The sequence below is a fragment of the Kluyvera sp. STS39-E genome (assembly GCF_040932435.1).
Lineage (GTDB): Bacteria > Pseudomonadota > Gammaproteobacteria > Enterobacterales > Enterobacteriaceae > Kluyvera.
The window spans coordinates 1-57,671 of the sequence record NZ_JBFQGA010000015.1 but is presented as its reverse complement, the minus strand read 5'-3'; the positions used below and the strand labels follow the sequence as shown (position 1 = coordinate 57,671).

Below are 57,671 nucleotides of genomic sequence, written 5' to 3'. Positions count from 1 at the left end.
AATATTATGGATTACCACCATTAAGGATCTATGGTTATGGACATTAAAGTAACGGCAATATCCACCATCCTGCTTGCGCTCACTTCAGCTCCCGCCTTCGCCGCTGAAAACAACGCCGGTAAAATTCATTTCACCGGTCAAATTGTCGAACCCAGCTGTGTTATTGAAGGGGATACCGGAACAGACAGTACCGTCGATTTAGGCACCTGGGTGAAGTCGACGTTTGGCACCATCGGCGCTGAATCCTCGCTAGCCCCCTTTATCATTACTTTAAAAGACTGCCCCGTAACAAGCGACGGCCTTCCTATGGTCCAGCTTACTTTTAACGGAACAACCACGGAGACAGGCTCAGATACGCTGCTGGATGTCAGTAAAATCACCACAGAAGGTACCACCGCTGCAACAGGGGTGGGTATTGCCGTGAGCGAGGAAGGCAGCGATACGACGCTTATTAAAATGGATGGCACTGAAGGACAAGTCTTTATACCACTTCCCTCAACTGCAGGTACCAGTATTACGGCCAGCCTCAACGCGCGTTATAAATCATACGCCGCCGCTGTCACCGCTGGCCCGGCGGATGCGGATATGACTATAAATATAGTTTATCATTAATATAAAATTATTGATTTAGAAAATATCATTTCATCAAAAAGATGAGGCGGAAAATAGCCACGCCCCCGCACTGACTATTTCCCGCCAACGGAACACAACTATCAAATATAAGTTGAGATTATGCGTACGGTATCTCAGATTTTATTATGCATTCCTCTAATAGTGACTTCCGTTAGCTACGCGGCGGGTATTCAGATTGGCCGCACGCGCTTGGTTTATAACGCCGAAAAAAAAGAGATCGCCCTGCCGATAACTAATAAAGAGCAAGAACTGCCGTGGCTGGTGCAGTCCTGGACCGACACTGGCGACGGGAAAACTCGCGGGCCGTTTATCGTCACCCCGCCACTATTTCGTCTTGACCCACAAAAAGAGCAAAGCCTGCGTATTGCCTGGAACGGTATGCCGCTTCCCACCGATCGAGAGTCGCTGTTTTACATGAACGTGCGCACCATTCCCGGCGCGGATAAAGTCGACGAGGGGAAAAACATGCTGCGCCTGAACTACAAAACGCGGCTCAAGCTATTCTTTCGCCCGCGCGATCTTCCCGGCTCGGCGGAGGAAACCTGCCAGAAGCTGCGCTTTACCCGCCGTGGCGATCAGTTAACGGTGATTAACGATGGCGCGTTTCACAGTGTGTTCGACTCCTTGCAGCTTGGCAACAGTAAGCTGGAGAAAGCCGATATGGTCGCCCCGCACGCGCGGGCCGATATCCCGCTGCCGAAAAACGCCCAGGGTAACAGCGTAAGCTGGCGCTGCATTACCGATTACGGCAATGCGTCGGATAAGCACACCACCATGCTGACGCAGGGTTAATCGTTTGATGCTCGCACCGGGCCCTTCGCTACGACGTAACCGGCACCGCTGGCGGCTTAGTCTGCTTAGCGTCGCGCTGCTGGCCGCCATTGGCACGGCAAACGCCCGCGAGTATGGCTTTTCGCCGACCTCGCTGGAAGGCAACGGCATCACGCAGCAGGATATCGACCTTTCCCTGTTTTCGCAGTCTGGCGCGCAGTTGCCTGGCGTGTATGCCTCGCGCATTCGGGTGAATGGCAACCTGCTGGACGACACGAACATCACCTATCTTGCCCACGACGGCGGCGGTCTGGCGCCGCAGCTTACGCCCGCGATGCTGCGCAAGTGGAACGTGGCGGTAGATAAATACCCTGAATTAGCCGCGCTTGACGCCACAAAACCGTTGCCCAAACCGTTGGGCAACTATATTCCGCAGGCGCTGGCGGAGCTTGATTTCACGGCGATGACGCTGCGCCTGAGTATTCCACAGGCTGCGCTGGCGGGCATGGGCAAAGACTATATTGACCCGTCACGCTGGGATGACGGCGTGCCCGTCGCCTTTGCCAACTACAGCTTTTCCGGCTCGCAAAACCAGGACAGCAACCACAGCACCAGCCGCAACCAATTCCTGAACTTGCGCAGCGGCATGAACCTGGGCGGCTGGCGGCTGCGCCATTATTCCACCTGGAGCAACACCGACGGCAGCCAAAGCTGGGAGGCCATCAACACCTATTTACAGCACGATATCGACACCCTGCGGGCGCAGTTTACCGGTGGCGAAAGCAGCACTCGCGGCGATGTGTTTGACAGCGTGCAATATCGCGGCGTGAACCTCGCCTCCGACGACGAAATGCAGCCTTACAGCGAGCGCGGCTATGCGCCCACCATTCGCGGCATCGCCAGCTCCAACGCCGAAGTGTCGGTGCGCCAGAACGGTTACCTTATCTATCAGCAAAATGTCGCCCCCGGCGCGTTTGAAATTAACGATCTCTACTCCACCACTAACAGCGGCGATCTGGAGGTGACCATCAAAGAGGCCGACGGCAGCGAGCGTCACTTTACCCAGCCCTATTCCAGCGTCGCGGTGATGCAGCGCCCCGGGCATTTTAAATACGAAGTGACCGCCGGACGCTACCGCGCCGACAGCGACAGCGGCCAGCACGAGCCGGCGTTCGCCCAGGGCAGCCTGATTTACGGTGTGCACAACGCCATTACGCTGTTTGGCGGCGTCACCGCTGCGCAAGACTATCAGGCGCTCAACAGCGGCGCGGGCGTAGCGTTGGGGGAATTTGGTTCGCTGTCTGCTGACGTGACGGTAGCGAAAACAACGCTCGATAACGACACCCAGCACAGCGGCCAGTCTTACCGCCTGCTCTACACCAAGAAAATTGACGCTACGGATACCAATCTGACGCTGGCCAGCTATCGCTACTCCACCCAAGGCTATTACAGCTTTGCCGATGCCAACCAGCGTTACGACGGCAATGAAGACGACCTGATGTTCAACTACAACAAACGTAACCGCGTGCAGGCCAGCATCAGCCAGAGCGTGGCGGGCGCCAGCCTTTACCTGAGCGGTTATCAGCAGGATTACTGGAGTACGTCATACAAAGAACGCAGCCTTTCGGCGGGCCTGAACACCACAATTGGCGACATCAGCGTCAACCTAGCTTACTCCTACAGCAAAAGCGACGGCCAGCAGGGCGACCAGATGTTCTCCTGCGGCGTGAGTATCCCGTTAAGTAAATGGCTGCCGAACGCCAGGAGCAGCTACAGCCTCAGCAACAGCAAGCATGGCGATACCCAGCAAAACCTTGGCGTCAGCGGTACGCTGCTGGATGACAACCGTCTGAGCTACTCGTTCCAGCAAAGCCATACCAACCACGGCGGCGGCGATGCCAGCAACCTCAATGGCGGCTATAGCTCGCAGTATGCCAACTTCAACGCCGGTTACGCCTACGGCTCGGATAACACGCAGCGCCTGAATTACGGCGTTAGTGGCGCGCTGGTCGCCCACCCGCACGGCGTGACGCTGGCGCAGCCGCTCGGCAGCCAGTTTGCTATCGTCAGCGCCAGCGGCGCAACAGGCGTGCGCTTCCAGAACCAGCGCGGCGTGCGTACCGACTGGCAGGGCAACGCGGTGATCCCATCGTTAACCCCGTATCAGGAAAACCAGATCCGCGTTGATGCCAGCAGCCTGCCGGAAGATGTCGATACCGGTGAAACCGCCGTGACGGTGATCCCGTCGCGCAACGCCGCCGTGAGCGCCACGTTTGAGGCACACGTCGGTTATCGCGTGCTGCTCACCTTAACACGCCCCAACGGCGCGGCGGTGCCGTTTGGCGCGATGGCGACGGTTAAATCGCTGGCCATCAGCGGTATCGTGGATGATACCGGCACACTCTACCTCGCGGGCGTGGCCGATCAGATGCCGCTCCAGGTGCAGTGGGGAAATGCGCCGGATCAACAGTGTACCGCCACCATCAACCTAGCCGCCGAACAGCAGGCCGCCAGCCCGAACGGCATCCGTTACCTGCACGCTACGTGCCAGCAGCTCTCTCAACAGGCGCAATAATATGAAACCATCACTCACCCTCTTTTTATCTATCGCCCTGTCTGGCTTGCTGATCTCCGGCACGGCGCGGGCCACCATACTCACTAACTGTTTTGCTGCGGGGATACAACGCTACGACATCCTGCTCAACGATGACATCGAATCCGCCAATAACACCGCTGGTAATATCATTGGCCCTGCCGGGAATGTTGATTCGCCCATTGTCGCTACAGGGGGCGCGGCAGTGGAAGCCAGCTGCAAGTGCCCTCCTAACGTGATTAGCACGACGAACATCTATGAGTACCAGTGGGTAGGAAGCCCGCTGGCTACCGGTGTCTCTGTCGGTGGGGTCAATTATGGTTTTCTGACCGAGAACCTCGATGTGCATGTTGAAGGCGTCTATCAGGCCGCCAACCATTCGGATGATATCTCGGGGGTCAGGATTCCCATCACCGAGTATCCGACAGTGACGAGAAACAGAGCGCAGTCGGGCCAGAAAAAACCAAGTGCTTACAATGTCTGTCACGATATGCCTGTTGGCGTGACGGTGGCGCAAAATACCTACAAATGGAGTGTGATCAGCGCCAAGATGTATATCAAAAAGCCTATTCTCGGCGTGGCAACCATCCCTCAGACTATCGTGGTGCAATACTATGAGTCTATCTGTTACACCAATACGACGGGCTGTGCCACCGCTGACTTCCAATACGCAACGCATGTGGCCGATGTTTATCTGGGCGGCACCCTCTCCGCGCCGCTGAGTTGCACCATCAATGCCGGAAGCACTATTGAGGTAGATTTGGGCAATATTGTCAGTTCGCAGTTTGTCACCCGCGGGCAGCCGCCTTCCGGTTACGCGCTAAAAGCGGTGGACATCTCTTACCACTGCGACGGTAACGCCGTCGGCAAGAGCGACAAAATCAAGCTGACGTTAACCGCCGATCAAGGCGTGGTGGATAACAGCAATGCGTTAATCGCCAAATTGATCGGTCGCGATGACCTAGGAGTGAGGGTGTATACTGAAGACAGCCAGAACGTGCAGTTGGACGGCACATATGAATTCCCGGTCACGGTAGATGAAAGCGGCGATGGCACCGTGCATATTCAGGCTGCCCCGGTCAGCACCACTGCCGCCCGCCCCACGGCGGGGAAATTCGAGGGGAATGTGACGGTGAAGATGGATTTAAAGTGATAGCGGCTCAGGAACTGCACGTTGTTTACTATCAGTGTTTTCCTGCGCTGACTGGCAACGGCGCCTTGCCGCCGTTGCCATCATCTGACTAACGCTGGAAGATGATCCGATAACGTCCCGACCCCACCTCAGCGCAATAGCCCGCCGCCGTTGGCGTAAAGTCGATATCATCCGTCTCCAGCACAGTATGTGCGCGATCGAGAATCAACGTAGAGCGGGTATTGGCCGGGATTTTAACCTCAAGCGTCACGGTTTGACACCCCTCAACCGAATCGAGAGTCCAGTCAACGTTGATATCACCATACACCGATGTATAACGGGCCTTCAGCCAGGTAAGATCCCCTCCAGGGATGGGGTGCAGTACGGAACGTTTGAATCCCGGTGCGGCCTCTTGCGTATTGATCCCTGCTGCTGCGCGGTATAACCACTCTCCGATAGCACCATAGGCATAATGATTAAACGAGTTCATGTCCGGGCTCCACATGGTGCCGTCCGGCTTCATCCCGTCCCAGTGCTCCCAGACAGTGGTCGCCCCGGCCTTGACCTGATAAAGCCAAGAAGGGAAATCATCCTTCATCAGCAGTTGCCACGCCGCATCGGCCTGACCGTTCTCACTGAGCGCATGGCAGAAGTATGGCGTACCGACGAACCCAGTCACCAGATGACCATCCTGCTCTTCCAGCAGCGCCAGCAGGGTTTGCACCGTGCGCTCACGGTAGGCCTCCGGTACCAGTTGGAAGTACAGCGCCAGAATGTGCGCGGTTTGCGTTCTCGCCGCCAGCCTGCCGTTCGGGGTGAAGAACTCGCGGTGGAAGCTGTCAACAATCGACGCATGCAGTTCCTCGTAGCGTTCAGCGTCTTCCATATGACCGAGCACTTTCGCTGACTTTGCCAGCAGTAGCGTTGATAACGCATAGTAAGCCATGCAGGTTAACTCGTTCGGCGTCGCGCCAAAATAGCTCCCCTCGCGGGCATCCAGCGCCACCCAGTCGCCAAACTGCAGCTTCCACGACCACATATTGTCGACCGCATTTGCCCTCATGAATTCCACCCACGCCTTCATGCTGCCGTACTGGCGTGCCAGCGTTTGAGTATCGCCATACATCAGATATAGCGTCCATGGATTAATCACCGCCGCATCGGCCCACGCAGCGGACGAGTGGGTGCGGCCATGAGACAGGAAGCGGTCGTTATCGCATTTACCGGTCAGGATATCGGGGATCACGTGCGGTACACCGCCTTCAGCCGTCTGATCATGCGCAAGATCCGCTAACCACTTAGCAAAGAAGGTGTGCGTCTGCATCAGATAGCTGGCGGTACGACAGAAAATCTGTGCATCACCCGTCCAGCCAAGGCGTTCGTCACGCTGCGGGCAATCCGTTGGGATATCGACAAAGTTTCCCTTCAGCCCCCAGAGAATATTGTGATGCAACTGATTAAGCTCAGCATTTGAGGTTTCAATGGAACCGGTCGGGGTCATCGCTGAATGCAGAACCACCGCCACAAAATCGTCAAGTTTCGGTGTTCCCGGCCAGCGTTCAATCATCACATAACGGAAGCCCTGGAAGGTAAAGTGCGGATGATATCGCTCCTCTTCCCCCCCGCGCAGGGTGTAGTCAACCCGCTGCTTTGCCGTTCTCAGGTTCGCCAGATAGACGTTTCCCTCCGCGTCCAGAACCTCAAAATGGCGCAGCGATACGTTATCGCCCTCGGCCCCTCGCACCTTAAATTCGACCCAACCGCTGAGGTTCTGGCCAAAATCAAGCACCGTTTCCCCCTTCGGCGTAGTGAAGAGCGACCACGGAGCGAGCCGCTCTATTTCCCTTACCGGGCAAGCGGTCTGGGGTTGCAACACCGCACGGTCCACGGCAAGTACGCTCACCGTGCGCCAGCCCCGGGCGTCAAAGCCCGGTTCACACCAACCGCGTTGTTCGCGGCGCGCATCATAAATTTCGCCGTCGTAAATTTCGGAGAACAGAATCGCCGAGTCGCTTGCCTGCCAGTCAGCGCCGCTGGCGATCACCTGCTGGCTCCCGTCACGCAACGTCACCACCAGGTGACAAATAAAACCAGTTTGCTCGCCGTAGTAATTACGGTAGCGGTTAAAGCTCATATCACCTTTATACCAGCCGGCACCCACCATCGCGCCAATGGTATTGTCCCCACGGCGCAGACGCTCAGTGACGTCCCAGGTCTGGTACAGTAGATGATGATGATAGCTGGTCCAGCCCGGCGCGAGCTCATCGCACCCCACCTTTTCGCCGTTGATCCACAATTGATACAGCCCCAGCGCGCTGGCGTGAACCACCGCAGAGACAATATCGTTGGCCTGCGGCAAACTAAAATCATGGCGCAGCAGCGTCCCTTTTGAGACGTCCTTCTCCTGCGGCGTTTCCGCAGAGATAAAATCGCCCTGCCACGCCGCGGCAGGTAGCCCGGAGATAAATGAAGCTTCTGGGCTCCAGTCGCTTGCCTGTCCGTGATTATCGGTAATCTTCACCCGCGCGTAGTAGCGGGTTGAAGGGGCGCATTCGATATCCGGCAGGATGATGTTATTGGAGCGTTCGTCGTGAATGTCGCCGCTGTCATACAGTAGTTCATCAAACTGCGTCGACGCTGCCAGCTGCAACCGCCAACTGCGCTGAACAACATTGCGCAGAGCACTACTGATAGTCCAGCCGAACACCGGGAGCGTTTCACAACCCGCCAGCGTGGTTTCATAATTAAGCGTTACTTTTTCTACGGCCAACATAGTGATTTCCTCAATGACTTAATTTTTCAGGCTTTTACCTGCATGGTGTCGCGTGAAGAAACGGCGCTCCCGGGCGTGGCGACCATTTCCGTTTCTGCATTGAATTCATTGCGCTGCCTGCCGTGGAAGCAGAGCCAGCCGATGATCATCCCGGCCACGACAATTGCCGTTAGCAGGCAATAGAGAACTATCGGTCCGGCGCTCAGCAACACCGGCGTCACGAAGGCCAGCAGGCCGCAGGTCAAACGCGCCACGCCAACAATCACCCCTTGGGCGGTAGCGCGCAGCATGGTCGGGAACGACTCCTGAGCCCACACTTTCATAATCCCTTCAAAGGCAAAGCCGGTGCCGATATTGGTAAACAGCAGGCAGCAGAACCAGGAGAGAGGGGAAAAATTAAGCAGTACAGGCACGAAGTAGCCGCAGGACATCATCACCGCGCCGAAGATAAAAAAGGGAATACGTTTGTCGGTATCCACAATGCGCATAAACAGCAGACCCGATGCCACGCTCACGGGCAGAATAAGCAGTCCCCACAGCGAGTTTGTGCTGACCGAAATGCCGACAACGTTGACGGCCACAAAGGTGCCAAACTGCCCGCCGGTGTTAGCAGCCAGATTGGTGAAGGTGTAAAAGGCGCATAGCGAGAGAAACGGCCACAGATATTTAGCGTCCAGCAGGTCACGCCAGCCGCTTTTCTGTGCGCGAACGGTCGCCACGCCCCGCCGCTGTTCATCGCGCGCGGCAAGCCATAGCGGCGATTCGGGAATTGACCAGCGCAGAATAAGCAATACCGCTGCCACCAGACCGACGTGCATATACATGATTTGTGCGCCAATCTGCCCCCAGTCGCCTACCACCGCCGAGATACCCATCGTTGCGCCGATACCCACCAGCCAGAGCAGATTCGACAGACCGATAATCTTGCCGCGATTGTCGTCAGAGGCAGCCTCCGATATTGTCGCCAGCGAAACCGGTAAATCGGCTCCTGTCGCCAACCCCACCAGCAGAGTGCCAAGCAGCAGGAAATGGAAGCTCAGTCCAAAGGCTAACGCTAGTGTACCGAGAACGATCATCGCCATGGTGATAATAAAGACATTACGCCGTCCGATACGGTCACCAAGACGTCCACCGCAGAACGCTCCGGCGGCAATACAGAGGGTTAATAAGCCAGATAAAATGCCAATTTCCAGCGCAGTAATGCCAATATTTTTTTGATAAATAACCAATGCGGTACCATTAGAAACAATGGCCGCCGAGTCTATATACGATGCCATTCCTGACACCACCCCAATATACCAAGGGCCGGGCGTTTTATTTTTTGCCATGACGAATCCCTTAATGCTGAGAGCGAAAGGAGAAGCGTGCAGAATCCCCTCTCACGATGATTGTTGAGATAAAATTGCAGTCGTTTGATTGTCGTTATTAGCCGAAAATCAGATCCGCGTTAACACGCGAGAATGCAGTTCCCGTTCATGAGTCGGTGAGTAATTAAAATATCGTCGGTATGATTCGGTTAATCTAATTCCATTCATAAAACCGCAGCGGGCGGCTATTTCGCTCACCGTTTTATCGGTAGTACGTAGCAACTCCTGAGCTTTAAGGACACGAAAAAGCATCTGAAATTTCACCGGGGTATAGCCGGTAATGCGTTTAATAAAGCGAAACATCGTGCGCCGTGCGATACCGTTGTCATCGCTAAGTGCGCCCCAGTCGAGCTGCCGAAGGCTGTTAGATTTGAGCGTTCGGATAAGGCTCGCCCTTCCTCTCTCTTCGGCGTTAAGCGTCTCCGTCTGGCGCCCACACTGACAAAGCGTGTTGACAACATTGAGGAATGCCACTTCACACTGCGAAAAATAGATCGCGTCGTAGTCGTTCTCGTTACGTGCAACGATCTGTTCGCTCCATGCCTCGATGTTGGCCAGCGCACGCGAAGTCAGGGAGCGGTCATTGCGTGATTGCAGTTGCGTTTTCACGCTTTGCAGCAAGGTGTCGATATTCTGTAAAAAATGAAAGTTATGATGTCTGCGAATTAATATATTAATCACCGAAAGATGATTAGTGGAAACGTAGCTATGAGTATCATTTTTTGTGACGAGAAAGAAATCGCCCTTACAAATAAAGTGGACAATGTCATTAACAATATGAAACCCGCTTCCATCACGAACAATAACCAGTTCATCAAATTCATGCCCATGCACGCCTTCCATTAGCTGGTTGTTCATAGTGAAAAGGCAAAATGCATGTTGATCAGAGTGAAAGAAATCACTATCTCGTAGTATCCGCATGAGCACTCCCGAGTTTATTTTGGTAATAACATTCCGACCTTAACTAATAGCAAGGATTAATAAATAAATATTGTTGCAGGTCTCATTGATAACTATTTAAGCGTAATAATTATGACTAGTCTATATATCGGGGTGGCACTCAGACGTAAGCCAGCGTGACGCTGGCTTCATTTTCGGGAAATGTAGATACGGGTGAAGCGATATTTCCCCGGCATCGCATTCGTTCGGCCGGACTACGGGGATATGGCGTTTGAATCGTTATTGGTAGCCCGCACGAGGTGCGCAGCACCGGCACCGGAGGGTTCCCGGCGTCGCGTTGCTCGGCCGGGCTACAGTGACTTTAGAAGCCGAGGCTATCCAGCAGGTCGTCTACCTGATCCTGGCTGGCAACTACGCCAGCTTTGGAGGTGTCGACCTGTGGTCCGTTAAGCAGGCTGTCGTTTTCACGCTTCTGGCGTGCGCCTTGTTCCGGGATGTTTTCCAGCAGTACCATCAGTAGCTGGCGCTCGATTTCTTGAATCACATCCATCATGCGCTTGATAACCTGACCGGTCAGATCTTGGAAATCCTGCGCCATCATGATTTCGAGCAGTTGGGCGTTGGTAAAGCTGGTGTGCCCCGGTACCTCGCTGAGATATTTGCGCGTATCGCCAACCAGTTCGCGGGCATCCGCCAGCTCAATCGGGTTTTCAAACCACGCATCCCAACGCGTACTAAGGGCTTTCGCCCCTTTTTCCATTTCGTCTTGATGTGGCTGTGACGCTTCCACGCTGTTGAGCGCGCGTTCAGCGGCCTGCGCGGTCATCTGCACCACGTAATCCAGACGATCACGGGCATCCGGGATCGCTTCTGCGGCTTCGGCAATCGCCTGATCCAGCCCCAGCTCACGCAGACTATCACGCAGCATTCGGGTCAGGTTGCCAATACGGCTAATTATATCCGCGGCAGAATGTTCTTCGCCGGGCTTAATGAAAGATTGCATCATGGTCGTCACCTTACATGCCCAGTTTCTCGAATATTTTGTTCAGTTTTTCTTCCAGAGTCGCCGCGGTAAACGGCTTAACCACATATCCGCTGGCACCGGCCTGCGCGGCAGCGATGATGTTCTCTTTCTTCGCTTCTGCCGTCACCATCAGTACCGGCATCGCCGCCATTGCGCCATCGGCACGAATGGTTTTCAGCAACTCCAGTCCGTCCATATTTGGCATGTTCCAGTCAGAGATAACAAAGCCAAATCCACCCGCATGCAGTTTGTTCAACGCATCCACGCCGTCCTCGGCTTCTTCAACGTTGTTAAAACCAAGCTCTTTAAGCAGGTTACGCACGATGCGACGCATGGTGGAAAAGTCATCCACAACCAAAAACTTAAGCTCTTTATCCGCCATAAAATAATTCTCCTGAGTCAAATACGTATTGCCTGTCCGGCACTGATTTTCGCCAGCATCTGCTGGCTTACTTGGCTAAGATCGACCACTTCGCTGACGCCACCGGTATTGATGGCCTCACGCGGCATGCCGAACACCACGCAACTGGCTTCATTCTGCGCAATAGTCCAAGCGCCAGCTTGGTACATTGCCAGCATCCCGGCCGCACCGTCGTTGCCCATGCCGGTGAGAATCACCCCTACGGCGTTGCGCCCCGCGTGCTTCGCGACCGAATGAAACAGCACATCTACCGACGGGCGATGGCGATTAACCGGCGGCCCGTCGTGAATTTTGATTTGATAGTTCGCCCCGCTGCGCGCAAGTTCCATATGCTTGTCGCCCGGCGCAATGTAGGCATGGCCTGGCAACACGCGTTCGCCGTCTTCCGCTTCCTTAACCGTTATCTGGCACAGCTTGTTAAGACGTTCGGCAAATGAGCGGGTAAAGCCCGGCGGCATATGCTGGGTAATGAGCAGCGCGGGGCTAGAGAGCGGCAGCGGCTGCAGCACGTGGCGAATCGCTTCGGTTCCGCCGGTTGACGCGCCAATGGCGATGAGCTTTTCAGAACTCAGCAACGGGCCGGCTTTGAGCGTGGTGGTGGCCGGTAATGGCTTATGCGCAGAGATCTTCGCACGTGAAGCCGCCCTGACCTTTTCAGCAATGGTCTCGCTGTAGGCCAGCATCCCTTCGCGAATGCCCAACTGCGGTTTGGTGACAAAATCCACCGCCCCCAACTCCAGCGCGCGAAGCGTTATTTCAGAGCCTTTGCCGGTGAGTGAAGACACCATCACAACCGGCATCGGACGCAGGCGCATCAGCTTCTCAAGGAAATCGAGACCGTCCATGCGCGGCATTTCGACATCCAGCGTCAAAACATCTGGGTTGTATTTTTTGATGAGATCGCGAGCCACCAGCGGGTCCTGCGCCGTCGCCACCATCTCCATATCATCATGCTCGTTGATAATTTCCGTCATGATTTGCCGCATCAGCGCCGAATCATCAACGGCCAGCACCCTGATTTTACTCATGCTCTTCCCTTACTTAGCGCATAGACCGTTTGTCCGCGCAGGCTGAATTCACGGGCAATATGGCTGAAGTTCTCCGAATGTCCGGCAAACAGCAGGCCATCAGGTTTCAGCAAAGGCACAAAGCGTTTTAAGATCTCGTGCTGTGTCGCCTTATCGAAATAGATCATGACGTTGCGGCAGAAGATCGCATCAAACGGCCCGGATATCGCGTAGTGCGTGCTCAGTAGATTCAGGGAACTGAAATCCACGTAGTTCGCCAGCTCAGAACGCACGCGCACCAGCCCATCGTGTGGGCCAGTGCCGCGCATGAAATAGCGCTGTAACTGCTGCTGAGAGAGCGTTTTCAGCTCATCCAGGCGATAAATTCCACTCTGCGCTTTTTCCAACACTTCGGTGTCGATGTCACTGGCTACCACTTTCCAGCGCCCCGGTGCGGTGCCGAGCGTATCGGCCAACGTGATGGCAATGGAGTAAGGCTCCTCACCCGTTGATGCCGCCGCACTCCACACCCGATATTCCCCCTGCCTACGCGCTGCGTGCTCAGCAAGCGTTGGGAAGTGGTGCGCTTCGCGGAAGAACGCCGTCAGGTTAGTGGTCAGCGAGTTAATAAATGCCTGCCACTCTGCGCTGTCGCCGTTGGCTTCCAGCAGACTGAGATAGTGACCAAAATCATCCAAGTTCAGGGTCCGTAAACGCCGAACGAGGCGGTTATAAACCATGTCACGTTTATGATCCGCCAGCACGATCCCAGCGCGTTGGTAGATCAATTGACAGATCCGACGAAACTGCGCGTCGGTTAGCGTCAGGCGCTGCGTCAGCTGACTCAGTAATTGCGATTGCCCATTTGGCAGAGATACAGTCATAGCGCCTTCTTACATCACATCATTTCAGGAAACAGCAGGTATGGCAGACAGCGTGATGCTCTCAAGCGGCGCTTCTGCCTTCACTTCTTCAAGCTCAAATACGGAAACTACGGTTGTCAGGTGGTCTGCCTGGCTCGCCAACTGCTGCGTTGCCGCCGCGCCCTGCTCGACCAGCGCGGCGTTTTGCTGCGTCACCTGGTCCATCTGGCTTACCGCCTGCGCGACTTGCTCAATCCCACGGCGCTGTTCGTCGGACGCGGAGGCAATTTCGCCCATGATGTCGTTCACCCGAGTGACCGACTGAACAATTTCCGTCATCGTTTTCGCGGACGTTTCGACCAGCGCAGAACCTTGCTGAACCCGAGATACCGACTCTTCAATCAGCACCTTAATCTCTTTGGCGGCCTGGGCACTGCGGCTGGCAAGGTTACGAACCTCCCCAGCAACCACGGCAAATCCACGCCCTTGTTCACCGGCTCGCGCCGCTTCTACCGCCGCATTAAGGGCCAGAATGTTGGTCTGGAAAGCGATACCGTCGATAACGCTGATGATGTCGCTAATTTTCTTCGAACTGGTGGCGATGTTATGCATAGTTTGCGCGACGTGGCTGGCCTGTTCGCCGCCACGTTTGGCGGTGTCTGCTGCCCCGTGCGCCAGATCGGACGCTTGGCGGGCGTTGTCGGCGTTCTGGCTGACCGTCGCCGTTAGCTGCTCCATGCTGGCCGCTGTTTCGGCAAGCGATGCCGCCTGCTGTTCGGTGCGCGCCGAGAGATCGTTATTACCGGCGGCAATTTCTGAAATGCCGGTATGCATTGCATTGCTGCCTTGGCGAACCTGGTCCACGGTTTGACGCAGGGATTTTTGCATCGCTTTGAGGCCAGCAAAGATGGCGCTAATTTCGTTGTCACCGAAAACGGAAACCGGGCGCGCCAGATTGCCTTTGGCAATGCTGTCAAAATGGCTGCTGATAATCGCCAGCGGCGTGACAATCATATGGCGAACCCACCACAGCGCCCCGACGGTCATCAGCACAGAAATAATTACCATCGCGATAAACGTTATCGTTGAACGATGATAGTCACTCTGGCTTTCGCGTTCGGCGGAGGCGACGTAGTTCTCAATGTTTTTGCGCCAGTTTTCATAGTCGTTGTCGAACTGGTCTTGCGATTTTTGTACCGGTGCGGCAACAAACTCCGCCAGCTGGTTGTTTTCAAGCCACGCGGTCTGGTGCGCCAGCATGTCATGCCATGCGGTAAACGTTTTTGCCGTCTGGCTTTGCAGCGCTTCGTCATGACTGCCCATCAGCGGCAGAGCCATAAAACCTTTAAACAGGGCATCTGCCTGCGACAGTTCCTGCTTCACATCATCTATCATGCTGCGCACTTCGGTCGGCGGATAACTGAGCGCCGTCAATGTGCCTGCTTTGTTCAGCATGTTGCTCGCCTGCAGCATCGCCGCACGCGATTCCGTTAGCGTATTGAGCTGCTGGCTGCTCTGGTCAACCTGGTTAATGTTGTTTTGCCCATCGCGAAACGCCCAAAAGGAGAGCCCATTACTGCCAATTTGCAAAATCCCGCAAATAATCAAAATCAGAAATAACGTGGTAGAGATTCGAATACGATAAAGCATCACCACACTCCTAAAAGCGGCAATTACCGCGGATATTATTAAAAGGTTTCCCAATTATTATCGTGTCGGCTGCTGACCGTCGCCGCCAGACGCGATGGCGTAGGCAACGCGGGTGCCGTGTTTTGCGTACTTTTTCCAATCGCCGCCGGACTTAGACGAAACGCCGCAACCGCCTGATTAAGCCGTTGGGCCTGATCTTCCAGCGCAGCGGCGGCACTTGCCGACTCTTCCACCAACGAGGCGTTTTGCTGCGTCACGCTGTCCATTTCGGCAACGGCAATGGCCACCTGATCGATACCACGGCTCTGTTCATCGGAAGCGGAGGCAATTTCGCCCATGATGTCGGTCACACGGGTTACCGCATTGACGATATCGGTCATGGTTTCACCCGCGCTTTCAACCAGTACCGATCCGGTATCGACACGGGAGACAGAATCTTCAATTAATGCTTTGATTTCTTTCGCCGCCTGCGCGCTGCGGCTGGCGAGATTACGCACTTCACCGGCAACCACCGCAAAGCCGCGTCCCTGCTCACCGGCACGGGCCGCTTCAACGGCGGCGTTCAATGCCAAGATATTGGTTTGGAAGGCAATGCCGTCGATGACGCCGGTGATATCGGAAATTTTCTGCGAACTGGCGGCGATTTCATGCATGGTTTTCACCACGCCGTTGACCACGTTGCCGCCACGTTGGGCGGTTTCGGATGCACTTAATGCAAGGTGCGACGCCTGACGCGCATTTTCCGCGTTCTGTTTCACCGTGGCGGTCAGCTGTTCCATGCTGGCAGCGGTCTCTTCCAGCGAGGCGGATTGCTCTTCCGTACGCGCAGAGAGATCGTTATTGCCCGCGGCGATTTCGCTGGTGCCGTGATAGATGGCCTCCGCGCCTTCACGCACATGGGTGACCGTATCGGTCAGCGAGTTCTGCATATGGGTGACGGTATCGCCAAGCTCGGTAATTTCGTTGCGCCCGCGCAGCGTTAAACGCTGAGTCAGGTCGCCCGCCGCGATATGGCGGATATGTTCCATCACCGACGCCAGTGGCTTGAGCAGGACCGCGCGAATACCAAACCACGCACCAACCATCACCAGTACCAGTACCACGGCCAGTGCAGCCAGTTGCCAGCGGGCAATCTGGTAATCACTGCTGCTAGTGGTAAAGGCGTGCTGATAGAGGGTTTCACTTTGATTGGAATATTGGGTCATCGCCTCGCCTAAGGCGTTTTGCATCCCCTGAGTCGGTTGGGCGAAATAAGCGTCCATGTTGCCGCTTTCCAGAAAGCCCACCAGTTCCCCAAGCGCCGCCGCGTAATTTTTGTAGCTCTTGGTGACCTGCGCGCTGGTTTCCGTCATCGAAGCCGGTGGTGTCAGTTGACTAAAGCGTTCGAAGTGACTCGCCGCCTGTGACAGCGTGGTTCTGGCGTTTTTCAGCAGTTCGTTTTTGGCGCTGCTCTGCTGATTATTACTGTCCATCATCATCCGCGCCGACGAGCGGCTCAGGTTGATGCGGGTTTGCAGCATCAGGTCCCAGGCTTTGGTTAATTCTGTTTGCTGCGTGCGCAGCGAATTGGACAGCGTAAAGCTTTGCTGATTTTGGTGTAGCGAGGAGAACAAAAAGCTTCCCGAGATTAACTGCAGAAGTGCGAAGACGACCAGCACCAACATCAGCAGTGTGACAACGCGGATACGGTTTAACATACAACACCTTCTCTATATTCAGTTATCGCTGTTATCGGCATCCTAAAAAGAAACTTTACGTGCCCTCAGGGTAAAAATCGCAGGCCGGAGAAGGGGTTCGTGCGGGGTGATTCGCGAGTGACTGAATAACAACGATTTTTATAAAACATAAAAAAAAGTTGTAAATAACCTTACTTTCATACAATTTATGTAATGAATGAATTGATGGCATTACATAATAAAAAATCATTTTTTCATCGCGGGGCAATTTCGTAATCTGACGGGGTATTTTTTGTGGCAAACGCAAACAAACTCACGATTTTCATCGTGATTTTCATGCTGGCGGGTATTCTCACCGGCGCAATGATCCATTCCTATGCATCAGCAACCACCATCGAAGTTTGGTCTGGCAACATCACACTGTTCACCGATATATTCCTGCGGCTAATCAAAATGGTGATAGCACCGTTGGTCTTTAGCACCCTTACCGTCGGGATTATGAAGCTCGGTGAAACCTCCACTATTGGCCGCGTCGGCGGTAAAGCGATGGTCTGGTTTATCAGCTCTTCGGTGCTGTCTATTCTGGTGGGCCTGTTTATTGTGACGTTGCAGCATCCTGGCAGCGGTCTGAATTTAGCGATTCCTAAAGACACGGTAGATACCGGTCTGGCGGTCAGCGGGATGAGCCTGAAAGGGTTCTTGTCTCATACCATTCCCACCAGCATCGTCGGTGCAATGGCGGATAATGAAATCCTGCAGATCGTGGTGTTCTCGATGTTCTTCGGTATCGGCGGCGCATCGCTCGGTCAGAAGTTCAATGCCCCCCTGGTAGCCGCGCTGGACGTGGTTTCCCATATTATGCTCAAGGTCACCGGCTACGTGATGTACGTTGCACCGCTGGCGATTTTTGCCGCCATCTCCTCGGTCATCGCGACGGAAGGCCTCGGCATTTTGCTTAACTACGCCTCGTTTATCGGCGGCTACTACGTGGCGATTGTACTGACCTGCTGCGTGCTGGTTGCTATCGGGTATATGGTGCTGAAGAAGGAGGTGTTCCGTCTGCTCAGCATGCTTAAAGATCCGGTGCTGGTTGCGTTCACCACCAGCAGCTCCGAAGCGGCCTACCCAAAAACGCTTGAACAGCTGACTAAATTTGGCTGCTCGCGCAACATCGTCTCTTTTGTTTTACCTATCGGCTATTCGTTTAATCTCGTTGGTTCGATGGTGTACTGCTCTTTCGCCTCCATGTTTATCGCCCAGGCGTATAACATTCATCTGAGCTTCTCTGAGATTGCCGTGCTGATGCTGACGCTGATGCTGGCCTCCAAAGGGATTGCCGGGGTACCGCGCTCTGCGCTGGTGGTGCTGGCGGCAACCATTCCAAGCTTTAATATCCCGGTTGCCGGGATTTTGCTGCTGATGGGGATTGACCACTTCCTCGATATGGGACGTTCGGCAATTAACGTGCTGGGTAACGGCGTGGCGACGGCGATGCTGTCGCAGAACGAAGGTCAACTGGCGCAAGAAGATCCCGAGTTGGCGCAGCAGAACGTCTGATGACGCGGCCTAAACAAACGCCGTGGGCTGCATAAAACATCGCCGCCATTTAGCAATCCACATAAAGCGTGCACACAAAAAGCCAGACCATCCGGTCTGGCTTTTTCAATTATTGGCCTTTCATTTCGCCGCAGTAATTACACGATGAACCTTATCATTATTAGGCCGCGTGGCTGGCCGCGCTATCCAGCAGTGCCATCTCTTCGCTGTTAAGCAATTTTTCAATGTTAACCAGAATCAACATGCGATCGCCCAGTGCGCCAAGGCCAGTCAGGTACTCCGTCGACAAGGTCACCGCAAACTCCGGCGCTGGACGAATTTGTTCTGAGGCCAGTGACAGCACGTCTGACACGCCATCAACCACAATGCCGACCACGCGCTGACCGAGGTTAAGCACAATCACCACCGTGTTATCGTTGTATTCGACGTCTTCTTGGCTGAACTTCACCCTGAGATCGACAATCGGAACAATCACGCCGCGCAGGTTTGTCACGCCTTTAATAAAAGCCGGGGTATTGGCAATGCGCGTGACCTGATCGTAGCCACGGATCTCCTGCACTTTCAGGATATCAATGCCGTACTCTTCGTTGCCCAGCGTAAATACCAGAAATTCCTGTCCTGTCGGTTCACCCGCCAGCTTTGTTACATTCGTCATACCGGTCATGTTTTTACCTTTTATCTGCGTTTCAGGCGGCTGTGTTCGCCAGACGTTTTTCACGATTCAAACCCTGCAGGGCGGAGACATCAACAATCAGCGCAACGCTACCGTCGCCAAGGATGGTTGCCGCCGAAATCCCCGGCACCTTGCGATAGTTGCTCTCGAGGTTTTTCACCACCACCTGATGCTGACCAATCAGCTGATCGACCAACAGGGCGTAACGGCGACCGGCGCTTTGCAGGATGACCACAATGCCCTGCGTGGCTTCGGTTTTCGCCCCCTGCACTTCGAACGCTTTCCACAGTTCGACCAACGGCAGGTATTCGCCACGCACTTCCAGTACGCGCTCGCCGCCAGCCAGCGGATGCAGATCTTCTTCACGCGGCTGCAGAGATTCCATCACCGCGTTCAGCGGCAGAATGAACACCTCTTCGCTGACTTTTACCGACATGCCATCAAGAATCGCCAGCGTCAGCGGCAGCAGAATGCGGATGGTGGTACCGGCACCCTGTCTGGATTTGATTTCAACGTGCCCACCCATCTCTTGAATGTTTCGTTTCACGACGTCCATGCCCACGCCGCGCCCGGAAACATCGGTCACCTGTTCAGCCGTGGAGAAACCCGGGGCAAAAATCAGCATCCCGACCTCTTCATCGGTCATACTTTCACTGACCGACATCCCCTGTGATAGCGCCTTCGCCAGAATGCGTTCGCGGTTAAGCCCCGCACCGTCATCGATGACTTCGATACAAATATTGCCGCCCTGATGTTCAGCGGAAAGTGTCAGATTACCGACGGCCGATTTACCCGCAGCTAAACGCGCCTCCGGCAGTTCAATGCCGTGGTCGAGGCTATTACGTACGAGATGGGTTAATGGATCGATAATCCGCTCAATAAGGCTCTTATCGAGTTCTGTTGAGCTACCGATTTGCGTCAGCTCAACTTCTTTCCCCAGCTTGCTGGCAAGGTCGCGCACCAGGCGTGGGAAGCGGCTAAACACATATTCCATCGGCATCATACGGATGGACATCACCGATTCCTGCAGGTCACGGGCGTTGCGTTGAAGCTGCCCCATGCTGGTAATCAGGTCACCGTGAGAGACAGGATCAAGCGCATTGGAGCGCTGGGCCAGCATCGACTGGGTGATCACCAGTTCACCGACGAGGTTAATCAACTGATCGACCTTCTCCACCGCCACGCGAATGCTGGTTGATTCATTGCTGCGCGCCGCCGGCTTTTCACGTTCGGCGCGAACAACAGGCGCGGTTCCATTGACCGCAACCGCCACCGGAACGGCGACCGGCTCTTCCATCACCTCTTCAATAATCGGCTGTGGCTCAACTGCCGCCGCGAGGGTGGCAAACTCAATCTGATCGGCTTCAATGACGAAACACAGCACGGCAATGATGTCGTCCTGGTTCACATCGCCATCGATGATGGCCGTCAGAGAATCAGCGGTTTTGCTGACCTGGCTTAACGTCGCCAGGTTACCCAACTCCTCTTCCAACATCTCCGGTTCGCCCGGCTTCAGACGCGACAGCGTGACCTGCGTTTGGCCGCTCTGTGCCGAAATCTGTGCCTCGTCCGCATCGGCCTGCGGGCTGTTTTCCACCACGCTCAATCGGGCGCTGCTGGCGACGGTCGGCACGCTTTCGCCTTTTGCCTCAAGCGCCAACTGACGCAGGGCATTGCAGATATATTCGAAGCTGGCCGCATCCGGTTCGGTGGAGCTTTTATAGGCGTCGAGCTGTTCCTGCATAATATCTTTGGTTTCCAAAAACAGGTTGATAATATCGGTGTTGAGCTTCATTTCCCCACGCCGTGCTTCATCCAGCAGGTTCTCCATTAGGTGCGTGGTCTCCTGCAAAATGGTGAAGCCAAACGTGCCTGCCCCGCCTTTAATCGAGTGCGCCGCGCGGAAAATCGCGTTCAGTTGTTCAGCGTCAGGGTCATCCACCACCAGGTTCAGCAGATGCTGTTCCATATCGGCCAATAGTTCGTCGGCCTCATCAAAAAAAGTTTGATAAAAATCGCTGATATCCATGCTCACGCTATCACCTCGAGTCGGGTTGTGGCGGCGTAGTCCCCGCCGCAGATGGCGCTGCATCTGGCGACTGTAATACGCTTAAAGGTTCATTCTGGCTGGCGGCATTCTCATGAAGAATGGCCTGTTCAGCCTGATTATTCAGCACCAGCAGGCTGATACGACGGTTGATCGCATCATCGCCACCGCGCGTTGAAAGGCGCATCGAGTTTGACATCCCGATGACGCGTAAAACTTTGCCATCATCCAGACCACCAGCGACCAGCTCACGGCGTGAAGCGTTCGCGCGGTCTGCCGATAGCTCCCAGTTGCTGTAGCCGCGTTCACCCGTCGCATAGGGGTAATCATCAGTATGGCCGGAAAGACTAATTTTGTTCGGGATCTCGTTAAGTACCGGGGCAATGCCGCGCAAAATATCGCGCATATACGGTTCCACTTCGGCGCTGCCGGTTTTAAACATTGGTCGATTCTGGCTATCGATAATCTGAATACGCAGCCCTTCCTGCACCAGGTCTATCTTCAGGTGCGGACGCAGCGCGCGCAGTTTAGGATCGGCCTCAATCAGCTGGTCCAGCTCGCCGCGAATACGCTTCAGGCGGTTCACTTCCATGCGTTTTTTCAGCTCATCAATGTTTGGCTGCTTATGCACTTCGCCCTGCTGCTGAGTAACGTCATCGCCGCCGCCGGGAATTGGGCTATCGCTATTTGCCATCCGCGGCCCGCCGGTGATCGCCGTCGCCAGCGGCGTACGGAAGTACTCCGCAATCTGGATGAGCTCTTTCGGGCTGGAGATGGAGATAAGCCACATCACCAGAAAGAAGGCCATCATCGCGGTCATAAAGTCGGCGTAGGCAATTTTCCACGAGCCGTGGGCGCTGCCGTGTGATTTATGCTTGCGCCGTTTGACGACGACGATGGGATGCGATTGGTTTTTCATGCGTCCTCGGTAGTCGTCTGCTGCTGGCCTGCCGGATTACGTACCGCGCGCACGTGCTCTTCCAATTCGATAAACGATGGGCGTTCGCTGCTGTAGAGCGTTTTACGACCGAACTCAACCGCAATGGGCGGCGCGTAACCGTTAAGATTTGATAACAACGTAATTTTGACGCATTGCATCATCTTGGTCGTTTCCGCACTTTTCTGACGCAGCACGCTTGCCAACGGTGAGACAAAACCATAAGCCAGCAGAATACCGAGGAACGTCCCCACCATTGCGTGAGCAATCAGCGCACCCAGCTCCGCCGCCGGACGATCCGCCGAGCCCAGCGCATGCACAACCCCCATTACTGCCGCGACGATACCGAACGCCGGTAACGAGTCACCAACTAGCGCAATGCTGTTCGCTGGGACTTCGCTTTCGCTTTCATGGGTTTCTATTTCTTCATCCATCAGCGCTTCAATTTCGAAGGTGTTCATGTTGCCGCTAATGATGAGGCGCAGGTAATCGACGATAAATTCGAGCATCACCGAATCAGCCAAGATACGCGGATAGCTGGCAAAAATTTCGCTCTCTTTCGGGTTCTCAATATCGCGCTCCAGCGAAAACATCCCCTGTTGACGTGATTTGGCCATCAGGCGATAAAGCAGCGCCAGTAGATCCATATACATACTTTTGGTGTACTTCGAGCGACGAAACAGCAAAGGCAGCGCCTTCATTGTCCCCTTGATGGCTTTACCGTTGTTACCCACGATAAATGCGCCGACCCCCGCCCCGCCGATAATGATCAGCTCAGCCGGTTGATACAGTGCTCCAAGGTGTCCGCCGGTCATCATGTAACCGCCGAAAACTGTCCCCAAAACAACCAGGTAACCTATTAAGATAAGCACGCTATCATCCTTCCACTGTTGACTAAGACAGGAGACAGAGAGGTGATTTCACCCGCTTAGGGGTAAAAAAAAGCAGCGGCACAATGGCCGCTGCTGGAGTGTTTAATCCACGTTAAGTGGGGTTAAACAGCTTGCCCAATCTGTTCATCCAGCAGTTGTGGATTACTATCGGCAAGATCATTGGAAAGTTTACGTCTTTTTACTGCTCGTGATGGAGGTTGGCACAGGCTGCAGACAAAGCTCCCCGCAGGCTGGTGCGCATGAGTGACAAAATTGCCGCCGCAGGAATGGCAGCTAGAAAGTTCAAGCAGTCCGCTTTCCACGAAGCGGACCAGAGTCCATGCGCGAGTCAGGGCTAATAGCGGCCCATCATCCTGCTGAGGACACTGTTCAAGGTACAGTCGGTAGGCTTTAATCACGGCATCAACGCCAGAGCATTGACCGCTTTTAAGTAAAAACTGCCAAGCATTGCAGAACATGGATGAGTGGATATTTTGTTCCCATGTCATAAACCAGTCCGTGGAAAACGGCAGCATTCCCTTCGGCGGCGGACTGCCTCGTAGCTCTTTGTAGAGTTTGATTAGACGACCACGGCTGAGCTGAGTTTCACTTTCCAGCATCTGCAAACGAGCACCAAGCGTAATCAGCTCCATAGCAAGCTGAATGTCGCGGGCTTCCTGAACAATGCTTTTCTCGGTCATCGTCAAGCCCTTTTCTTACGGCCAGGTTCGCCTGCGTGACTCGCTTCATTCAGCAATCCGGTGGAGAGCAGAATACCGGTGTGAATCTGCTGCAGGTCGTCAACACGTGAATCTTGTGTGAGGCGGGTAATGGTCTGGGCGTTATCAAAGCGGAACTGACAAACCAATTGGTTAGTTTCCGCCAGCTTCACCATCTGTGGGAGCGTCAGTTCCCCGAGAACTTTTGCCATATCCTCGTTGAGACCGAGGCGGAACATAGCAGAAGCCTTATCCTGACCAATCAAACGCTGTGCAAGAAGCAGATAGGACAAATTAATGTCGTAGATATGCTTTAGCAACTCGGATGTATGCATTTTCCCCATCCCGAATAACCAATTAGTACTTTTATGCGGTCAAACCGCATACCCCGTGATGTCGTCGGGCAAGGCCCGATAAAAAAATGAATCGGTCGAAATGCATGGCCAATCAGGCAAATCTTTCTGCGTCATTGTCGGGTAACAATTTCACTTATGGCCCGACAAATCTAAACATTTCTTACAATTTACTAAGATTTTTCCTAATTCGACGCAACTTTACTCGCCAGATGTGACACATACAATGTTACTCCCCTGTTAATTTGAAATTTATGTGATCTCCATCACAAAATCAAACCGTATTTTTAACCCAAATCTATCAGTCACCGTTGTACTTTGGCTAATTAACGAGCAGTTAAAGCGGCATTTTATTCCACTCTAACGGATATTCATTCAGCGAAATTATTTAACGTCGATTCAGAATGTGCGACTTTACGTGAGCTAATTACGAAAAATTTATCACAGATCATGCTTTCATCTAATAATCAAAATTCATCGTAAATTCAACAAATTGCAACGTCAATTCATTTGACATGAATTAATTTGCATGTTATTTACCTTAAATTAACAATAGTTCAGCATAAATTAAATATTAATGAGATATATTTATTACATGATATATCCACTGTGGCTTATGCATTTAGCCTGAGTTTTGCGCAATCATTCGCATAAAGCTTGCTTATGTATTAGGTTAAGTTATAAGCAGCAATATTGCGTCCGGCTCTTGCGGGGATGGCGTAAAAAGAGTAAGAGATTGGAGATAGAGTGCGTATTGTTCCAGCAAGGAGGTCTGATGTCATACTCACATCTTTTAGTGGCAGTGGCTCCTACACCGGAAAGCCATGAGTTATTAAACAAAGCCGTCGCCATTGCCCGCCCGGAAAATGCCCGCATCAGCCTGATTACTCTCGCAACCGACCCAGAAATGTATAACCAGCTGGCCGCGCCAATGATGGAAAGCTTGCGTGAGTTAATGTATGAGGAGACACGGCAGTTTCTGCAAACATTAGCCGACGGCACCGATTACCCTATCTGGAAACGCCAAATCGCCTCCGGCGAACTGTGCGACCACGTGAAAGCATTCTGCCAAAACCATCAGGTCGACTTAGTAATCTGCGGCAACCATAACCAAAGCTTCTTTTCACGCGCGACCTGTTCGGCGAAAAATATCGTCGGTAACAGCGGCGTTGATGTGCTATTAGTGACACTGTAACAAAAATGTAGGCCTGATAAGCAAAGCGCCATCAGGCATTCGATGAGCAACTGCCTGATGGCGCTTTGCTTATCAGGCCTACGCGTTTTACCGTTATACGGTGCGTTTGGCCTGCTGCTTATAACGGTCAAAAATCACCGCCGCCAGCAGAATCAAACCGCGCACCACATACTGGGAAAACGGTGAGATATTGAGTAAGTTCATCGCATTCTCTACGGTACCCAGAATTAAGATCCCTGCGACAACATAAGAGATTTTGCCAATTCCCCCTTTCAGCGACACACCGCCCAATACGCAGGCCGAAATCACAATCAGCTCATAGCCAATCGAGGTCATCGGCTGCCCGCTGGTCATACGCGATGCAAGAATGATCCCGGCTGCTGCCGAAACCAGACCGGAGAGAACGAAGATAATAATCTTAGTCCGCACCACCGGCACCCCGGCTAGGCGCGCCGCTTCTTCATTGCCGCCAATTGCCAACGTATTGCGGCCAAAGGTCGTTTTGTTCAAAAGCAGGCCGAAAATTATCAGACATCCCACCGTCAACCAGATTGGCGCTGGCAGCCCCAGCCAGTTGGCATAGCCGAGTGCAAAGAAGCGTTCATCCTCAATGCCGACCGCTTTCCCGTCCGAAATGATATAGGCAAGGCCACGCACGATCTGCATAGTGGCAAGCGTGGTGATCAGCGCGTTGATTTTGAGGCGGGCAATCACAAAGCCATTGATAAGCCCGCTTGCCGCGCCAAGCAGCAGACCGGCAAACACGCCAATCCACAGGCTTTCAGTGGCATTGATAACCACCGCCGTCGTCACCCCCGCACAGGCAATAACCGACGCGACCGAGAGGTCAAAGTCTCCAGAGGCCAGACAAAACAGCATCCCGCAGGCAACCATCCCTGACATCGAAATCGCCAAGCCTAGCCCTTTCATGTTGATAAAAGAGGCAAAGTTCGGCACAAACAGCGCACAGCAGATGAACAGCACGGCGAAAACCACCAGCATGCCGTACTGGTCCCAAATTCGGCTAAAGCTCAATGACGAGCCGCGAGCGCGAGGTGTTGTAACAGATGACATCATAATCTCCTTGCTCAGGCGACGGCCTGACTCACTTTAGGCATGGCCAGGCTTAACGCCTGTTGTTCATTGGCGCTTTCATGGTGCAACTCGCCGGATATTTCCCCTTCACGCATCACCACGATGCGGTCGGCAACGCCCAGTACTTCCGGCAGGTCGCTTGAAGCAAACAGCACCGCCACGCCGGAGGCTGCAAGCGCGTAGATGACGTTATAGATTTCGTGCTTCGCGCCCACATCGATACCGCGCGTCGGTTCGTCGAGCAGGATGACTTTCATCTCTTCCGACAGCCAGCGCCCCAGAATGGCTTTCTGCTGATTGCCGCCTGAGAGGTTCATGATCAGCTGCTGCGCGCCTGGTGTTTTGATATTTAACGATTGAATATGGTGTTCGGCGTTGGTCGCTTCCCAGTCGTTATTGATAATGCACCCCGCTCGAATATGCTTACGACGGGCGCTGATATTGATATTGTCACGCACCGAATGCACCGGAATGATACCTTCAGCTTTGCGATCTTCTGGGCACAGCATCATGCCCGCGCGGATGGCCTGCGCCGGTTTATCAATGGTGACTCGCTGCCCATCAATGAAGATTTCCCCGGAGGTTATTCGCGTACCGCCAAAAATGCCTTTCATCAACTCGCTTCGCCCCGCTCCCACCAGCCCAAACAGGCCAACGATCTCTCCGCTGCGTACCGATAGAGAAATGGGGGTTCGCACGCCCGGCGCCTTCACATCTGCCAACCGCAGACGTTCTTCGCCGTATTCGCGTGGCTGCCAACCGTAGATATCGCCGATATTGCGTCCCACCATCGCCTGCACCAGCCGGTCATGGTTAACGGCTTTCATATCGTCGAATGTGCAGACGTAGCGACCGTCTTTAAACACGGTAATTGCATCGCTAATGGCGAAGATCTCTTCCATGCGATGGGATACATAAATGATCGTCCGTCCTTCTTCGCGTAGTTCGCGGATCACCCGGAAAAGATTATCGATCTCCCGTGCAGAGAGTGAACTGGTGGGTTCATCAAAGGCGATGACCTTGGCGTTGCGCGCCAATGCTTTGGCAATTTCCACCATTTGCCACTGGCCGATGGAGAGATATTTGAGCGGCGTATCCGGATCGATATCCAGCCCAAGATGCTCAAGCTGTATCCGGGCTTCGTAGTTCAGCAGTGACCGATTGACGATCCCACCGCGGCTCGGTAACTGCCCGAGATATATATTTTCGGCGACGGTCATCTCGGGAATAAGATGCAGTTCCTGGTAAATAATGGCGACACCCGCATTTAACGCAGCGGTAGTGTCAGCAAATGAAACCTCCTCGCCACGCAACGCGAGCGAGCCAGAGGTGGGAGCATAGTTGCCGCTGAGTATTTTTAGCAGCGTCGATTTCCCGGCACCATTTTCCCCCATCAGCGCATGCACCTGACCGCTATAGCAATCAAAGCTAATATCGGACAGCGCTTTTACGCCGGGAAACGTTTTGCAGATACCGTGGAAAGAGAGATAAGGGGCAGACTGTTGCATAGCAACCTCCACAATCAGCTATCCTTCTCCCCCCGGCTAGCGGGAGGAGAACCATCAGGACTCAGAGGCCTTTTTTCGCCAGCTCTTCTTTGAAGTTGTCGCGGGTAATCAGCACGACGTCGGTGACTGCGGTGAACTTCGGCGGTTCAACGCCTTTTTCCACCCAGTTGTACAGCAGCTCACTGGTTTTATAACCGTGGATATCCGGGCTTGGCAGCAGCGAACCGAAGAAGCCAGTGGCCTGCGCTTTTGACAGTTCGTTGACCGCATCAACGCCGTTGATACCAATCCCAATGACGCTGGCTGCCTTAAAACCTTGGCCTTCGGTAGCACGTACGCCGCCCAGAACGGTGTTATCGTTCATGCCGATAATCAGCCACTGTTTCACCTCTGGATGCTGGACCAGCAGAGAGTTACCGGCATCGAATGCGCCAGGGATATCGTTAGATTTGGTTGGGATCTGGTAGATCTGTTTTTCCGGGAAGCCCGCCGCTTTTATCGCATCCATCGAGCCCGTGGTACGACGGCGCGCAGTGTCCAATTCGTTGGCGGTAATCGCCATCACGCCGGTCGTTTTGACGTCCCAGCCGCGTTTTTGCATCTCTTTATACAGCTCTTGCCCCTGACGCGCGCCAATTTCACTGGCCGCCATCATCACCAGCGGCACCGTATCCATCGGTTTACCCTTCGCGTTGACGAACTGATCATCGACGGTGATAACCTTCATGTCGTAGCTGCGCGCTTTCGCCACAATAGCCGGCCCTAATTTCGGGTCAGGCGTACAGATGACAAACCCTTTCGCCCCGCTTGCCGCCAAGCTATCAATGGCGTTCAAGGTTTTTTCACCGTCAGGCACGGCAATTTTGATAACGTCAAAGCCGAGATCTTTCCCGGCTTTATCAGCAAATTTCCACTCGGTCTGGAACCAAGGTTCTTCAGGCTGCTTGACTAAAAAGCCCAGCTTCAGATTCTCAGCCATAGCTGATTGTGACATAACCGCTGCCAGCCCGATGGCCGCCAACGCTTTGGTAAACTTGTGCATGGTAAACTCCCGCCTTAATGTTCTTTTATGTAGGGAAAAATCAGGGAACGATTTAAATTAGACATAAAACAATGTTTTAGCTGTTTCATTTACAGCGTTAACGTTGTTTAAACATTAATAGCCCGGAATTCACTTTTCAGAAGAGAGCGGCATCACACGGCAGGATTACAGTAAAGTGATGCATAAATTCAGCAGATAATTACATATTGATGGGCGCGAATTGTCAGACAATTCGCGCTAGAGAGAGACTACCAGCGGTAATAAATATGATCGGCGTGGTCACGAACCGGCGCTTCGTCGCCAAGCAGACGAGCCGCGACGGTGAATGCAAAATCAAAAACGTGGCCGAAACCTTTGCCGCTTATCAGATTGCCATCTTCCACAACCGGCGCATCAACGTATTCGCCGTTCTTCACATCCTGCCATAAATCACCTGAACAGACGTAACGACGACCTTTAAGCAGATCATTGCCAGCAAGAACCCGCGCCGCGGCTGAACAAATTGGGCAGATAAGCTTGCCGGCTGCATCGTGGGCCGCGACAAACTTAATCACGTCGGGATCCGCCGCCAGATTCACGCTTCCCTGCGGGCCGCCTGGCAATACGACCGCGTCGTACAGGGTGTCTTGGCGTTCAGCCAGCGTCGCATCCGCCACCATCGGAATATCGTGATAGCTCACGACCGCACGCGATTGCGCGCATGAAATCAGCTCGACGCCAATCTGCAGACGACGCAGGATATCGATAGTGACAATCGCTTCCCCTTCTTCAAAGCCAGAGGCCAGCAGCACTGCAACCTGTTTCATTTTAACTCCTGTCAATTCATATCAAAAAATCCGCCAAGACGGTGAAATAGGCGGAATTTGCATAAGATTAAATACCGAGAACAGAATTTTCTTATCTGTTTCTATCAAAAATGATCTAAAACAAGTTTACATCATTGCAATATTCACCAGCATTACAGCAGGCGTAACAGATATCTCACTAATTATTATTAGCGATTTATTATTCATAATAAACAACGCTGAGTATACCGACTAGGCCTTGATATTCGCTAAAAATACTAGACATAGATCACACTTTAAACTGTATCTGATGTAATACCTTATCGCACTTTTATCAAACATGGTCGCAAAAACACACCAAACAAATAACTAATATAAATCATGATGTTAATGACAGTAAATTCCGAGCTTTAAGCTCAATCCAATATCTGTTGTAACGAAACGTAAAAAGCAAAGCTTAGGAGTTTTCTTGTATTCGTTCTAAGAGTATTATTTTTTAAGATCGATGAGTATTCTATATTTTCGATCGTGCGTATGGACTACAGGTAATACGTAGTCGCACTCAAACGCGGAAATAGCGCATGGTTAGCGGCTATTTAGAACTATGCGATATCACGCGTATCGTTCCTACCCAGTAATAAGGATATTTATATGGCAGTTTCGGGAATGGTTCAAAAGCTTAATGCGCAGATGAATCTTGAATTCTCTGCATCTAATCATTATTTGCGTTTGAGCGAGTGGTGTTCAGAGCATCGACTCAACGGAACCGCAACATTTTTGCGGTCGCAGGCGCAGTCCAGCATAACGCAAATGATGCGTGTGTTTGACTACATGAAGAAATCGGGCGCATATCCGGTGGTAAGGGCCTTCGAAGCCGAAGAAGATAAATGCGCAACCCTTGAAGACCTATTTGTGCAAACCATCGAAGGCCATGAACAACGTACGTTCACGCTGTCTGAATTGACGCAGGAAGCAAAAGTGCTTCAAGACGATAACACCTTGAGTTTCCTGAATGCGCTGGAAGAAGAACAGGAACAGGATGGTATCTTGCTGAAGACGATTCTCGATGAAGTGCGTAGCGCACGCAAAGCCGGGCTGTGCATTCAACAAACCGACCAGCATCTGCTCAACATCATGACCCATCAACCGCATTAATTTGCTCAGCAAGGGCGGCTCATGCGCCCTTGCCTTTCCATCTTCGGACTATTGCGCTGACTGACTCATCGATTAGTGCGCGGTATCCTGCGGCGTAAACTTCAGCTCAATGAGTGCAATCGCTTTTTGAATTGCCCGCTGCGTCACCGGATCGGCACCCGCCGGATGGGTACTAAAATCAATAGATTTCAGTTGTGATGCCATCTTATCGCGCACTTCAACCGGAGCGATAACATCGATGACGTCGAGGATTTGCTTGATGACGAGCTGACAGGCGACCACATCGGAAACCAGCTCATCGTCAGGGGTAAGGTTCTGAGACATTTTTTGCTCCTATTTTGCGGAGCGTAATAGTACCCTACTTTTGCAGAAGATAAAAAAACCTGCCGTGGCAGGTTTTTTTACATCAGAACATAGCGCCTGGCGGTACGTCTTTGAAAGTTTTGCAGTAGTTTTCGAACATGCTTTTGAGGATTTTACGCATACGCTGTTTCATGATGAAGCTCCAGTTCTTTTGTTATGCAGGTGTTATCGTCTTTGCGTACATAATATGACCTGCATCACAAAAATCAACCGTTTTGCGATGTGAATCACATCACTTTTGTTAAAATTGTTAGACTGATAAAAAATTTGTTATATAAATCCAACACTTACCAAATCTACAAAATTTGCAAACATTACGTTTTTTTTTGATAGGGTAACAAACGATGAGTGAGCCTCTCCAAGCTCAGGCAACTCGCGGGGTATCCCCTGCGGCGCTGCTTGTGGCCGGTGCATTCTTTATGGAGTTTCTTGATGGGACGGTGATTGCCACCGCCTTGCCAGATATGGCGAAAACCTTCGGTGTTGAAGCCGTCGATTTAAATATCGGCATCAGCGCCTACCTTATTACCCTCGCCGTGCTGATCCCAGCCAGCGGCTGGATAGCGGATCGCTTCGGTGCTCGTACTATTTTCAGCCTAGCGTTGGCTATTTTCACCGTATCTTCGGTGTTCTGCGGTCTCGCCACCAGCGCCCACAGTTTTGTCGCCATGCGTATCCTTCAGGGGGTAGGCGGCGCACTCATGGTACCGGTTGGCCGCCTTGCCGTACTGCGAACGACGCCCAAGCATCTGCTGATCACCGCAATTGCCACCCTGACCTGGCCGGCGCTCATCGCCCCCATTATCGGGCCACCGCTAGGCGGGTTTATTACCAGCGTGGCGGACTGGCGTTGGATCTTCTTTATTAATGTCCCGTTGGGCATTATCGCCATCATTCTGGCGCTGCGGATTATCCCCAATATTCGCGATGACGAACGCCGTCCTTTCGATCTTCCCGGCTTCTTGGCGACGTCGATCTCAATGGTCAGTTTGGTCTATGCCATGGAGCTACTCGGCGCCGAAAACATGCGCATGGGGCTTATTGCTGCGCTGCTGGTCATTGGCGGTGCGACCTTCTACTATGCGCTACGCCATTTCCGCCGCACGCCGTCACCGATGATCCGTATGGATGCGCTGCAGGTTCCCACTTTCCGGGTCACGATGTATGGCGGTTCCCTCTTTCGCGCGTCGATAAGCGCCGTGCCTTTCTTGTTACCGCTGCTTTTCCAAGTCGGTTTTGGCATGGACCCGTTCCACTCCGGGCTGCTGGTGCTGGCGGTTTTCGTGGGAAATCTGACTATCAAACCCGCCACGACACCGCTGATACGCTGGCTTGGCTTTCGTCGTCTGCTGTTGATTAACGGCGCGCTCAATGTGTTAGCGCTAGTTGCTTGCGCTTTCCTGACACCGCAGACGCCGGTATGGGCAATCATGCTGATACTTTATCTGGGCGGCGTGTTCCGCTCCATCCAGTTTACCGGTGTCAGTACGCTAGCCTTTGCCGACGTTCCCTCAATGCAGATGAGCTACGCCAATACATTGTTTAGTACCGCCAGTCAGTTGGCTATTGGGCTGGGCATTACGCTTGGGGCTATTGGAATTCGTATCGGCGAGAAGATAAGTTCCGCTTTTGATTTGTCCGCCTTGCCGGGCATTAGCTTCCGCCTCGCCTTTCTTTTTATTGCGCTGATTTGCCTTGTCGGCATGATTGATACGCTGCACTTGACGCGTGATGCGGGCAGTTCGGTATCGAAAAAAGTGAAACGCTAAGCTTCAATAAACAAAAAACCCACGCAATGCGTGGGTTTTTACAGCGCTGTTGCGGTTTGGCTTATGCCAAAATCTCACGAACGAACGCTTCAATTTCTTTGTTCTGGCAGTTTTCGAAGAAGCACTGCTGGAAACGCTGACCTGAAACGGCGGTTTTAACCAACTCAGGGTCAATCGCGCGCAGGGTATCCAGGTAGTTTTCTTTCACCACCGCCGCTTTAACCTGATTCAGAATGCCCGCGTTACGCACCTGCGGTTCTTTACGCTCTGGTGGATAACCTTCACCATTGCGGCCGGTGAACGCTTTTTCGAACATATAGCGTACGTTCAGCTCTGCGCCCCAGCCAAAGCCTTTAGCGAATGCCAGAGACAGGGCATTACCGTTGTTAATCTGCGCAAACAGGAAAGCATCAGCCGGATCTAAGCAGTAACCGCACACTACGCCCGGGTGGATGTTCAGAGACATCAGTGCGCCCTGACCTGTGCCGCAACCCGTCACAACGAAGTCTACCGCTTTCGAGTTCAGCAGGATGCTCGCCATGATGCCCAGATGGATATAGGTCAGGTGATGATCATTTTCATCAGACATGCCTACGTTATAGACCGGAAAACCTTTTTCATCCGCAACGCTCTTTAACTCATGATGAATCGTCGCGTTTTTGCTAGCCTGGCTATTTTCCATCATCAGTGCAATTTTCATTCTTTCCTCTCCTGAAAGCTACGCGGGCTCACCCGCAATCGGTCGATTACATTACGATAACCTTACTACCAGACAAACGCACTTTCAAATTTTATGAAAAAACGTTTTGATTTTTACCAATGCGGTCACACTTTTGATTCTTTGCCCGATTGATAAAACATTACATAATCCGTTAATTATTTACGGTATCGAGGATCCAGTAGAAAAATTGTCGACTAGAATAGAGAAGGACCAGAATAGTCCCTGATTTTTATACGTGATTACATGGATTGGATCGTCACTGCAAAGGAATTGACTTGTGACACAGGACTGCCGATTTATTCGACACTGGCGGGGGCTGGTTGTTCTACTGACCCTGTTATTCGTTTGCACGCCCTACTCTCACGCCGCCCCACCGCAGAAGGCAAGGTCAGCTACAGCTATTCCCGTTTGGGTGCTTGATGCCGACAGCTTTGAACTGTGGCGCGATAGCCGCGGGCAATATCGCGGCTTTTACCCTGAGCTTCTGCACGCCATTAATTCACGCTACGGCTATAACCTAACGTTACGCCCCATCGATGGCACGACCTTTGCGCAACGCTTTCATCATCACGATTACGGCCTCTATGCCAGCGTGCTGCAAACGCAGGAACATCTGCACAACAACATTTTATCAGCCCGTTTATTTGACAATAGCATTGTCGCCGCCAGCATTACGCGACAGGCAAAAACGATCCGGGATATTGAGAACACACGCGTTATCTTCCGCCGCAACGACCATACTCAGGAACTGGTCAAAAAGGCTTTCCCGGCGCTAAAATTTCAGCAACTTATTGAAGTCGATAGCAGCAAAGAAGCGTTACAGATACTCCGCAGTGGCGGCGCGGATTTTTATATCAATGAAGACCGCGAAATCGGTAATCCGCAGTTCTACTACACCATCTCACGCCCGTTCAACTCGCTGCGCATCACCTCCTCTTTCGGCCTAAGCCCAGAGCTTCTGTATATGCGCAGCAATATCGACCAGTTGATCAACGAGTGGCAGCAAAGCGGCAGGCTGAAGGCGCTAGAAGAGCAGAGCCAAATTGAATTCCTCCGTAGCCATTTAACCATCAGCGACGAGGAGCGCTCTTGGCTGCAGGAAAATCGCCTCACCATAAAATTGCCAAAAAATGAAAGTTTTGCCCCTATCATCTGGAAAGACAATCAGGGCTATCAAGGCAGTGCTATCAGTATGGTGAACGACCTACGCGATCTGCTCAATATCAACGTCGACGTCCAGTTTGTCGGTAACTACATGATACGCATGCAAAATGAAAGCTGGCCGATTCATCTTGCCGATATTATTGATGTGCGCAATGGTGCGCAGATGGAAGGATTGGTCGGGCCGCTGGCAAACTGGTACAACGCTTACTACAACAAAATGGGCCAGCCGTTTATTGTTGATGAAGAACAGGTTCGACATCAGCGCGTTGGCGTGATCCGCGGCTCATTCGCCGCCTATTATCTACGCCAGCGGTTTGGCACTGACGTGACGCTGGTCTCCCGCACATCAATTGATGAACTGCTGGACGCCATCGACAACAACAAAATTGATTTCATCCTTGGGGATTTAGCATCGCTTGAGCAAGCGCTGCGCGGCAGCGATCTGTTCCGCGGCGCGCTGAAGGTCGCCGGGTTGACCCATTCCAGCTATCAGATTGGGACCTGGATTAGTCCCGACCATCCGCTGTACTCTCTGCTGGCGCAGGTGCACCTCATCTCCAGCTACCGCCATCAACTCGCTCCGCCCACCAGCGCCGAGACGCCCTTTTCACTGAGTAAAAATGCATTACAGGTGATCAGCGTCGGGCTTTTGGGGCTGCTTTTATTCATTCTCAGCATGATGCTGATGATGTGGCGGCATATGAATAAAAATCGCGCGATTAATCGAAGTATTGTCGAAGCAATGGAAACAATTAACCATGTGCATGATGATGAAACCGGCTGCCATATTCGCCGGGTTGCGGCCTACTGCACCCTGCTGGCGCGCAGTCTTAAGCTGCCGTCCAAAACGGTTCGCGCCATTGAGACCTATGCATCACTTCACGATATCGGCAAGATTGCCGTACCGGAACATATTCTGCATAAACAGGGCAAACTCACCGATGATGAGTTCAAGCAGATCCAGCAACATACCGTTATCGGCTGGCGTATTGTCCGGGGCCTGGTCCTCGGCTCGGTTGCGGAAAATTTAATCCATTATCATCACGAAAAATGGGATGGTTCAGGTTATCCGGAAGGGCTGAGCGGCGAAAAAATTCCGCTGGAAGCACGAATCATGGCGATTGCCGATGTCTACGATGCGCTGCGCCAAAAGCGCATCTATAAACCCGGCTTCTCACATGAAAAAGCCTGTGAAATCATCATCAGCAGTTCGGGCAGCCATTTTGACCCCACGCTGGTGACGCTGTTCTCTGAGCTGCAGCTACAGTTTAGGGCGATTTATGATTCACAACTGGATTAGCCAGCGGTTATAGCGACTATTCAAGGGATTGCCTACACGGCGGGTGTCTACAATAAGGTAACGATAGATTGCGCAGAGCGAATTGATGAAAAGCCTCATTTTAATCCCCTTCCTGCTGGTACTTTCCGCATGTTCGATTCCCCGTGTGGCAAGCGTCAGTGAAGTGGATGCCAATAGCGGCGTTGTACGCCTGACTTACGGCCAAGCCATTTTACAAAATGCCAAAACCGACGACTATCTTGCTCGCTCGGAAGCCAACAAGGCGTGTCAGCAGATGGGTTACGCCACGGCATTTGCCTACGGACAGCCGATAACCACCTGTACTACCACCAGCGGCGCAATGTGTCTCAACGAGCGGATCACGCTGCAATATCAATGCCGGGGCATCGCCAGCGTTCCACCATCTGCTGTTTATTATTAATAACCCTACGCCGGATGTTTCCGGCGTTATTTATTCCCATCATTTATTTATCGTTATATTTATAACAAATGAGTTTTATTCCCATTCGTATTATTAACTAAATAATTTTATATTTACCTTTTGCAAATATTTTAATAACAAATTATAGTTTCGCGGTAATTAACTTGTAACGTATTTTTCAGGAGCGAAACTATGCTTAAAGCGCCAATGATCGAGAAATTAAACGAACAGATGAATCTCGAACTCTATTCTTCGCTGCTGTATCAACAGATGAGCGCCTGGTGCAGCTTCAACAGTTTTGAAGGTGCGGCGGCTTTTTTACGTCGCCACGCACAAGAAGAAATGACGCACATGCAGCGCCTGTTTGATTATCTGACCGATACCGGCAGCCTGCCGCGCATCAACACCGTGCCAACGCCGGTTGCTGAATATGCATCACTGGATGAATTGTTCCGCGTAACCTATGAACACGAGCAGTTGATCACCGCGCAAATCAACGAGCTGGCACATGCCGCGATGATCAATCAGGACTATCCAACCTTTAATTTCCTGCAATGGTACGTCGCAGAACAGCATGAAGAAGAGAAGTTGTTTAAATCGGTTATCGATAAATTGACGCTGGCGGGTAAAAGCGGCGAAGGGCTATACTTTATTGATAAAGAGCTGGCAACGCTCGATACGCAAAAATAATTATCAGGCAGCGGCGTTTATCGCCGCTGCCGATTAATGCCGACAAATTTTATTTTCGGCGGTATTAAAGCCAAATTCTTGCGGAATAAATTTTCCTTTCTTGTGTAAAAAAGCCACCAGCTCCGCCGCGCTCATATTCTGGGCAGAACAGGTATGAAAACGCGCCTGCTCGCCAAAGCGAGCGTGAATGGCCGCCTCCAAACTTTCAATACTGTATTGCTCACCTGACGCCAGCATCATGTTAAGCACTTCATGACCGTGAATTGAGTCCATTATTCCTCCCGTAATAAAGCGCCACCATAACCTGCATTTAAACTGTATGTTTTGCGCTAGCGCAGTTTTCTCACTCCCCCCATTAATGCGTAAAGTATTCTATACGGCGACTGTAATTCAGATTTGACGAAAACGCCGCTATCACATACTCTGCGCGACATCTTTCGTTGTAATGACGTTCTGAAGTAGAGGAAAGCGTGAGAAACCGTACATTAGGGAGTATTTTAATCGTCGCTGGCACCACGATCGGCGCAGGGATGTTGGCAATGCCATTGGCTTCCGCAGGCGTCGGCTTTGGCGTTACGCTGGTGCTATTAGTGGGGCTGTGGGCGCTAATGTGCTACACCTCGCTGCTGTTACTGGAAGTTTATCAGCATGTTCCCGCCGATACTGGTCTGGGTTCACTCGCGCTGCGCTATCTTGGGCGCTACGGACAGTGGGCGACCGGCTTTAGCATGATGTTCTTGATGTACGCTCTGACCGCCGCCTATATCAGCGGTGCCGGTGAACTCTTAGCCTCAAGTCTTAGCCAATGGCTCAGCATTGACATGCCGCCCTCCCTTGGCGTGCTACTCTTCACTGCAGTCGGCGGGCTGGTTATCTGTATCGGCACTTCACTGGTCGATCTTTTCAACCGTTTCCTGTTCAGTGCCAAAATCATTTTCCTTATCGTGATGCTGGCGCTGCTGCTGCCGCATATCCACAAGATCAACCTGCTCACATTGCCGCTGGAGCAAGGGCTGGCGCTTTCGGCCATTCCGGTGATTTTCACGTCGTTTGGTTTCCATGGCAGCGTGCCGAGCGTTGTCAGCTATATGAACGGCGACATTCGCAAGCTGCGTCGGGTATTTATCATTGGCAGCGCTATTCCACTGGTTGCCTATTTGTTCTGGCAGTTGGCGACGCTTGGGAGCATTGACGCACCGGTATTCGGCGCTCTGATGGCGCAACATAGCGGCTTAAACGGCCTACTGATGGCTATCCGTGAAGTCGTTGCCTCGCCGCACGTTGAGTTGGCCGTACATCTGTTTGCCGATCTAGCACTGGCAACCTCGTTCCTCGGCGTCGCGCTCGGGCTGTTTGATTACTTGGCCGACCTGTTCCAACGCAAAAATAGCGTGCGTGGGCGTCTGCAAACCGGTGTCATCACCTTCCTCCCGCCGCTGGCTTTTGCGCTGTTTTATCCGCGTGGTTTCGTGATGGCGTTAGGTTACGCCGGCGTTGCCTTGGCGGTGCTGGCGCTGATTATTCCTTCCCTGCTCACCCTGCAAAGCCGTAAACATCATCCGAATAGCGGATATCGCGTCGCGGGGGGCAAGCCGATGCTGTGGCTGGTCTTTGCCTGCGGGATTGCGGTGATTCTGATCCAGTCAGGGATTGCCACCGGGTTGCTACCGTCGGTCGGCTAAAACTATCAGACTTTCCCAGAAACATCGTCAACGCCCGTTGAAAATGTTTCTGGGATGTTGGTTATTCTTTGAGGTTCATCATAATTACGGAAAATTGATTTGCTGGGTATTTATTCATCGTCCATGCATATTAAAAATAACCGTCACATCCCTACTGCTGATCAGTTAAGGCGTTGAACTCAGAAGAACAGTAGGCCGGATAAGGCATTTACGCCGCCATCCGGCAATCAGTGCACAGTGTGCCGGATGGCGCTTTGCTTATCCGGCCTACGAATTTAGCAATTAATCCCTTACTCACACCCCACATATCATGCCAGTAGCAAGTCAAAAAAATAGTTCCTCACGTCCACTGCCCACCAGCTAATCAAATAAATATTCACTTCAGCGGTAAAAAGATATCCGCGTCGCTGCCTCTTTTTAGTGCAACACAGGTGCTAATTTTTAAATAAATGTTAAATTTAACTCATGCAGTGAGTAATTCTGCATACCACGGCGAACTAAGAACATATTACTTACAAGATTAAGGTTTATCATGGATAAGTTATCTTATGCTTCCGATAGCAAGACATCTGCCTGGAACACCTACCTGCAACAAATCGAACGCGTCGTCCCCTATCTCGGTGAGTTATCCCGCTGGGTGGATACGCTTCGTCATCCAAAGCGTGCGCTGATTGTCGATATTCCCGTGCAGATGGATGATGGCACGATCCGCCATTTCGAAGGCTATCGTGTACAGCACAACCTTTCGCGCGGGCCGGGCAAAGGTGGCGTGCGCTATCACCCGGACGTGGATCTTAACGAAGTCATGGCGCTTTCTGCCTGGATGACCATCAAGTGTGCGGCCCTGAACCTGCCTTACGGTGGTGCGAAAGGCGGCGTGCGCGTCAATCCATTTGAACTCTCAGAAGGCGAACTTGAACGCCTGACACGCCGTTATACTAGCGAAATCGGCATTATTATCGGGCCGCAAAAAGATATTCCCGCGCCGGACGTTGGCACCAATGGCAAAGTGATGGCGTGGATGATGGATACCTATTCCATGAACCACGGCACCACCATTACCGGTGTCGTCACCGGTAAACCTATTCATCTTGGTGGCTCGCTGGGTCGTGAGAAAGCCACCGGACGCGGCGTGTATATCAGCGGTCGTGAAGTGGCTCGTCGCGCCAATATTGAAGTAGAAGGCGCACGTGTGGCGGTTCAGGGCTTTGGTAACGTCGGCAGTGAAGCCGCGCGCCTGTTTGCCGCAGCCGGTGCACGCGTTGTCGCAATTCAGGACCATACCGCTACCTTGGTGAATACCACCGGTATTGATATGGATGCGCTAACCGCTTGGCAGCTTGAGCATAAACAGATCGCCGGATTCCCAGGCGCAGACACCGTCGCCGACGAGGCATTCTGGGAAGTCGATATGGAGATTCTGATCCCGGCAGCGCTGGAAGGCCAGATTACCCGCCAGCGCGCAGAAGTGCTGAAGTGCAAACTGGTTTTGGAAGGCGCAAACGGACCAACCTACCCGGACGCCGATGACGTGCTGGCTAAGCGCGGCATTGTGGTGGTTCCTGACGTGGTATGTAACGCCGGCGGTGTAACCGTCAGTTATTTCGAATGGGTTCAAGACATGGCGAGCTTCTTCTGGAGCGAAGAGGAAATCAACGCCCGCATGGACAGAATCATGACGGATGCGATGGTGCACGTGTGGGAGAAAGCGGCGGAGAAAACCTGTTCTCTGCGCACCGCGGCCTATATCGTCGCCTGTGAACGCATTCTGCTAGCGCGTAAAGATCGCGGGATCTATCCTGGCTAAGCGCTGATCACGGTGAGCGGCTTCGGCGGCTCACCGTCTTTTTTCCAAATCATTTCTCTTTTATTTATCAATCGTTACCCCTTTCTTCTACCGGACATCCTGCGCTGAGCTATGCTGTATGCCGTTAATCACGCGCAAAGGAGTCAAGCATGGCCGACTGGAATCCCTCGTTGTATCTACAATTTGCTACCGAACGCACCCGTCCGGCAGCGGAACTGCTGGCTCGAATTGCCAAACCTTCGGCTAAGCACATTGCCGATCTTGGCTGCGGCCCAGGTAACAGTACTGAGTTACTGCGCGATGTCTGGCCTGATGCGGTGATAACCGGCGTGGATAACTCCCCCGCTATGCTGGAAAAAGCCCGCCAAGCGTTACCTGACTGCCAGTTTGTGGATGCGAATATCAGTGAGTGGCAGCCGGAAAGGCCGCTAGATGTGCTATATGCCAATGCGTCGCTGCAGTGGGTCGGCGATCACCAAGCCCTGTTTCCGCACCTCGCCTCATTGCTGGTAAAGGACGGCGTCCTCGCGGTCCAAATGCCGGATAACTGGCAAGAGCCTTCGCATGCGTCAATGCGTCAGGTGGCCCATGAGCTGGGACATCCGCCGCGAGCGCGAAAGCCGCTACCGAGCGTACAAATTTATTACGATTTACTGACACAGAGTGGTTGTGATGTTGATATTTGGCGAACGACCTATTTTCATCCGCTGGCGTCGCATCAGGCAATCATTGAATGGCTAAGCGCCACCGGGCTACGCCCTTACCTTCAGGATCTCGATAGCACTCAACAACAGGCCTTTCTGCACCGTTATTTGCAGTTGCTGGAGGAACATTATCCGCAGCAAACAAACGGGCAGGTTTTATTAGCCTTTCCGCGTTTATTTATTGTCGCGCGCCGGAGCCGTCGCTAAGTGCCCGGTGGCGCAAGCTTACCGGGCCTACATAATGTCATGCTGTAGGCCTGATAAGCGTAGCGCCATCAGGCAGTCTAGGTGATTATTTTACTAAGCAGCACTGCTTATACTTTTTGCCGCTGCCACACGGACACGGATCGTTACGCCCCACTTTTGGCGCATTAACAATCGGCTGTTTAACCGGGGCTTCTTTCGGGTTATCCATCCAGTAATCAAACAGTGCAAGTGCAGCCGGGCTAATTTGGTCGATGCTGTCGACGTATTCTTCGGCGGTAAATTTGCCCAGTTCGGTCGTTTTTTCTTCATCGCCGTGCAGAGCAATGTTGTCCAGCGCCGTCTGCAGTTCTGCTGGCAGGCCGGACCAATCGCTCATGCCCACGCCGCGCAGGTAGCCGTAGCACCACTCTTCAACGATGGTCAGCTCCTGATCTTCTTCTTCGCGAGTCCCAAACAGCGGTTCGAATTGGTCAGGATAGTCATTCAAGCGATCGGCAATATCGCTCATATGCTGGAGCGTCAAATTAACGAAACGATCGCGCTCGCGATCGTTGGCCCAGCGTGGCACGTGATCAGCACCGCCCCAAACAGCGTACATCCACTCGGCGGGTTCAATCTCCAGCGGTGATGACAGAATGGCGGTCAGCATGCCATCAAGTTCAGACACGTCGATAATTGACGCATCGGTGGCATATTTTGAAATCGTCTCGTCCAGCCATTCCAGTTCGCTTTCGGTTAATGGTCCCGTTTTCATACTTATCTCTATCGTTGTTGATGGTATATATCAGTTTCAGGCGGCAATGATGCAGGAGTTTGCCATTGAACTCCAGCACCAATGCCCCATCTCATTATACACCGCCCAGATAAGCCTTCCGCACATCCTCATTGCCCAGCAGTTCCTCACCGCTGCCGCTTAGACGAATCTGCCCGTTGACCATCACATATCCACGATCTGAGAGCTTTAACGCATGATGGGCGTTCTGTTCCACCAGAAAGATAGTCATGCCGTTGCGCGCAAGCTCGCGCAGGGTCTGGAAGATCTGTTTCACCACAATCGGTGCCAGCCCAAGGCTGGGTTCATCCAACAGCAGAAGCTTAGGGCGGCTCATCAGCGCGCGGGCAATCGCCAGCATTTGCTGTTCGCCGCCGGACATGGTCATCGCCCGCTGTTTACGCCGCTCCTTCAGCCGCGGAAAGAGATCGAACATACTTTGCAGGTCTTCTGCGGCATATTGATTACCGATGGGGATGGTCCCCATCAGCAGGTTCTCTTCGACGGTCATGTCCGGGAAGATACGCCGCCCTTCCGGGGCTTGGGCTATCCCTGCCGAAGCGACAAAGTGGGTCGATTTGTGGCTAATATCCTCACCGCCAAACAGGATCTGCCCGCTACGCACCCGAGGCTGGCCGAAAATAGACATCAGCAACGTCGACTTCCCCGCCCCGTTGGCGCCAATCAGCGACACGGTTTCACCCTGATTCACCTGCAACGACACCTGTTTAAGCGCCTGAATCACGCCATAGAACACGTCAACCTCACGAAACTCCAGCATCGGCTCGCTCATAGATGCACCTCATCTTCGCTGGCACCTAGATAGGCGGCGATAACCTTTTCATCATGCTGGATCTGCTCGGCCTTGCCCTGCGCTATCACGTCGCCATGATCGAGCACGATAATGTTGTCCGAAATTTCCATCACCATCCCCATATCGTGTTCAATCAATAAAACGGTAATCGCATGATGTTCACGTAAAAAACGGATGATGTTGCTTAATGCCAGCGTCTCCACCGGATTGAGCCCGGCGGCAGGTTCATCGAGGCAGAGAATTTCCGGCCCGGTGCACATGGCACGCGCAATTTCTAGCCGCCGCTGCTGGCCGTAAGACATCTCACCGGCCAGCCGGTTGGCGCAATCGACCAGATCCACCACCTCCAGCCAGTAAAATGCCCGGTCTAGTGCCTCGCTTTCCGCCCGCCGATAGCCGTGTGTATTGAGCACTCCGGCTATCAGGTTACGGTTCACCTGCATATGCTGGGCAACCAGCAGGTTTTCCACTACCGACATTTCACGGAACAGGCGGATGTTTTGGAACGTTCGCGCAAGCCCCGCCCGGTTAACCAAATGCGTGCCGCCAAACATTTTGTAGAAAATCCGCGATCCCAGCTGCGCCGGACTGAGCCAGTCGCCGGGCTGGAACTTCTGCCCGAGGATCTGGATAACATTGGTGGTTTTGCCCCGCGCATTGAAAAGAATATGTCCGCCAGAGGCTTTATAAAAACCGGTCAAACAGTTGAATACCGTGGTTTTCCCGGCACCATTAGGCCCGATGAGGGCGGTAATCGATCCGCGTTCCACCTCTAGGTTGACGTCGTTTAACGCCTTGATGCCGCCAAAATGCATCATCAGATGCTCAACGCTTAAAATCACATCGCGACTCATGGCGCTACCCCTTTACGCACGGTATAACCACTGCGATTTATGCGGATCAGGCCGCGTGGTCGCCAGATCATCATCACCACCATCAGCACACCGAATAACAACACGCGGTATTCGGCAAAACTGCGCAAGAGTTCTGGGGTAACGGTGAGCACAAATGCCGCCAGCACTACGCCCAGCGTCGAGCCCATGCCGCCGAGCACCACAATGGCGAGGATCAGCGCCGACTCGAAGAAGGTAAATGACGTTGGGTTGACAAAGCCTTGGTAGGTGGCAAAGAAGACCCCGGCGATGCCCGCTGTGGATGCGCCGAGCGTAAAGGCCGACAGCTTCACCAGCACGTGGTTTAGCCCCATTGAACGGCAGGCAATCTCATCTTCACGCAGCGCCTCCCAGGCGCGCCCAATCGGCATGCGCGTCAGGCGATGCTTGATGTACAACACCAGCAGCACCACCAGCACCAGTACCGCGTAGATAAAAATAAACTTCAGGTTGGGGTTGTAGGTCAGATGGAAAAACTCGTGGAACGGCACCCCACCTTCTTTAGCGCGGCGACCAAATTCAAGCCCGAAGAAGGTCGGTGGCGGTGCGGAAATCCCGTTTGGGCCACCGGTAAAGCTGAGCCAGTTATTGAGGATCAAACGGATTATTTCGCCAAAACCCAGGGTCACAATCGCTAGGTAATCACCGTGCATTCGCAAGACCGGGAACCCGAGCAGCGCACCTGCCGCCGCTGCCATCAGCGCCGCCAGCGGCAACATTGACCAAAATCCTAGCCCCAGATATTGATAGCCCAGCGCTAGGCCGTATGCGCCAATAGCATAAAAAGCCACATAACCCAGATCCAACAACCCGGCTAAACCGACGACGATATTTAAGCCTAATCCCAACAGAACGTAGATAAGCCCAAGGATCGCCACCGTCAGCACATATTTTGTCGCCACGAAGGGGAAGCAGATAGCCAGCGCCAGCACCAACGGAATGATCCAGCGCATCCGGCTTTTGTAGCCCGCCGGGCGCACGTAGACCCCGGCGCTGTCGCCTTCAAAGCGCGCGGCAAAGCGGCGTCCGGTTTGCGTCATTAAAAATGCACTGAGGATAAATCGTCCCGCCATCACGGCGGCGATTATCCATACCAGCCGCTGCCCTTCAAAGTTAAAGCTATAGCCATCAAGCACCACGCCCACTATCGGGCCGAAGAGGATTAACGCCACTAAGCCAGAAAAAATGGTGTCCAATACGCAGCGTTTCAGCGAAAAACCATCGTGTGAAGCCGTTAAGGTCGTCATGTTCAGCTCCTACACTTTGGCCACGATTGGGCGGCCCAGCAGCCCTTGTGGACGGAAAATTAAGATGACCACCAGCAGACCAAACGAGAAGACGTCTTTGTAGTCCGAATTCACCATGCCGGAGAACTGTGCTTCGGCTACGCCTAGGAGCAGCCCGCCCAACATCGCCCCGGGTAATGAGCCTATTCCGCCTAATACCGCCGCGGTGAAAGCCTTAATGCCGATGATAAATCCAGCATAGAAATCAAAGGTGCCGTAGTTCATGGTAATCAGCACGCCAGCAAGCCCCGCCATTGCGGCACCAATCATAAACACCAATGAAATGACCCGGTCGGTGTTGATGCCCAAAATGGAGGCCATTTTGCGATCCTGTTGCACCGCACGGCACATACGGCCTAAACGGGTATGGCCGATTATCCAAGTCAGCAGCAGCATGCCCGCAAACGAAGCCACCAGAATAAAGATTTTGGTATAGGTGATTTGCACAAAACCTTCACCCAGATGCAGGCGCAACACGCCATCGAGCATCGTCGGCACGCCCTGCTGGCGCGGTCCTTGGCTGATTTGCGCATAGTTTTGCAAAATCAGCGACATCCCGATGGCGGAGATCAGTGGTGCTAAGCGCGTGGAGTTACGCAGCGGTTTATAGGCAATACGCTCAATTGTCCAACCGTAGACACCGGTGACGACGATGGTGAAGACCAGCGTGCCGAGGATCAGCAGCGGAAACGAGTGCAAGCCGAAGAAGGAAAGCAGCGCCAGACCAATGGCGCAGAGGTAGGCTGAAATCATATACACTTCACCGTGGGCGAAGTTAATCATGCCAATTATGCCGTACACCATGGTGTAACCAATGGCTATCAATCCGTAAACTGAACCCAGCGTCAAGCCATTGACTAACTGTTGCAGAAAGAATGTCTCCATCATCGTGCGCTCTTGTTATAGGCCTATTATTAAGCGCCGGTGAGCATCAGCACACCGGCGCTGAGCGTTACTCGACTTCTTTATACTTACCTTTGTCATCCCACTGATAAACAACGTAGTCAGAGACTTTCAGATCGCCTTTGCTGTCCCAGGTTTTTTTACCCATGACCGTTTCAACCGGATTAGCCTTCAGCCAAGCGCTGGCTTTTGCCGAATCAGCCCCGCCAGTGGCTTTAAACGCCGCAGCAATTGCTTGAATAGAGGCATAGGAATAGAGGGTGTAGCCTTCTGGCTCAAATTTGTTGGCGCGGAATTTCTCGATAACGGCCTTACCGTCCGGGATCAGACGCGGATCTTTACCGAAGGTCATGTAGATCCCTTTGGTGTACTGTGGACCTCCCGCCGCCGTGACCATCTCTTCGTTAACAATACAGTCGCCGGAGAAGAAACTAGCTTGAACGCCCTGTTCACGCATCTGACGTACCAATGGCCCCGCTTCCGGGTGGCAGCCGCCGAAGAACACGACGTCTGGCTTCTGCGCACTGATTTTCGTCACCAGCGCGTTAAAGTCTTTTTCGCCACGCGATAAGCCTTCATACATCACGTCCTTCACGCCACGCTTCGCCAATGCCGCACGAGTGGCATCCGCCAGCCCCTGCCCATAGGTATCTTTATCGTGAATAATCACCACTCGCTTGGCTTTGAGTTTATCAATGATGAAGTTGCTGGCGACATCGCCTTGCTGATCGTCACGGCCGCACATGCGGAACATGTCGTTCATACCGCGCTCGGTAATCAGTGGATTGGTAGAACCGGGGGTAATGGCGAGAATGCCCGCATCGCTGTATACCTCTGACGCTGGCATGGTTGAAGATGAGCAGAAATGGCCAACGACGGCCTGTACTTTATCCTGGTCCACCAAACGGTTAGCCACCGAAACGGCTTGTTTCGGTTCGCAGGCGTCATCGCCCTGCACCAGTTTAATTTTTTCGCCGTTAATCCCCCCTGCGGCGTTAATGTCCTCAGCGGCCTGGGTCGCCCCGTGCCAGTACTGGTCGCCATAGGTAGCATTTGGCCCAGTGAAAGGCCCAGCAACACCAATCACGATATCAGCCTGGGCGGAAAACGCCGTTACCAGACAACCTGCCAACACAAGAGAAAGCGGACTTCTAATCAATTTCAGCGACATTATTATCTACCTTAGCAAAGAGGTTTATGCATATACCCCAAATAATTCGAGTTGCAGGCAGGCGGCAAGAGCGTGAATCCCGATGAGCTTACTTGAGTAAGTGATTCGGGTGAACGAGCGCAGCCAACGCACATGCAACTTGAAGTATGACGGGTATAACGGTGTGAAGCCGAACGACTGGCACATTCACCAAATAAACGAACCCTGACAATATCCTGCTGATGACGGCGAGGTTTCCTTACGCTTTTCAGGCCAAAAATGTTAAGCAAAATAGTTGCCAACTTTGTGCAACCTTCGCTTGGATTTCGACAATTTTGAGTATAGAGCGCCGTTTTAGGGCTTCCGGTGTGATGAAGTGAAATTACGGAGAGGATCACATCTCGTTAACAATAAAGTACATAAACAATGCAATAGTCACGCTTTGCGCATTTTTGTAGCAAAATGTACGGGTTATGGTAGCGGATGGTGCAGGTAAGTGAGCGATTATGGTGCGAGAGACAGGGCACGGGACAAAAACAAAAAAACCACCCGTAGGTGGTTTCACGACACTGCTTATTGCTTTGATTATTCTGCTTTATTCCCATGGTGCCCGGAGTGGGACTTGAACCCACACAGCGCGAACGCCGAGGGATTTTAAATCATGCATATTATCATCACTAATCAATAAGTTACTTTGATTTTTCGCCATCAACTCAGAAATTACCATTTAATCTATTCAAAGGGTTACCGATTATCAACCATCCCAATGGCGAAGGATTTACAGCCTCTAAGGCCCCCTATGAACGACCTCCAGACCTTGCTAACAACGTTCTGTGTAAATATAAAAAGGAAGCAGGTCAGATGTTATCTCCTAAGAAAAATGATACTTTTAATGAAAATCTAATATGGATGTTCATGATGATCACTGAAAATAAGCCATTGATTTATCTGTTAAATACCCCTAAAATCGTTGAAAAGGCTCTTAGCCCGGTCTTCAATGTAGGCCATTGTTGGATGAATGGGTATAACACATATGAAGCTGCCAGCTATCGTCCTTTAGTAATACCCTATTCTTCTGAACTTCCCTCAAACTTACATGAAGCAGAAATAGTAGTTATTGATACATGTTTAAGACAAAGTTTCATCAAAGGTCATTCATCTATAAAAGTGTTTTATAGCCATACGCCTAGCATTGTTGACCTGTTTCCTCTGGATATGAATACTGCTTTAACTAACATTTTCTCCACTGAAAAATTTCAACTACTATTTATTTTTTGTGAAAGCAATAATGACGAAATTTATACTCTTCAGAATGAAGCAGGACAAAACAATAATTATCAAACTAATACTTATTGTTTTCCAAAACATTATGGTTTTTCACCTTCAAGAAGAAATGGAAACAGAATTAAGGTGGTTGATGGAGATCAAGGAATAGAGATAAAACAATGTCTCGAAAAATACCTTCCACAATCTAACTATAACTTTGTATTCCAAGTATATAGAGGGGGGAAATCTCAAGACCTCCCTTTACTCGTTAATGAAGCTGGAGAATGTGTTGCTTTTTTAAGAAAGATGGGTTCTAAGGTTGTTTTCTTCTTTCCAGAAATATACGACAAGGCAGGTTTGTTATTAGACCTTTTTAATAACATTTTGCCGGACATTGGCTTTTGTGGTGAAATATTCCCAAAACATGGAAGCTTCAAATGGATTAACGATTTCTCATATATCTCTTTGGATGAAAGAAATAAGCTAATAGATATTGATAATGAGATAAAAAGACACGAAGAAACCTTGTCATCTCTGAAAGAAGAATATGAAAGAGTTCATTCTAAAAATGAAAATGCAAAGCTTAGGGCCATGCTAAAAGAAACCGGGGATGACCTTGTATCTGCAGTTAAGTGGTTTCTTGAGTATATCGGCTTCACTAATGTGGTAGATCCAGATAAAGATGTTGATGTAGACGCTGGGGAAGTGTTTGAGGAAGATTTGAACTTTGAGCATAACGGTGTTCACTTCTTGCTGGAAGTGAAAGGGATTGGAGGCACTTCAACAGATGCTCAGTGTGCCCAAATATCCAAGATTGCCTTACGTAGGAAGAAAGCTAATCCGGAAAATACATACAAAGCCGTCTACATAGTCAATCACCGTAGATACAAAGCGCCCAAAGAAAGAGAGGTTATCCCTTTCAATGATAACCAGATTGAAGATGCGGAGATGATGCAACGCGGTATGACATTTACTTATGAGCTATTTAGCATCTATTACATGATAGAAGCAGGTGTTATCAGTAAAGAATCAGCTCGTGATGCCTTTAAGCAAGAGGGACTCATTAACTTCAGACAAAGCCTTCATGAGCTTGAGTTCAATCACTGCTACAAAGGGGCATTAGTCTACTCTTTAGTCATACCCGAAGGCGGTTCATTTACTATCACTAAAGCTGACAAGATTGCCATTCAAGATAATGAAAATCACTGGCATCGGTTGTCCATTGAAAGTTTACAGATAGACCGGGTTGATCATGAAGAAGTCAGAAATGGTAAAGTTGGCATCAAAATTGATAGGCTAGTGCCAGGAGCAAGAGACTACTATGTAGTGAAGACTTAAAGCTGATGACCTGCTCCCCGCAGATGACTACGTTCTGGTGTTAGCAACTTCCGCTTCTGGGACATAGTAGCTATTAAAGTTGAGTTCTGGAGCTTTCAAAATGCCATAACGGTGGCGGGTTTAACTCCCGTCATCTCCACCAATGTCGTTGGGGCATAGACCAGATGGTAATGAATAAAAAAAGATAAGCAAAGAGAACCGTAACTCCTGAATTATACGAAAGTTCGCTCGCCTCTTTTGTACTCGCTTGTTTGGAACAGTGATTTTCGGGGGAAAAAGAGTAGGAAAAACCAGCCTAGCGACTTTGATCAATACGGGAAGGGAGACCGTTATCTCAAGTAATAAAAACATCAATAACATGAACGAAACGGCAGTCTATGATGACGACGTCTAAAAGCAGGTAGTGGCAGAGAGAATGGGATTTATCCCTCAGAATAGCAATCCCTTCTCCGATTTTCGAGATTGGCCTACTCCTATATAAGGCCATATACTTACCATCAATAATGAGAAAAAATTCGTTTTCAGCACATAATTATTTCAACAAGTTACATTGCGACAACGAATAGTGTTCTCAACACATTTATCGATGATATCAGCATATGCAACATCTAATTCACCATTTATCTTATATCTGAGCACTAAACGATCCATCGTTATCGATGGTAAGGCCAATTTACTCCACACGTCTGGCGAAGGTCCAATTCGATATATCGAAAACCACAGCAGTCTCATTACTCTCTGTATAAAGTGGTTGCTCCATACCGATATAGAAGAAATAACTAGATGAGCCATCTTCATTTTTTCTACTATTTTTTTTACCATCTTTTGTATAAATTATTATTAAATCACCTTTAACAACATCTTGATCGGGAATCCAGTACGGGTTATTAATTTTAGATGATACACGGTCTTCAGCCTGCTGTGTTGTGGTAGCAACCATCAATTTGCCAACATTACCATCCTCAAGGATTTGTATCACAACTCGTTCTTTATCAAGATTTCCGGGCTCTTTCAACCCACCGATTTTGAACTTCATTATTTTTTATCCATTGCGGTAACGACAATTGCGACACCAGAAAGAACAATGCCAACACCACCAACAACCCACCCACCTAGTTGTGATCCTGATGAATAGATTGAGAAAGATAACCCAACTAAACATGTCCCAGTGCCAAGACTAGCTGAATAAAGTAACTCAATTGCCTTCTTGGATGCTTTTAGTTGATTTAACTCAGCCGATACGGTTGCGTGTTGCACTTCTAACTTTCGATGAATACTGTCATTTTTTTTTAACTCAAAGTTTTCACATTCAAGTTCACTACTCTTGGCAAGTATTAGTTTGTACACACCTGGTGACTGCAAATCTTCAACTGAAAGATCAGTTAGAATTTTATCATATGGTCTCTTCGGCTTAGGCTGGTAGTTACCAGCTGCCTCTTCAGGCGAAACCGACTCTGGCAGTTCCTCGTCAGGTGCAACTTCAGGCGTTATAATTGCCATCATATCTTCCAATATGTCCATGCGAGCCAAAAATTAGTCAAAAAGGCTTGCTGAGTCAAGAATTGCGCCATTATACATCATTTTCGAGATTTTTGTATTATCCCTGAATATGTAACAGAAAGTTGAAAATGTCTTTTTACCGCGTTAATTGTTTATAGCATTTACTAATACACCACTTAGAAGAACTGCACTCTTCATGCATTTTTAATGCATAAAAAGCTAGAGGCCCAGCGTTAACCAAGAGTCTATTCGCAGCAAACTGCTGTACCTTGTGGTATACCTCGCCGAAAGCATTTCCTCATCTGCCACTGCTGTTGTATACCCTGTACCGCAAAGTACAGAGTTCTTCTACTGTCTTTAGCATTAAGTTGATCAAGCGCCTCCATCAGCCTTTCACTCCCGGCGCGAGGCGCATTGCTATCAAACAGATTTAGTTGCACGCCCCCTGACCGAAGACGTTCCCAAGCATAATCCCTGATGCTGATGTTCGGGTGAAACCTATGATGACGCTACCGGCGATCAACACTGATACTAGCAAACATGAGAAGGAGCAGATCAGCCGCACCGTGCAGGAAATGTTTGAAGAGGCTGAATTCTGGCTGGAGGCTGATTGATGGATAACATGATCATCTCAGGGATCCGCATTTACTTCCCAAAGACGGAAGAACTACTCCCCGTTCCAGAGAAAGGAATGCGTACCTTTGTCATAACGGTGGCTGACGGGGAATGCTTCCGGCTCCTAGCTTTCGTAAAATCGAGGTGGGTTATGATGGGGTTGCCTGAGTTCTACAGTATAGGCAAGGCCATTATGGGGGCAATTCGGCAGGGAAAATCGGTTTGGCACTAGTGTATATTTGTCCCTGCACAGGTATGGCACTGGTTCAAAACAAATTTGACAGGCGGCTCATGGTACTGAGCGGCCTGTATTTGATGTTACTGGCAACATAGTGCAGTTATCTTATATGCCAATCTTTGCATCATCTTTGTAATAGTTGTCCTGACTTCAAACAAGCTTAGAAATCAAACAGATCAGCGTATTTTTCGGGAGGATCAGGCTTTTTAAGGTTTTCGCCCTGCTGAATTTTTGTTTCACCTGTTCTGAACTTCACACCTGTAATTTTGTGGTAAGTCATACTATCGGTTTTCATCTCAAGTGCATCATTTATGTCACGTGTGGAAGATAATATTCCCATATAATTCGATTTTTTTGGTTCCTCAACTATCAGTTGAATTTCAGGACCGAAAGCATATTGACTATCTTCAATGTGATCATACATCTCAACATTATATCGTCGGGATTTATCAGCGGCATGCCTGACACTGGAAGACTTATTAAACAGAACGACATTATATCCTGTTTCACTATCCTCACCATTAGCATCTACCTGAGTAGATTTGAAACTAACACCATCAAGTTTAAATCTATTTCGGTCGCTGAGATAATCAGCAACCACCTGAGTAATTAGGTAATCGCTATCTTGCCTTTTTCCAAAAGTAGGAAGAGTTAACTTACGGGAAAGCGTTCTGAAAAAAATCGCGCGCTCACTGGTTTTGCGACTCTGTGGATCAAATTTACTACCGGAGCCGAAACTAAGCGAGTCAAGAGCAGAAATATCCAGCACTTTCAGTTCACGTAGCGGTACAAAAGAGGCTGTCACTACAATGCTGCCAACTGGCGGCCTTACTTCAGCAATAGCCAGATTCACTGAAGTTGCGCCATAAAACACTGAGATCCCCTGTGCGTTCATTCGACCCGATCGCGCCATGGTCGATGGGGGAGGCCCAAAATTTTTCTCGGGCTGCTCCAAAGCTTCTTTTACTTCTTCCTCGTCCTCAAAGACCCTTGCACGAAAAAGATTAATTTCATTAGACAGCGTTTTTATCGGTGAATCGCTATCCTTATTTTGTAGTTTATCAATATCACTAAAAAGTGAATCTAGGAAATTATTAACCTCACGATTAAAGTATCGTGTTTCTTTCATAAGAGAGTCTGTTGCTTTACTCCAAGTGTGTGCAAGCTCTCCACTAGAATAATTTATATGACGGTAAACAAAATCACCATTATACCGAGCGCTATCATAATCATTATGCGAATTGTATTCATCACACAGAAACCGATAGATATCTTCTGCTACTTCACATTCGACGCCAAGTTCTTCGCAGATAACATCCTGCGCGCTGTCACCACGCCCGATATCATAGATATCCTCATACTTATCATAATAATATTCAAATACCTCATTCATCATCCTGATGATACTATCTAGGTGGCTATTTTTCCGTTTTCGTCTGCAATAAGAGCAAATATGAATATTATTACCAGTTTGTTTTATTTGCTGTATGACATATTTATCACCCACACATTTATGACAAATATATTTATCTTCCCACATAGTTAACCCGCCCGTGATTCGCTGATACAGGGCCACTCTCCTTCAATTCTGTAATGAAATCAAGCAGGGAGTATCCCTCCACACCTCTCTGTTTCCATTGTATCCCTCCGCACCTCTCTGCTTCCATTGTATGACTGGCAGGGTCTATCTTAATTAGGTGAATAGCTTCCTTACTTACTGTAAAACCAGAGATAGGACTTAGCCGCGACAGTTTGAAACTTCACGCGTCAGGATTTAGAGGCCACTCGATACCCGGCGCCGCGCTCAGATCCATTGCTTTTAGCGCTTTGATATAAGTCCGCCACGCTTTCAACTTTGCTAAATCCTCGCCTGAAATATCACCAGTGTTCGCGTCTATCGCCCAGTCGTAAATCACCTCGTTGGCTTCACTGATTAGCTGATCACGAATAGCTTCAGCGTCTTTTACATCATCCACATGGGTACGGAGATAAACCGGGTCTGGCGTCCATTCATCTGTGAAGCGATTATGCGTCATCGCGCCGCCGGTGAAATCATCTGGCACGATTGCAGGGTAGTTCAGGCCACCGAACGCTGACGCGCTGGTGCTCCAGTCCCGGTTATTTTTCTGGTTTACGTAGATCGTTTTCATGCTGTTACCTTCCATACGTGAATTCGGCAAGAGCTGGCTGTGTTGTAGTTGGCGGTCATTGGAAGGCTGCTCCCGCTGTTCAAGTTTGCGCTAGCAAAACCCTGAGCACCAATCATCAAGTTAATGCCCACGTCCTCAACATAAGCCGCTGCGCATCCCCAAATTGAAGTAGAGCCAGCGTAGATCCATTCGGAGGAAACCCAAGCTAAAAGCGTTGCATGGTAAAATTCGGCTCTTACCATTACAGGCGTGTTCGCCCCGAACGGGTTTTCACACGTAGTGCGCGTGTTGATTGCCACCGTTGACGGAGAAGTGATTAGTGCGTAATCAATTCGCGCATTGGTGGCAATTATTTTAGCCAGCAAATCAGCATCCCCAGCAGCGATTGCCGTCGCTAGTGCCAGAGCGTCGATACTGCCACCATTGGTTGCTTTAGCTGCATAACGAACAGTCCAGCAGCCCTGCTGACGGTTGGCCCTAACCTCAGTAACACCATCTTGGTACATGCCATCATAAAGTCCGGCATTAATCCCTAGCGGTACACCTGTAGTATTTGCGCCACTTGCCGCAACCTGAGTCGGAGGTGTTGGCTCTCATGTAAGTAACTCAAATGCTCCATCAACTACAGATGATGTTCTTGCCAATGCCGCATTCGTATCTGTTCTGTAGAAGGTTCCTTTGATGTTAGGCAGTGCGGATGCCCCCATTTTCCCCGCTTTCGCTATATCGCCGCTGTCACCGACTTTAACCGGGATTTTGAGCGAGCCGGGCTGCACACCGTTATCATCCGGCAGGCGCATTTTCCCCGGCGATGATGTCAGTACATAGCAGCCACGGTTAAGCGGATCAGCCTGCCATTCTGCCTCGGTACAGGTCGGCAACTTACCCGCCAAGGCTTTCGCGTACAGGTCAGCAAAGATACCGGTCTGATCGACTTCCTGCCCGTCGCGCGGTGCCGTGCCTGGCTGCAACGCTGTGCGCATTTCCTGCCAGTCAATTTGCCCCAGATATCCGCAGGACACTGAACCCAGGAACGTAATACGTCGTGGAGTCCGCAGCGTAATAATCCGTATCCTTGTCTATCTCATTCGCCCATCCGGCCCGGACATAACCGTCCCCCATCGAGACACCAAATCCCTTCGTCCACTGCGTGTTGCCCTGATCCTGCCCATGGTTGCCCGCACCAGTAGCGCATAGCTGCACCATGTCACCGTCCGTCTGTTGGTTCGCTACGGTCAGTTTTACCGTCTTTCCGTAGGTGATGAACGGCCTATTGCCACTCGAGAAAGTACATTCCCCGTTGGCGTTCCACATGTTCAGTCCACCCTGTTGTGGCGTCGGCTCAATCCCTGTCGCAAAAATCACGATCTTAGCCGTCACTGCCGGGCGTCTCGTATCATTGCCATTATTCCCCCAGCTCGTCACCGCACCGCCGGTATAAAGCAGCGTTGAGCCTGGACTGTTGAACTTGGCAAATACGGTCACACCAACGGCCCCCGCTGGGATAGGCGGCGTCCATGAACCGTTAATTGTTACCGTCCCGCGATAAACGCAGAAGCCCAGCGCGGCCCCATTGCCGATATCCACATAACATTTACTAACTGATTTTCCTTGAGTTCATCCAAAATTTATTTTCGCAGGAGGGGCAATGGGAACGGAAATTACCGTCACTCCACATGATTTGCATAGGCTGAAGTATCGATACTTCATGTTTTCCAAAACAATGTGGGCAAAGATACACAGACTCAGGGCGCTCGTTCACCAGTACCTTTTTAGAGTACACCAAGGAACCAGAATCAAGGCGCTCAAGCTCGTAACCTTCAGTTTGGCTCTTAAAGTCTTCAAACTCTGCAATTTTTGCTTTGAGATGTACTACCTCTTCGTCTCGAAGGCGGATCGCATCACTAAGCGAGAAGCATTCCGCTTGGAGCGTAATTAGTTTGCTCTGAAGTTCAATCGTGGCTGTTTTTACTTCGGCATCAGTTTTCGCGTCATTAATAACTTTAGCGAGACCAGCAGTCTCCTTTATAGCGGCCATAGCCGCCGATAGTTCAGCTATCACTATGAATACTCTGCTCGTTGTTGGGGATATCCAGATTAACCGAATCCTTGTTGTTGGGGAATAACCAGGATCCACCGAGCCTGATGTGGTGAAAAGACAGGCGCACAACATGAAAGCGCACTTCTTCTCTACCAGTTGTGGATGACCGGTGTTAAACAAAAACCGGAGTGCGCTTCCAGTTGTGGTAATTGCGGCTATGCGCACGTGACGAGGCCACCAGCTCATTCAACTTAAAAATGAATGCGATTCTTGAAGTGTTACGTCGCCGGGAATAGCCGACCCGGCAGGTGGAGGCACCACCACCACAACTCTATCTCAGTGAAGAGATGTTGCCTAAGCAGTCTTGGCGGTACCAGTACCATCCTTGAAGTTCTCTGGTACCACCCTTTTTTCTCAACTGAAAGCGCGCTCTGTCCATTCGTTAAGTGTGTCAGTCGTTATATCAGCCAACCGGAGCGCGCTTCCAGTTGAGTGGAGAAGCTAACAGGCGATGGCAGTCGCCCGTTTCACTAAGTGCCCTACCCTGGGCGCTTACTGAAACGAAACCCAAAACTTTTAATCACCTTCGGGTGAGGGATTCGTGCAACCAAAATTCAGCGCCGTGCAGGGCGCATATAATACGGAGAAACTAACTATGACCAACCAGACTGCTGTTGCTGTAATACAACCACGATTGACCAGAGAGCAGTTGATTGATGCAGCCCGTAAAGCATCCCCTCTTCTCCCTGCGGCTTCCCAGTGGCTGATGAACGAGCTGGCTAGCCGTTTTGATGTTACTAGTGTGGCTCTGTGTGAATCGATGGAACAGCGTAAAGCTCTCGCCACAGAAAATGCCAGCCTGCGTGATGACGTCATCGACTGGGCCAGAGAATGTGATCGGGTCACCGAACGTTTCACCAAGTCACCATGCAACCTTCACGTTCTGTCAGCGCAAAGAGAACTGAGAGAGTTAATTGCTGTTCCGGCTATTCAATTACAGGTTATCGAAGGAGAAGGGCAATGAGCATCATCCTGCATAACGCAGACTGCTTTGACGTGTTTCCGGCAATAGCCAGCGGTACCGTCGATTTGGTATGTGCTGACATTCCATACGGCACAACACAGTGCA

General features: G+C 51.4%; 53 protein-coding genes and 3 pseudogenes. 18 read left to right on the top strand and 38 right to left on the bottom strand.

Going from position 1 to position 57,671, the window contains the following annotated elements:
- Positions 1-36: 36 nt before the first annotated feature.
- The 4 genes from AB4K05_RS23670 to AB4K05_RS23655 all read left to right on the top strand — a co-directional run bounded on the left by AB4K05_RS23670 (position 37) and on the right by AB4K05_RS23655 (position 5,150).
- A complete protein-coding gene (locus AB4K05_RS23670) occupies positions 37-612 on the top strand; it encodes a fimbrial protein (protein WP_368482137.1) in 576 nt (191 codons plus the stop codon).
- A gap of 120 nt (positions 613-732) precedes the next feature.
- Positions 733-1,425 carry a molecular chaperone gene (locus AB4K05_RS23665; protein WP_368482136.1) on the top strand — a complete coding sequence of 231 codons (693 nt, stop codon included), beginning with the start codon at positions 733-735 and terminating at the stop codon, positions 1,423-1,425.
- Positions 1,426-1,432: 7 nt separating this feature from the next.
- Positions 1,433-3,979: a fimbria/pilus outer membrane usher protein gene (locus tag AB4K05_RS23660; RefSeq protein ID WP_368482135.1), complete on the top strand. Its 2,547-nt coding sequence runs from the start codon at positions 1,433-1,435 to the stop codon at positions 3,977-3,979.
- 1 nt (position 3,980) lies between these two features.
- Entirely contained in the window at positions 3,981-5,150 is a 1,170-nt protein-coding gene (locus tag AB4K05_RS23655; RefSeq protein WP_368482134.1) for a fimbrial protein, read from the top strand.
- Between the two features lie 88 nt (positions 5,151-5,238).
- Here the strand turns inward: AB4K05_RS23655 and AB4K05_RS23650 are convergent, their stop codons facing one another.
- From AB4K05_RS23650 to tar, 9 genes are all read right to left on the bottom strand, one after another.
- Positions 5,239-7,902 carry a family 78 glycoside hydrolase catalytic domain gene (locus AB4K05_RS23650; RefSeq protein WP_368482133.1) on the bottom strand — a complete coding sequence of 888 codons (2,664 nt, stop codon included), beginning with the start codon at positions 7,900-7,902 and terminating at the stop codon, positions 5,239-5,241.
- A gap of 26 nt (positions 7,903-7,928) precedes the next feature.
- A complete protein-coding gene (locus tag AB4K05_RS23645; RefSeq protein WP_368482132.1) occupies positions 7,929-9,230 on the bottom strand; it encodes an MFS transporter in 1,302 nt (433 codons plus the stop codon).
- A 108-nt stretch (positions 9,231-9,338) separates the two neighbouring features.
- Positions 9,339-10,190 carry a helix-turn-helix domain-containing protein gene (locus AB4K05_RS23640; protein ID WP_368482131.1) on the bottom strand — a complete coding sequence of 284 codons (852 nt, stop codon included), beginning with the start codon at positions 10,188-10,190 and terminating at the stop codon, positions 9,339-9,341.
- Positions 10,191-10,530: 340 nt separating this feature from the next.
- The gene (cheZ, locus tag AB4K05_RS23635) at positions 10,531-11,175 is read right to left on the bottom strand and encodes a protein phosphatase CheZ (RefSeq protein ID WP_368482130.1); all 645 of its coding nucleotides are present in this window, start codon (positions 11,173-11,175) and stop codon (positions 10,531-10,533) included.
- 10 nt (positions 11,176-11,185) lie between these two features.
- On the bottom strand, positions 11,186-11,575 hold the full coding sequence (cheY, locus tag AB4K05_RS23630) for a chemotaxis response regulator CheY (protein WP_368482129.1): 390 nt from the start codon (positions 11,573-11,575) through the stop codon (positions 11,186-11,188).
- Between the two features lie 17 nt (positions 11,576-11,592).
- Complete coding sequence (locus AB4K05_RS23625; RefSeq protein WP_368482128.1) at positions 11,593-12,642, bottom strand: chemotaxis response regulator protein-glutamate methylesterase; 1,050 nt, start codon at positions 12,640-12,642, stop codon at positions 11,593-11,595.
- Positions 12,639-13,505 carry a protein-glutamate O-methyltransferase CheR gene (gene cheR, locus AB4K05_RS23620; RefSeq protein WP_368482127.1) on the bottom strand — a complete coding sequence of 289 codons (867 nt, stop codon included), beginning with the start codon at positions 13,503-13,505 and terminating at the stop codon, positions 12,639-12,641. Before cheR ends, AB4K05_RS23625 begins: the two co-directional genes overlap by 4 nt.
- A gap of 24 nt (positions 13,506-13,529) precedes the next feature.
- Positions 13,530-15,134 (bottom strand): methyl-accepting chemotaxis protein, encoded by a 1,605-nt coding sequence (locus AB4K05_RS23615; RefSeq protein WP_368482126.1) that lies wholly within the window; start codon positions 15,132-15,134, stop codon positions 13,530-13,532.
- 38 nt (positions 15,135-15,172) lie between these two features.
- Positions 15,173-16,831: a methyl-accepting chemotaxis protein II gene (gene tar / locus AB4K05_RS23610; protein ID WP_368482125.1), complete on the bottom strand. Its 1,659-nt coding sequence runs from the start codon at positions 16,829-16,831 to the stop codon at positions 15,173-15,175.
- A gap of 273 nt (positions 16,832-17,104) precedes the next feature.
- Here tar and AB4K05_RS23605 point away from each other — a divergent pair, with 273 nt between their 5' ends.
- Entirely contained in the window at positions 17,105-18,367 is a 1,263-nt protein-coding gene (locus AB4K05_RS23605; protein ID WP_368482124.1) for a dicarboxylate/amino acid:cation symporter, read from the top strand.
- Positions 18,368-18,527: 160 nt separating this feature from the next.
- Here the strand turns inward: AB4K05_RS23605 and cheW are convergent, their stop codons facing one another.
- From cheW to flhD, 6 genes are all read right to left on the bottom strand, one after another.
- Complete coding sequence (gene cheW, locus AB4K05_RS23600) at positions 18,528-19,031, bottom strand: chemotaxis protein CheW (RefSeq protein ID WP_052283483.1); 504 nt, start codon at positions 19,029-19,031, stop codon at positions 18,528-18,530.
- A 22-nt stretch (positions 19,032-19,053) separates the two neighbouring features.
- On the bottom strand, positions 19,054-21,075 hold the full coding sequence (gene cheA, locus AB4K05_RS23595; RefSeq protein ID WP_368482123.1) for a chemotaxis protein CheA: 2,022 nt from the start codon (positions 21,073-21,075) through the stop codon (positions 19,054-19,056).
- Positions 21,076-21,079: 4 nt separating this feature from the next.
- The gene (gene motB, locus AB4K05_RS23590; protein WP_368482122.1) at positions 21,080-22,006 is read right to left on the bottom strand and encodes a flagellar motor protein MotB; all 927 of its coding nucleotides are present in this window, start codon (positions 22,004-22,006) and stop codon (positions 21,080-21,082) included.
- Entirely contained in the window at positions 22,003-22,896 is an 894-nt protein-coding gene (gene motA, locus AB4K05_RS23585) for a flagellar motor stator protein MotA (RefSeq protein ID WP_368482121.1), read from the bottom strand. The genes motB and motA overlap by 4 nt, the downstream gene beginning before the upstream one ends.
- Before the next feature lie 122 nt (positions 22,897-23,018).
- Positions 23,019-23,603, bottom strand: coding sequence for a flagellar transcriptional regulator FlhC (gene flhC / locus AB4K05_RS23580; RefSeq protein ID WP_368482120.1), 585 nt, complete (start codon positions 23,601-23,603; stop codon positions 23,019-23,021).
- Entirely contained in the window at positions 23,600-23,950 is a 351-nt protein-coding gene (flhD, locus tag AB4K05_RS23575; protein WP_368482119.1) for a flagellar transcriptional regulator FlhD, read from the bottom strand. Before flhD ends, flhC begins: the two co-directional genes overlap by 4 nt.
- A gap of 793 nt (positions 23,951-24,743) precedes the next feature.
- On the opposite strand from flhD, the gene uspC reads away from it, so the two are divergent.
- Positions 24,744-25,163 carry a universal stress protein UspC gene (uspC, locus tag AB4K05_RS23570; protein ID WP_368482118.1) on the top strand — a complete coding sequence of 140 codons (420 nt, stop codon included), beginning with the start codon at positions 24,744-24,746 and terminating at the stop codon, positions 25,161-25,163.
- A gap of 93 nt (positions 25,164-25,256) precedes the next feature.
- Here uspC and araH read toward each other — a convergent pair whose 3' ends face one another.
- The 4 genes from araH to AB4K05_RS23550 all read right to left on the bottom strand — a co-directional run bounded on the left by araH (position 25,257) and on the right by AB4K05_RS23550 (position 29,614).
- On the bottom strand, positions 25,257-26,237 hold the full coding sequence (gene araH / locus AB4K05_RS23565; protein ID WP_368482153.1) for an L-arabinose ABC transporter permease AraH: 981 nt from the start codon (positions 26,235-26,237) through the stop codon (positions 25,257-25,259).
- A gap of 14 nt (positions 26,238-26,251) precedes the next feature.
- Complete coding sequence (gene araG / locus AB4K05_RS23560; protein ID WP_368482117.1) at positions 26,252-27,766, bottom strand: L-arabinose ABC transporter ATP-binding protein AraG; 1,515 nt, start codon at positions 27,764-27,766, stop codon at positions 26,252-26,254.
- Between the two features lie 61 nt (positions 27,767-27,827).
- Entirely contained in the window at positions 27,828-28,808 is a 981-nt protein-coding gene (locus tag AB4K05_RS23555; RefSeq protein WP_368482116.1) for an arabinose ABC transporter substrate-binding protein, read from the bottom strand.
- A 248-nt stretch (positions 28,809-29,056) separates the two neighbouring features.
- Positions 29,057-29,614 carry a DJ-1/PfpI family protein gene (locus AB4K05_RS23550; protein WP_368482115.1) on the bottom strand — a complete coding sequence of 186 codons (558 nt, stop codon included), beginning with the start codon at positions 29,612-29,614 and terminating at the stop codon, positions 29,057-29,059.
- A 630-nt stretch (positions 29,615-30,244) separates the two neighbouring features.
- Between AB4K05_RS23550 and AB4K05_RS23545 the strand changes: the two genes are divergently transcribed.
- Positions 30,245-30,748: a non-heme ferritin-like protein gene (locus AB4K05_RS23545; protein WP_368482114.1), complete on the top strand. Its 504-nt coding sequence runs from the start codon at positions 30,245-30,247 to the stop codon at positions 30,746-30,748.
- Between the two features lie 72 nt (positions 30,749-30,820).
- On the opposite strand, the gene AB4K05_RS23540 is transcribed toward AB4K05_RS23545, so the two are convergent.
- Positions 30,821-31,072: a DUF2766 family protein gene (locus AB4K05_RS23540; RefSeq protein WP_368482113.1), complete on the bottom strand. Its 252-nt coding sequence runs from the start codon at positions 31,070-31,072 to the stop codon at positions 30,821-30,823.
- An 82-nt stretch (positions 31,073-31,154) separates the two neighbouring features.
- On the bottom strand, positions 31,155-31,244 hold the full coding sequence (gene azuC / locus AB4K05_RS23535; RefSeq protein WP_015963980.1) for a stress response protein AzuC: 90 nt from the start codon (positions 31,242-31,244) through the stop codon (positions 31,155-31,157).
- Between the two features lie 211 nt (positions 31,245-31,455).
- On the opposite strand from azuC, the gene AB4K05_RS23530 reads away from it, so the two are divergent.
- Entirely contained in the window at positions 31,456-32,880 is a 1,425-nt protein-coding gene (locus tag AB4K05_RS23530) for an MFS transporter (protein ID WP_368482112.1), read from the top strand.
- Positions 32,881-32,941: 61 nt separating this feature from the next.
- Here the strand turns inward: AB4K05_RS23530 and AB4K05_RS23525 are convergent, their stop codons facing one another.
- Entirely contained in the window at positions 32,942-33,580 is a 639-nt protein-coding gene (locus tag AB4K05_RS23525) for an RpiB/LacA/LacB family sugar-phosphate isomerase (RefSeq protein ID WP_368482111.1), read from the bottom strand.
- Positions 33,581-33,878: 298 nt separating this feature from the next.
- Between AB4K05_RS23525 and AB4K05_RS23520 the strand changes: the two genes are divergently transcribed.
- From AB4K05_RS23520 to ftnA, 3 genes are all read left to right on the top strand, one after another.
- Entirely contained in the window at positions 33,879-36,065 is a 2,187-nt protein-coding gene (locus AB4K05_RS23520; RefSeq protein ID WP_368482110.1) for an HD domain-containing phosphohydrolase, read from the top strand.
- A gap of 85 nt (positions 36,066-36,150) precedes the next feature.
- On the top strand, positions 36,151-36,486 hold the full coding sequence (gene yecR / locus AB4K05_RS23515; protein ID WP_368482109.1) for a YecR family lipoprotein: 336 nt from the start codon (positions 36,151-36,153) through the stop codon (positions 36,484-36,486).
- 192 nt (positions 36,487-36,678) lie between these two features.
- Positions 36,679-37,176 carry a non-heme ferritin gene (ftnA, locus tag AB4K05_RS23510; RefSeq protein ID WP_368482108.1) on the top strand — a complete coding sequence of 166 codons (498 nt, stop codon included), beginning with the start codon at positions 36,679-36,681 and terminating at the stop codon, positions 37,174-37,176.
- A gap of 33 nt (positions 37,177-37,209) precedes the next feature.
- On the opposite strand, the gene AB4K05_RS23505 is transcribed toward ftnA, so the two are convergent.
- Positions 37,210-37,449, bottom strand: a complete 240-nt coding sequence (locus AB4K05_RS23505; protein ID WP_368482107.1) for a YecH family metal-binding protein — start codon at positions 37,447-37,449, stop codon at positions 37,210-37,212.
- 197 nt (positions 37,450-37,646) lie between these two features.
- Here AB4K05_RS23505 and tyrP point away from each other — a divergent pair, with 197 nt between their 5' ends.
- The 3 genes from tyrP to tam all read left to right on the top strand — a co-directional run bounded on the left by tyrP (position 37,647) and on the right by tam (position 41,576).
- On the top strand, positions 37,647-38,858 hold the full coding sequence (gene tyrP, locus AB4K05_RS23500) for a tyrosine transporter TyrP (protein ID WP_368482106.1): 1,212 nt from the start codon (positions 37,647-37,649) through the stop codon (positions 38,856-38,858).
- A gap of 532 nt (positions 38,859-39,390) precedes the next feature.
- Complete coding sequence (locus AB4K05_RS23495; RefSeq protein ID WP_368482105.1) at positions 39,391-40,665, top strand: Glu/Leu/Phe/Val dehydrogenase; 1,275 nt, start codon at positions 39,391-39,393, stop codon at positions 40,663-40,665.
- A 149-nt stretch (positions 40,666-40,814) separates the two neighbouring features.
- A complete protein-coding gene (gene tam / locus AB4K05_RS23490; RefSeq protein WP_368482104.1) occupies positions 40,815-41,576 on the top strand; it encodes a trans-aconitate 2-methyltransferase in 762 nt (253 codons plus the stop codon).
- An 85-nt stretch (positions 41,577-41,661) separates the two neighbouring features.
- Here the strand turns inward: tam and AB4K05_RS23485 are convergent, their stop codons facing one another.
- The 6 genes from AB4K05_RS23485 to AB4K05_RS23460 form a co-directional block, all read right to left on the bottom strand.
- Positions 41,662-42,330 carry a YecA family protein gene (locus AB4K05_RS23485; RefSeq protein ID WP_368482103.1) on the bottom strand — a complete coding sequence of 223 codons (669 nt, stop codon included), beginning with the start codon at positions 42,328-42,330 and terminating at the stop codon, positions 41,662-41,664.
- Between the two features lie 94 nt (positions 42,331-42,424).
- The gene (locus AB4K05_RS23480; protein WP_368482102.1) at positions 42,425-43,141 is read right to left on the bottom strand and encodes an ABC transporter ATP-binding protein; all 717 of its coding nucleotides are present in this window, start codon (positions 43,139-43,141) and stop codon (positions 42,425-42,427) included.
- Positions 43,138-44,016: an ABC transporter ATP-binding protein gene (locus tag AB4K05_RS23475; RefSeq protein WP_368482101.1), complete on the bottom strand. Its 879-nt coding sequence runs from the start codon at positions 44,014-44,016 to the stop codon at positions 43,138-43,140. The genes AB4K05_RS23480 and AB4K05_RS23475 overlap by 4 nt, the downstream gene beginning before the upstream one ends.
- Positions 44,013-45,302 (bottom strand): high-affinity branched-chain amino acid ABC transporter permease LivM, encoded by a 1,290-nt coding sequence (livM, locus tag AB4K05_RS23470; protein ID WP_368482100.1) that lies wholly within the window; start codon positions 45,300-45,302, stop codon positions 44,013-44,015. The genes AB4K05_RS23475 and livM overlap by 4 nt, the downstream gene beginning before the upstream one ends.
- 9 nt (positions 45,303-45,311) lie before the next feature.
- Entirely contained in the window at positions 45,312-46,226 is a 915-nt protein-coding gene (locus AB4K05_RS23465; protein WP_061279455.1) for a branched-chain amino acid ABC transporter permease, read from the bottom strand.
- A gap of 67 nt (positions 46,227-46,293) precedes the next feature.
- Entirely contained in the window at positions 46,294-47,415 is a 1,122-nt protein-coding gene (locus AB4K05_RS23460) for a branched-chain amino acid ABC transporter substrate-binding protein (protein ID WP_368482099.1), read from the bottom strand.
- An 840-nt stretch (positions 47,416-48,255) separates the two neighbouring features.
- On the opposite strand from AB4K05_RS23460, the gene AB4K05_RS23455 reads away from it, so the two are divergent.
- Positions 48,256-49,998 carry a hypothetical protein gene (locus AB4K05_RS23455; RefSeq protein ID WP_368482098.1) on the top strand — a complete coding sequence of 581 codons (1,743 nt, stop codon included), beginning with the start codon at positions 48,256-48,258 and terminating at the stop codon, positions 49,996-49,998.
- 673 nt (positions 49,999-50,671) lie between these two features.
- On the opposite strand, the gene AB4K05_RS23450 is transcribed toward AB4K05_RS23455, so the two are convergent.
- The 3 genes and pseudogenes from AB4K05_RS23450 to AB4K05_RS23440 all read right to left on the bottom strand — a co-directional run.
- Positions 50,672-51,034: a hypothetical protein gene (locus AB4K05_RS23450; protein WP_368482097.1), complete on the bottom strand. Its 363-nt coding sequence runs from the start codon at positions 51,032-51,034 to the stop codon at positions 50,672-50,674.
- Complete coding sequence (locus AB4K05_RS23445) at positions 51,034-51,501, bottom strand: hypothetical protein (protein ID WP_368482096.1); 468 nt, start codon at positions 51,499-51,501, stop codon at positions 51,034-51,036. The genes AB4K05_RS23450 and AB4K05_RS23445 overlap by 1 nt, the downstream gene beginning before the upstream one ends.
- Before the next feature lie 216 nt (positions 51,502-51,717).
- A pseudogene (locus tag AB4K05_RS23440) lies at positions 51,718-51,976 on the bottom strand (DUF4113 domain-containing protein); the annotation flags it as partial.
- On the opposite strand from AB4K05_RS23440, the pseudogene AB4K05_RS23435 reads away from it, so the two are divergent.
- Positions 51,966-52,112: pseudogene (locus AB4K05_RS23435) on the top strand (DinI-like family protein); the annotation flags it as partial. The pseudogenes AB4K05_RS23440 and AB4K05_RS23435 overlap by 11 nt on opposite strands.
- A 399-nt stretch (positions 52,113-52,511) precedes the next feature.
- Here AB4K05_RS23435 and AB4K05_RS23430 read toward each other — a convergent pair.
- The 6 genes from AB4K05_RS23430 to AB4K05_RS23405 form a co-directional block, all read right to left on the bottom strand.
- Entirely contained in the window at positions 52,512-53,891 is a 1,380-nt protein-coding gene (locus AB4K05_RS23430; protein WP_368482095.1) for an RES domain-containing protein, read from the bottom strand.
- A 220-nt stretch (positions 53,892-54,111) separates the two neighbouring features.
- On the bottom strand, positions 54,112-54,501 hold the full coding sequence (locus tag AB4K05_RS23425; RefSeq protein WP_368482094.1) for a tail fiber assembly protein: 390 nt from the start codon (positions 54,499-54,501) through the stop codon (positions 54,112-54,114).
- A complete protein-coding gene (locus AB4K05_RS23420; RefSeq protein WP_368482093.1) occupies positions 54,498-55,007 on the bottom strand; it encodes a hypothetical protein in 510 nt (169 codons plus the stop codon). Before AB4K05_RS23420 ends, AB4K05_RS23425 begins: the two co-directional genes overlap by 4 nt.
- Before the next feature lie 87 nt (positions 55,008-55,094).
- Entirely contained in the window at positions 55,095-55,484 is a 390-nt protein-coding gene (locus tag AB4K05_RS23415; protein ID WP_368482092.1) for a hypothetical protein, read from the bottom strand.
- A gap of 10 nt (positions 55,485-55,494) precedes the next feature.
- Positions 55,495-56,088: a DUF6453 family protein gene (locus AB4K05_RS23410; protein ID WP_368482091.1), complete on the bottom strand. Its 594-nt coding sequence runs from the start codon at positions 56,086-56,088 to the stop codon at positions 55,495-55,497.
- A gap of 10 nt (positions 56,089-56,098) precedes the next feature.
- Positions 56,099-56,563: a hypothetical protein gene (locus AB4K05_RS23405; RefSeq protein WP_368482090.1), complete on the bottom strand. Its 465-nt coding sequence runs from the start codon at positions 56,561-56,563 to the stop codon at positions 56,099-56,101.
- A gap of 634 nt (positions 56,564-57,197) precedes the next feature.
- On the opposite strand from AB4K05_RS23405, the gene AB4K05_RS23400 reads away from it, so the two are divergent.
- Both AB4K05_RS23400 and AB4K05_RS23395 read left to right on the top strand, forming a co-directional pair.
- The gene (locus AB4K05_RS23400; RefSeq protein ID WP_368482089.1) at positions 57,198-57,566 is read left to right on the top strand and encodes a hypothetical protein; all 369 of its coding nucleotides are present in this window, start codon (positions 57,198-57,200) and stop codon (positions 57,564-57,566) included.
- Positions 57,563-57,671: pseudogene (locus AB4K05_RS23395) on the top strand (site-specific DNA-methyltransferase); the annotation flags it as partial. The gene AB4K05_RS23400 and the pseudogene AB4K05_RS23395, both read left to right, overlap by 4 nt.

Bases quoted from the DNA above. Each gene is read 5' to 3' on its own strand.
- cheY (WP_368482129.1), bottom strand. From the start codon at position 11,575: ATGGCGGATAAAGAGCTTAAGTTTTTGGTTGTGGATGACTTTTCCACC.
- flhD (WP_368482119.1), bottom strand. From the start codon at position 23,950: ATGCATACATCCGAGTTGCTAAAGCATATCTACGACATTAATTTGTCC.
- araG (WP_368482117.1), bottom strand. From the start codon at position 27,766: ATGCAACAGTCTGCCCCTTATCTCTCTTTCCACGGTATCTGCAAAACG.
- AB4K05_RS23505 (WP_368482107.1), bottom strand. From the start codon at position 37,449: ATGGACTCAATTCACGGTCATGAAGTGCTTAACATGATGCTGGCGTCA.
- AB4K05_RS23530 (WP_368482112.1), top strand. From the start codon at position 31,456: ATGAGTGAGCCTCTCCAAGCTCAGGCAACTCGCGGGGTATCCCCTGCG.
- AB4K05_RS23615 (WP_368482126.1), bottom strand. From the start codon at position 15,134: ATGCTTTATCGTATTCGAATCTCTACCACGTTATTTCTGATTTTGATT.
- AB4K05_RS23645 (WP_368482132.1), bottom strand. From the start codon at position 9,230: ATGGCAAAAAATAAAACGCCCGGCCCTTGGTATATTGGGGTGGTGTCA.
- AB4K05_RS23465 (WP_061279455.1), bottom strand. From the start codon at position 46,226: ATGGAGACATTCTTTCTGCAACAGTTAGTCAATGGCTTGACGCTGGGT.
- AB4K05_RS23425 (WP_368482094.1), bottom strand. From the start codon at position 54,501: ATGAAAACGATCTACGTAAACCAGAAAAATAACCGGGACTGGAGCACC.
- cheR (WP_368482127.1), bottom strand. From the start codon at position 13,505: ATGACTGTATCTCTGCCAAATGGGCAATCGCAATTACTGAGTCAGCTG.
- cheZ (WP_368482130.1), bottom strand. From the start codon at position 11,175: ATGATGCAATCTTTCATTAAGCCCGGCGAAGAACATTCTGCCGCGGAT.
- AB4K05_RS23480 (WP_368482102.1), bottom strand. From the start codon at position 43,141: ATGAGCGAGCCGATGCTGGAGTTTCGTGAGGTTGACGTGTTCTATGGC.
- tam (WP_368482104.1), top strand. From the start codon at position 40,815: ATGGCCGACTGGAATCCCTCGTTGTATCTACAATTTGCTACCGAACGC.
- AB4K05_RS23650 (WP_368482133.1), bottom strand. From the start codon at position 7,902: ATGTTGGCCGTAGAAAAAGTAACGCTTAATTATGAAACCACGCTGGCG.
- AB4K05_RS23415 (WP_368482092.1), bottom strand. From the start codon at position 55,484: ATGCGCACAGCGTTGCAGCCAGGCACGGCACCGCGCGACGGGCAGGAA.
- uspC (WP_368482118.1), top strand. From the start codon at position 24,744: ATGTCATACTCACATCTTTTAGTGGCAGTGGCTCCTACACCGGAAAGC.
- AB4K05_RS23455 (WP_368482098.1), top strand. From the start codon at position 48,256: ATGTTATCTCCTAAGAAAAATGATACTTTTAATGAAAATCTAATATGG.
- AB4K05_RS23485 (WP_368482103.1), bottom strand. From the start codon at position 42,330: ATGAAAACGGGACCATTAACCGAAAGCGAACTGGAATGGCTGGACGAG.
- yecR (WP_368482109.1), top strand. From the start codon at position 36,151: ATGAAAAGCCTCATTTTAATCCCCTTCCTGCTGGTACTTTCCGCATGT.
- AB4K05_RS23475 (WP_368482101.1), bottom strand. From the start codon at position 44,016: ATGAGTCGCGATGTGATTTTAAGCGTTGAGCATCTGATGATGCATTTT.
- AB4K05_RS23665 (WP_368482136.1), top strand. From the start codon at position 733: ATGCGTACGGTATCTCAGATTTTATTATGCATTCCTCTAATAGTGACT.
- livM (WP_368482100.1), bottom strand. From the start codon at position 45,302: ATGACGACCTTAACGGCTTCACACGATGGTTTTTCGCTGAAACGCTGC.
- motB (WP_368482122.1), bottom strand. From the start codon at position 22,006: ATGAAAAACCAATCGCATCCCATCGTCGTCGTCAAACGGCGCAAGCAT.
- araH (WP_368482153.1), bottom strand. From the start codon at position 26,237: ATGTCATCTGTTACAACACCTCGCGCTCGCGGCTCGTCATTGAGCTTT.
- AB4K05_RS23400 (WP_368482089.1), top strand. From the start codon at position 57,198: ATGACCAACCAGACTGCTGTTGCTGTAATACAACCACGATTGACCAGA.
- azuC (WP_015963980.1), bottom strand. From the start codon at position 31,244: ATGAAACAGCGTATGCGTAAAATCCTCAAAAGCATGTTCGAAAACTAC.
- ftnA (WP_368482108.1), top strand. From the start codon at position 36,679: ATGCTTAAAGCGCCAATGATCGAGAAATTAAACGAACAGATGAATCTC.
- AB4K05_RS23525 (WP_368482111.1), bottom strand. From the start codon at position 33,580: ATGAAAATTGCACTGATGATGGAAAATAGCCAGGCTAGCAAAAACGCG.
- AB4K05_RS23550 (WP_368482115.1), bottom strand. From the start codon at position 29,614: ATGAAACAGGTTGCAGTGCTGCTGGCCTCTGGCTTTGAAGAAGGGGAA.
- AB4K05_RS23545 (WP_368482114.1), top strand. From the start codon at position 30,245: ATGGCAGTTTCGGGAATGGTTCAAAAGCTTAATGCGCAGATGAATCTT.
- AB4K05_RS23655 (WP_368482134.1), top strand. From the start codon at position 3,981: ATGAAACCATCACTCACCCTCTTTTTATCTATCGCCCTGTCTGGCTTG.
- AB4K05_RS23640 (WP_368482131.1), bottom strand. From the start codon at position 10,190: ATGCGGATACTACGAGATAGTGATTTCTTTCACTCTGATCAACATGCA.
- tar (WP_368482125.1), bottom strand. From the start codon at position 16,831: ATGTTAAACCGTATCCGCGTTGTCACACTGCTGATGTTGGTGCTGGTC.
- AB4K05_RS23660 (WP_368482135.1), top strand. From the start codon at position 1,433: ATGCTCGCACCGGGCCCTTCGCTACGACGTAACCGGCACCGCTGGCGG.
- AB4K05_RS23430 (WP_368482095.1), bottom strand. From the start codon at position 53,891: ATGTGGGAAGATAAATATATTTGTCATAAATGTGTGGGTGATAAATAT.
- AB4K05_RS23540 (WP_368482113.1), bottom strand. From the start codon at position 31,072: ATGTCTCAGAACCTTACCCCTGACGATGAGCTGGTTTCCGATGTGGTC.
- AB4K05_RS23450 (WP_368482097.1), bottom strand. From the start codon at position 51,034: ATGAAGTTCAAAATCGGTGGGTTGAAAGAGCCCGGAAATCTTGATAAA.
- AB4K05_RS23495 (WP_368482105.1), top strand. From the start codon at position 39,391: ATGGATAAGTTATCTTATGCTTCCGATAGCAAGACATCTGCCTGGAAC.
- AB4K05_RS23420 (WP_368482093.1), bottom strand. From the start codon at position 55,007: ATGTACCAAGATGGTGTTACTGAGGTTAGGGCCAACCGTCAGCAGGGC.
- AB4K05_RS23445 (WP_368482096.1), bottom strand. From the start codon at position 51,501: ATGATGGCAATTATAACGCCTGAAGTTGCACCTGACGAGGAACTGCCA.
- AB4K05_RS23625 (WP_368482128.1), bottom strand. From the start codon at position 12,642: ATGAGTAAAATCAGGGTGCTGGCCGTTGATGATTCGGCGCTGATGCGG.
- cheW (WP_052283483.1), bottom strand. From the start codon at position 19,031: ATGACCGGTATGACGAATGTAACAAAGCTGGCGGGTGAACCGACAGGA.
- AB4K05_RS23460 (WP_368482099.1), bottom strand. From the start codon at position 47,415: ATGTCGCTGAAATTGATTAGAAGTCCGCTTTCTCTTGTGTTGGCAGGT.
- AB4K05_RS23670 (WP_368482137.1), top strand. From the start codon at position 37: ATGGACATTAAAGTAACGGCAATATCCACCATCCTGCTTGCGCTCACT.
- AB4K05_RS23555 (WP_368482116.1), bottom strand. From the start codon at position 28,808: ATGCACAAGTTTACCAAAGCGTTGGCGGCCATCGGGCTGGCAGCGGTT.